The organism is Robertmurraya dakarensis, assembly GCF_900156875.1.
Taxonomy (GTDB): Bacteria; Bacillota; Bacilli; order Bacillales; family Cytobacillaceae; genus Robertmurraya; species Robertmurraya dakarensis.
This window is the reverse complement of sequence record NZ_LT707408.1, coordinates 1,512,824-1,570,494: the sequence shown is the minus strand read 5'-3', so window position 1 is coordinate 1,570,494 and position 57,671 is coordinate 1,512,824. Positions and strand designations below refer to the sequence as shown.

Here is a 57,671-nt window from a genome sequence, read left to right as displayed (position 1 = left end):
GGACTAATCGGATTTGTTTCATGATAAGCCTTTATCATTTCTCTTACCCAAGTAGTATCCCAACGATATAAATCCGCCATTGTACCGGTAATCAACTTCCTTAAATCACGAATTGGAATATCGTATGCAACACCGTCCAGGTCAATAATCCACATCCCGTTAGGACCCATTTGGCCATTTGACCAGCCATAATCTTGATGGACTAATCCCCAATATTCTTTTCCATGCTGAATTAATTCATGAAAGCTAGATTGGTTTAATCTTTCCAATCCTCTCTTTGCTTGCTCTTCAAATAGATCAACTACATTTAATAGATGAGAACTAGCTGGCATTTCGGAATAAGCAAGAGCTATATTTCGAAACCAATCCATTTTCCGAATAACTTTTTCATAATCTTTCGGCCATTTGTGCAGTCTGGAAGAAACCTCAGCTTGCGCAGGCGGCACATACCCTTTGCTTAAGCGGTGAAACTCACCAAGCGCGGCACAAAGAAGCTTCGCCCCTTCTAAATCCTTTGATACTGGATTTAACGGTTCGATCCATTCAGCAACAAACCATAGTTTTCCCCCTGCTTCCACATAGTCTGCTCCATCTTTTGTTACTACAATTGGCGGCACATTTGCCTTTTGAACATGCACTAAATAATTCTGAGCTCCTAGGCTAAACAAGCTTCTAGTAGGTCTTCTGTGAAGCAGCTTCAAACTCTTAGGGCCGGCACTTGTTTCAAGCTTCCAAATAGCCCCGCCTTTATCGTGCTTTGTCGTGACGACTTCCATACTTTTAACGGAAAAATCATAATGTTTTAAAACTTCATCTGCTAGATTATTAATATAGTCTGGGATAAAGAATTCATCCATTTGTTCTTCCATTTCCCATGGCATGATCTGTTCCATAACATCCCTCCTAATAAAAATTCAAACATCCGAGACAACGGGACCAACAATAACCAAAATATGACATCCTTACTTCATATTTACTTTATGCTCCTATCGAATAATGGTTTGGACAAGTACACTACATAATCAGAGTTTTTGACGAAATCCTCCTAAATGATGTGAGATTTTGTTGGAAAAGCCATAGGGAAAAGGGTAAAGCGCTTATACCTTTTTCAAAAGAAATCATATCCATATAGAAAGAAATAGAGGGGGTCGCAAAAAGATCTATAGAAAGAAAGGAGTTTAAAAGTGCAAACTGTGACAAATCCTATTTTAGTGACCGGTTGTGCAGGCTTTATAGGATTTCATTTATGTCAGCGTCTGTTGAACGAAGGACTTGCTGTGGTCGGAATAGATAATTTGAATAACTATTATGATGTGAGTTTAAAACAGGACCGCCTTAGCATTTTAAAGAAGGATAAAAGCTTTACTTTTATCAAATGCTCTGTTGAAAACCTAGAGCTGCTTGAGAGTTTGTTTGACCGGTATTCTTTTAACATTGTCCTTCATTTTGCCGCGCAGGCAGGAGTAAGGTACAGCATCACACATCCGCATGGGTATATACAATCTAACCTCGTTGGCTTTACTAATATGCTAGAATGCTGCAGAAAATTTAACGTTTCTTCTCTTATTTATGCGTCCTCAAGTTCTGTTTATGGACAAAACAAGCAGTTGCCATTTTCTATTACTGACCGTGTTGACACTCCCATCAGCTTATATGCTGCAACCAAGAGAGCAAATGAATTATTAGCTTATACCTACAGCCACTTGTATAACCTTCCCACAACAGGGCTGCGTTTATTTACAGTTTATGGTCCTTGGGGGAGACCGGATATGGCTATTTTTAACTTTACTAATTTGATTCTAAAAAAAGAGCCTATTGAGATTTATAACAATGGATACATGAAACGAGATTTCACTTATATAGACGACTGTATAGAATCGGTTTACCGTTTAGTAAAGAAAGGTCCTCCAAGGGATATACACCCTCCCTATAAAATATACAATATCGGAAGCCACCAGCCTGTCCAACTACTTGACTGTATCGATTTAATTGAAACTCACTTAGGAGATAAGGCGATAAAACGATTTCTTCCGCTTCAACCTGGAGATGTGCCTGAAACCTTTGCTGACATAGATGATTTAACCATGGATATTCATTATAAACCAAGAGTATCAATTGACGAAGGAATTAAGAGGTTTATTAAGTGGTTTAAAGATTACTATCAAATTAAATAGAGCCTGGATAAGCCCAAGCTCTATTTTGAGATCTATTTCTTAAACGATTAAAGAATTTCTTTTCTCACTGGTTTAACTGGCAACTTTACTTCTACCGTTGTACCTTGTCCTTCTTTGCTGGAAAATGTCATGGATCCATTATGCTCGCGGATAATCCTAAAGCACATCATCAGACCCAATCCTGTACCCTTTTCTTTATTACTGTAAAATGGTTCTCCTAGTCTTTTTAAACGATCCTCACTGATTCCAACACCGTTATCGCTAATCTTGATGATGAGCTGATCTTGTTCACTATTTACTTTGATGCAAATTGTTCCTAATCTATCCGCGGCGATTGCGTCAATACTGTTTTTACAAAGGTTAATTAACACTTGTTTAATTTGATTGGGATCACAGCTAATCGGAGGCAAGTCCGGTTCTATTTCAGTTGTAAATACAATATTTTGCAGAATGGCTTCCGATTTCACCAACATCTCTACATCAGTGATTAAGTTGACCATATTCGTATCCTTAGGTTGAATTTGCTGTGGCTTAGCAAGGGATAGAAATTCCTTAATAATATCCTCAATTCGGTTAAATTCAGAAAGTATTACATCAAAGTATTCATCCTTGATTACCCCTTCTTGAAATAATTGAATGAATCCTTTTATGGATGAAATCGGGTTTCTTATCTCATGCGCAACACCAGCAGCCAGTTCACCGACTAACGATAATTTTTCCGAATTCCATAACAGTTCCTCCGCCCTTTTTCGTTCCGTAATATCTCTCGAAACAATTAAGAAATTTTCAGTATCCCCAAATATCCCAATCACAGGACTTACATAACATTCAAATAATAAAAATTCCCCTTTTTGATTAAGCGCGCGGTACTCAATCTTGGTGGATACTCCTGTCTCGACCATTTGATTAAAACGGCTGTTAAGTAACGGGATATCTTCAGGATAAATAAGTTCCGATGCGAATTTGCCTACTAATTTTTCTGAAGGATACCCTAGGACTGTTTGATGGGAAGGAGAGGCATATAGAAGGATCCCCTTTCTATCTACAATGGCGATCAAATCGGACATATTTTCAGCGATTAATCGGTATTTATTTTCACTTTCAACAAGGGCCTTTTCTGCTTTTTTTCGAGCCGTGATGTCGACACTCGAACTAATAACCTCAACCACTTCACCACCGCGCTTGATTGGACTCAAAGCAGATAGATAGCAAATTCCATTGACTTCAGTTTCGTATATTACCTGCTCTTCTCCATTCCATGCTCTATTATAATACTCTTCCTTTTCTCTAGAGATGTCCTCAGGTAAAAAGTCCCTGAGTCTCTTCCCAACTACTTGACTCGGAACAAGTCCCATACGATAGAGAAGATCCCCATCACAGAGAGTATGGATAAAGTCACCCTTTATTCTTTTAAATTTAAATGTCATTCCTTGCTGAAGACGAATCGTCTCATTTAGTTCTTTTCTAGCTAAACGCAAAAGCTCATCAGACCAAATTCTTTCATTGACATCCTGAGAAAGGCCATATTCTGGTACTACTCTTTCAATCTCTATTAAATTTTCTTCTAATTTAGCCGCTGTGACAGGTTTTGTAAAATAATACCCCTGGCCTTCATCACATAGATGCTCTTGCAAGAACACTAATTGCTCCCTTGACTCAATCCCTTCGGCCACTACTTTTAGTTTTAAGTTATGGGCCATTGAAATAATCGTCTTGACGATGGTTTCACCGTTAGGATTATTATAAAGCTCTCTAATAAAGGATTGATCTATTTTTAATGAATCCACAGGGAACTTTTTTAAGTAATTTAGAGAGCTATAGCCCTTTCCAAAATCGTCAATACTTATCCGAACACCTAGCTTCTTTAATTGCTGTAAATGCCTGTTTGCACACTGCAGGTCTGCTGTCATGCTTTCAGTAATTTCCAGTTCTAAGTATTGTGGGTCAATTCCTGTTTCTCGAAGAATACTTTCCACTGTTTCAGTAAAGTGAAGCTGTGTAAACTGTCGTGCAGATAAATTCACTGATAAAATTGGAGTAAAACCTTTTTGATTCCACTTTTTACACTGTATGCATGCTTGATATAAAACCCACTCGCCAATTGGACTAATTAAGCCCGTTTCCTCGGCAATGGGGATAAAATTTCTTGGAGTAATTGTTCCAAGCTCAGGATGGTTCCACCTGATTAACGCTTCTACCCCTACAATTTTACCTGTTTTCAGATTGACTTTTGGGTGATATAAAAGATTTAACTCTTTCCGTTCGATCGCCCTATGGAGATCTAACTCTAATTTCAACGGATTATAATTGCATTGTACGTCAATAGAAGAATAAAATTTATATTGATTACTACCCTCCGATTTTGCTTGGTGCATCGCAAAATCAGCATGCTTGACTAAAGTGTCAGCAATATTTCCATCTTCAGGAAAAATACTAATTCCGATACTAGGTGAAGTGAATATATCATTATTTTCTATCCTTATCGGTACAGAAAGCACATCAACAACCCGCCTCGCAACCATCGAAGCTGTTTTTTGATCTCCTTCTTCCAAGAAAATAATGAATTCGTCACCTCCCTGTCTAAAGATTCGATCCTTCCCGCTAATACACACTCTTAGACGATTTGATACTTCTTTTAATAAAAGATCACCGATATCATGGCCCAAAGTGTCATTAATAATTTTAAAACGGTCAAGATTAATAAATAGAAGAGCAAAGCTTTTTTCTTTTTCCATAGAGATAGTGATTTCTTGAAAAAGGTGTTTGTTTAAGGCATTTCTATTCGGTAAGCCGGTCAGATAATCATAGTGCGCCATATGCTCCATGACATTAGCTGTTTCAACCTTTGTAACTTCCTGAACTATGGACAGAATCGCAGAGCTTCCGTTATAGGGAATCTCAGCTCCATTGAGAACAACATCTACAAATCTCCCGTCTAGTGTTTTAATCTTATACTGATAATTTGGAACCTTTCCTCCAGTTGCTACTTGAGCCAGCCGGTCCTTCAAAACTTGTAATTGCTCTTCAATAATCAAATCTTCTATATGTTTACCTAACAGTTCTTGTACGTCTTTAGCTCCTAACAAGCGGATTGCCTCTTGATTCCCATAAACAATTCTTCCGTCTTGCTGTACAAGAACAGCATTTGGAGAAAACTCAACTATATTTTGATAGAGATCCACACAAGCAGCATTGCCTCTACTTTGCTGTGTATCATTTATAAATTCATTATGTAATCGCTGCGTTTCAATTTCAGTAGATTGTTTATTCATCATATCACCGTAATCCCCTAAATCCTTTTCACTATTATACTATAAAATGGCAATTATATATTAGCTTTATAAGCTATTAATTATGCTATTTTGAAAAAAGAAAAAGATCAGCCCCGCATGATGAAGGAACTGATCCTATTTAACTATTAATTTACCTTTTTAGGTCCTTTCCAATACATTTCTCTTAACCGATATTTCTGTAATTTACCCGTTGCTGTTTTTGGAAGTGCTTCAACAATTTCAACAGACTTAGGAGCTTTGAAGTGGGCCATTTGATCTCGGCAAAATTGAATTATTTCTGCTTCTGTCACCTCTGCACCTGGCTGCGGAACAATGATTGCTTTCGGTACTTCTCCCCATTTTTCATCTGGTATAGCAATAACCGCTGCCTCCAGAACGGCAGGATGTTTATATAAAACTCCCTCTACTTCTGTTGAAGAAATATTTTCTCCCCCTGAGATAATTAAATCCTTTGCCCGGTCACGAATTTCAATAAAACCATCCGGATGCGTTACAGCTAAATCCCCAGTATGGAACCATCCATCTTTAATAGCAGCGGCTGTATTCTCTGGGTCCTTATAGTAGCCAGCCATGACGACATTCCCTCGAGTAATAATTTCTCCCAATTCTTCCCCGTTCCAAGCCACTTCTTGACCGTCTGGATGAACCACCTTTGTTTCACCGTTAAATGCCAGTTCAATTCCTTGTCTAGCCTTTATTGTTGCTTGTTCGTCAGAAGACTTGTAATCAAATTCTTTCTTCCATTCACAGTACAAAATAAATGGAGAGGTTTCTGTTAAACCATACACATGAATCATATTTAATCCTAGAATATCTTGCGCTTTTTGAATCAACGCTGCCGCTGGAGGAGCACCCGCTGTCGCCATGCGGGGACTAGTTTTAATCTTAACTTCCTTCGCTTTTGGGTCATTTACGAGCATATTGACTACAGTCGGAGCTCCACAAAGCAAGCTGATATTTTTGCTTTCGAAAAGGTCAAGAATCAATGGTGGATCGACTTTTCTCAAGCATACATGTGTACCACCTGCTGCCGTTAGCGCCCAAACTCCGCCCCAGCCATTCGCATGAAACATCGGCAAGGTATGAAGATAAACATCGTCATGGTTGACACTAAGATGATACAAAAAATTGGCTGCATTTAAATAATTGCCGCGATGTGTCAACATCACGCCTTTAGGCTTAGAAGTCGTCCCGCTCGTATAATTTAAAGTGAGGAGTTGATTTTCATCAATTTCTACCACAGGTAATACATCCGAATCATCTACACGACTAAGAAAGCTCTCAAACTCGATCGCCTTTAAGGATGTACTCTGCCCTGGTACTGGCACAACGATGATTTGTTCAAGTGAGAGGTTATCAATAATGGTTTCAATTGGAGCAGCGAATTCTTCATCCACTATTAGCATTTTCGAATCACTGTGTTTGATAATATACTCCAAATCATGGTCTGCAAGCCGATAATTTAACGGCACCATAACAGCCCCGAGCTGGCAAATACCATAGAAGCATTCAAGCATATAATGGGTGTTAGGCAGCATGACTGCCACATGGTCACCTTCTTTAATCCCTGCTTTATGTAAAGCAATTGACAGCCTATCTACTCTTTCGCTAAATTCCTTGTATGTAAACTGCTTTTCTCCATCAATAACTGCTATTTTTTGAGGATAATATTTAACAGCTCTCCGCTTCCAATCAAGTGGTGTTAAAGGTGAAATCATCCAAACCAACTCCTCATCATTAATTTGTAATCGTTTTCATAAATAGACCGAATTTACAACACTATATTTCTATTGAAAATTATAACATAAAATTACGACTTTTTATAATACTAATAATATTCATTTTTTTACGTTATTTCAATAGGATTTTTATCCTTTGATCAAAAGAAAAACGATCCCCTTTCAGAAGATCGCCATTCTAAATTTGGTTTTTTATATTCAGATAATCTAATCCCGATTCAATAAAAGGACTCATTTCTCCCATTGAAAAAATACTCAATTCATGCATTGCCCTTGTACATGCAGTATACAGAAGTCTCCGTTCACTTTCCTTCCCATAGGTCTCCTTTGACGCATCATAGATGATAACAGAATCAAACTCAATTCCTTTTGCTAAATAGGCAGGAATGACGAGAACACCCTTTTCAAAAGAAATCGTTCCTTTTTCAATTAGACGAACTGAATGGTGTTCCTTTAGGAATTCATACGCCTTGGCACTTTGTTTAGCGGTCTTACATATAATTGCAATCGTTTCAAAGTCAGAGTGTATTTTTTGTTGTACCTCATTTAAAATACAAGACTTCAGGGATTCTTCATCGTCAACAAAGGTTAAAGAAGGTTTCTTGCCATTACGGTTGAATGGTTCGATATGTTCCCCATTCTTAAGAATTGTTTTCGTAAATTCAACTATCTGCCTTGTTGAACGGTAGCTTCTTGTAAGGATGATTCTTTCCTGTTCCTCTTTCTTGATATCTTTAGGAAGAAAGGATTCTGCTTCCGTTGAATGTGAGTAGATACCCTGATTAATATCTCCCAAAAACGTCATTTTGCTAAAGGGAAAAAGTTCACGTAAATAAGCAAACTGAAAAGCTGAATAATCCTGAGCCTCATCAACAAACACATGCCGTATCGATGAGTAAGAGGCCTTCCCTTCAATACCGTCTTTCAAATACACAAACGGAGTCGCATCCTCAAATGCCAATTCCGCTCTTAATAAAGTATCATTGCTATATTTGCAAATTTCATTCCAATTATCAGGAAATTTGCAAGCTAAGTTTTCGATGATATCCACTTGAAAAAGGCCCCGATATATTTCTTCATAATCAATATAGGCCAGTTTCTTTACCTTCTTCATGATAGGCTTAAAATAACGATTGACAACGATTTCAGATAGAAGCTTCTCCTCTAGTTCAAAGTCATCGAAGCTGTTTTCACGGTAACGTTTCTTTTTTTCGAGCTTATTGAATACTTCCAAAAAATCTTCTTTATCTAAAAATTGTGCTTCGTCCTTCACCCAATCCTTTCTTTTCTCAAGCTTCTTTCGTTTTTTTAACTCCTTTTTAATCCATTCTTGCAGAAGCTCGATTCTGTTAGGGATTGAAATATCCTTATCATAAGCATAAAATTGCTCTTTAATTTGTCTGGCCGAAAGCAGCACCTGATCTTTCATTGAAATATCCTTAAATTGCATGCCTTCTTTTCCTAAAAACTCTAAATAACGATCAATTAGTTTCTTAAAATCTAAACTCGATTTATAAACAATTCCACTTACACGACTCTTGTATAATTCACTTACTTCATTATTAAGCAAATACTCGAGCTGGGTAAATGAATCTTCCAGTTTCAGGGATACTCCAATGCGACTTTGCAAGTATTCCAGAAACGTTGTCTGCTGCATATTTTCTTCTCCAAGCTCAGGTAGTACGGTAGCCACATAGCTATTGAATAAAGGGTTGGGCGAAAAAAGCATAATATTCTGGGAGCTTAAAGAACCTCTGTTTTGGTATAGCAAATAGGCCACCCGCTGCAAAGCAGCAGAAGTCTTCCCACTTCCTGCCACACCTTGAACGATTAAATATTTGCTTTTTTCATTACGGATAATTCTGTTCTGTTCTTTTTGTATGGTAGCGACAATCGTCTTCATATGTGAATCGGCTTGATTTCCTAAAACCTCTTGAAGAAGCTGATCCCCGATAGTTACTCCTGTATCAAACATTCCTTGAATGACGCTGTTACGAATAATAAATTGACGCTTTAGCGTCATTTCTCCTTCTATTATTCCCTCAGGTGTTTTGTAATCAGCTCTTCCGGGCGAGTAATCATAATAAATACTTGAAATCGGTGCACGCCAATCATAAATCAGAAAATTTTCATCATCCTTGTCCATAAAAGAAGTGATTCCTATATAGATTGATTCAGCCTCTTGCTCAGCATCTTCTTTAAAATCAACTCTTCCGAAATATGGGGAATTTTTTAGTCTTTGTAACGAATGGAGCTTTCTATTGAGCTGGAGATGACTTCTTTCTCGTTCAGAAAGGAGCTGCGCTTGCTGCTTTATACTAGAAAAAGTCTCTGCAAGATCATCAGGTTCATCTACGTTAACTGTGACATCATCCCAAAACGTTGTTCTAATTTCAAGAGCATCAGAACCGACTTTGTTTACTTGTTGACCAAGTGTATCTATCTTTTCCTGAATTGCTTCTACAATCAATCCAACTCTTCTTTGCTCATACTCCTTTTCGATTTGTTCTTTACTCATGAAATCACACTCCGTCATATCATTTTAGCTTATTGTTTGACAAACAAATAATTATATGTTAATGTTATTATGGGTTAATTTAACATTAAATTTAAAATTTTATGTAATGAACCGTCATTCATTCTAGCATACTGCTGGAAATGCAAGACGGTTTTTCTTATCAATAAAGAAGATGCTATTGCTTTTGCAACTCTTGAATTTTCAGCCCGACAGCTTCCGTTAATTCCTGTGTCATTTCAGGAACATTCGTTTTCAGAACAGAGTTCACCATTTTCGCTAGCTTTCCTTGGGCCTCGATATTGAGACTCCCTGTCATCAACGTCTGATTCTCGCCAATTTGCTTCGCTTCAAAATATCCGTTTCCTGTAAACTTTTCGTTAATACCCGTTAAATCAAACGCTACATTGTTAGGCTCTTTCCAATTTGTAATATCCACTTTCAATTGAATTTTTTTCTTCATAATGCCTAAATCACTCTTAAATGTCCATGTCGATTCCTTATCATTAATAAGTTCGTGCTCTATGTAGCCCGGCACAAGCGGAGCCCAATGGTCTATATCACTAATAAATCTCCAAACCCCTTCAATCGGCGCATTAACTCTCATGCTGTATACTTTACTCGCCATGTTTATCCACTCCTTTTGCATCATCCTGATGTTCGCTGTAAATAATTCCGTATAAAACACCCATGTTAAAGACTATTCAATGTCTTCTTTCGACATGACTGATTTCTTTTTACAGTTGGAGTGGCCTAAAATACTAAAATTGAGTAGGAGAGGGCGAACGAGAACCCCGAGCACTCACACGACCGAATGTACCGTAATAAAGGCGATTCATTTCTATATGACGTCAGTTTTCGGAACTCCTAAAAAGACGAGCTTTTTATTCCCGTTTGTTCAAAGAAAGGGCATCATTTCTACTATGAAAACCATTCCTAAGACGCTTCGGCAAATAAACGGTCTTCATCTCTGCTACGAAAACCTTTCCTCAAGCCTTCTGGTACACAAACGGTCTTCATCTCTGTTATGAAAACCTTTCCTCAAGCCTTCCGGTACATAAACGGTCTTCATCTCTGCTATGAGAACCTTTCCTCAACCCTCCCGGTACATAAACGGTCTTCATCTCTACTTTGAAAACCATTCCTCAGGCGTTTCAATAGACAAACGGTCTTCATCTTCCATTTACTCTGTACTGTATTTGGCAGTAAGGACATTAATCTGTATAGCAAACTCATCCAATGATACCTAACCCTTGTATCTTATATGGTGTTCGTGTTGCTCAGACCAATAGTTTTCCACCCTTCAAATTTCGCGTCACCACAAATACCCTTTCATTAAGACAATGTCACCGTTTGTATTCGGGGCTTGTCCCTATATACTTCACCCAGCTAGGATACTAAAAGAAGAGCTATAAATGATTAATAGCTCTTCCCGTCAAGGTTAGATTGATTATTCAGGAATTTGTACCTTATGTTCACTGCTGCTTACATTCCCATCATCAATTACAGTTACTTTTACAATAAGCTCCTTACCTTTGACATCATTCAACCAACCTTCACTTACTGTACCTGTATGTTGATTTGTAGATGTCAAAATCTCAGTATCGGCCGGGATTACAGTATTTTCAGTAGTTGGATACTTATCATTACCTATTACAAGATAACCTTCCCAATATTTATTTTTAACTAGATCACCGTCGTTTGTTGTTTTTAAATATACTTTTTTTCCATCATCATCCAAATAATAATACTCTGTGATTACATCATCACCAATCGCTTCAGCAGCATCTTTAATCTCTTCATCTGTACCATTAACCATCTTATCTGCTAAAGTGGTATACAAACTAGTGATTGCAGCTATATCTGTTGTACCTGTTATTGGTTTTAAGTCTAACTCGTTGTCTACTTTAAACGAGACAATAACATTTTCACTAGCAGCTTCGTACTCAACATCTAAATCCTTAGGTACAGCTGGATTTGCCACATCCGTAGTATCGTCATTCTCTACTGGAGCGTCCGCTTCAGTTCCCTTTGTCGCATCAAGAGTCGCATTAATTTCTTCTACTTCGCCTTTGTTATTTGTCAGCTTAATTGTGAATTGGTACTCTCCACCTGGAAGCTCACCGTATTTTGCCTTTAGCTCCGCCATATCTAGATTTACTTCTGATACGTTCTGTTCTTTTGCTAAAATTTCATGAACAACTGTACCATTCGCGAGGGTTGTCGTTACTGTTACGTCAATATCGGCAGCTTCTTCTGTTGTCCTTACAGTAAAGTTGTCGATCGCATTCAGCTCACCTGCAGTGATCTTAATATTTTCAAACATTTCAGGTGTAAAATTAGTTCCATTAACAACCACATCACGTAAATCAGGATTTGTTGCTTCAGCGTCAGGTTCAGCCCCTATTTCTGTAACATCTCCTGTATCTTCATCTATTTCATAACGAGAATCCTCGTTTTTCTCTCCATCAATTTTAATAATGTTTTGTTTAACTTCATCGTAATTTTTAATAACATCGCTTATAGATTTACCCTTTGGAAGACTTACATTGGCTACTACAGCATTCCCCTTTATTGCTACTGCCTGATCGGCATCAAGATCAATATTCGAAACGTTTCCGTTCATTTCAACATTTTTTGTTTTTCCTTGAAGTTTTACCGTACCAATTAAGCTTGTATCATCTGTGACTATTTTAGAATCCGCCTGCACGAGGTACTTGGAAATAGTACTGCCATCCGCCTGTTCAATCGTAACTCCATCTTTCTTAACAAGAACATTACGTAGGTTAGACTCTTTAAATACAGCTGAGATTCCTGCATAATCTGCTGCAGCTGTAAAGTTCCCAGATTCTTGTATAATCGTATTAAGCCCGATGTTCACACTGCTTGCTTGAAAAGAGTTTTCCACATTCGGCGTAATTTCTAGATCATCATCAACAGTAAGTTTTTTTATTTCGAGAAAATCTCCATTAGCAATTAAATTTTTTACAACCGTGTCTCCACCATCTAGGGTTAGCTGGCTCTCCGCGGTACCTTCTGCATTAATAGTCAGCTCAAGAATTTCAGAAATCTCCCCTTCATCATTAAACTTCACTGAAATTTCTGCGTCCTCTAAAGCCGCACTATTCGTTGGATTTAAAATTTTGTTCGTCTCGTCAGTAAGTGGATATGTCGCAGAATTTCCCCCCGGTAATGTGACAGAAATGGAATCATCAGAAACATCCGTTATACTTCCAATATTCCCCTTTGCTAATTCTGATTGATAGACAAACTTAACAAGGTGACCTCGGTATGTCGTGTCTCCTCCCCTAAATGCATCAGGTGATTCCATTGAAGTAATCCCTTTGTCAATCAGGACTTCTATATAATTATTTGCCCAGCCAGCGCCTGTACCTTCTTTTACATCATCAGCCAGCTTGAATGCTTGAACCAGCATTTTTGCCATTTGTGCTCTTGTTACTTTTTCATTTGGTCTAAACTCTCGGTTATCTCCTTCTCCATATCCTTTAATCACACCTTCATTCTCTAAGAAGGAGACATAAGGAATTGCCCAAGCGTTTTTCGTGTCTGTTACATCTTTGAAATTTGGATTTTCTACTTCTTCCGGATTAAATCCAATAACTAAGGCGATCACTTTTGCTGCTTGAGCCCGAGTCATATCTTCATAAACAGCAAAGTGGTCTCCATACCCCTTTACGATCCCTCGGTTTGCAAAATCTTCGACAAACTTATAAAACTCATGCTCATCATTAATATCAGTAAAGTCCCCTGCATCCTTAAAATCAGTATCAGGGAGAGTCACTTCGACCTCTGTATCTGCCGTTGCTTGCATTGTATTTTCTTCTGCACTCGCTTTAATTGGTTCCAACTTCCCTGCAGCTGTAAAAGAAAAGACCCCGACCAGCATGGTACCTACCATCACTCTCACCGTTGCTTTTTTTACATTCGGAAATCGATTCCGAAGATAAGATTCCGCAGTCTTCTGGACACTATCCTGCTTTTTCCTGCTGGAGCCAAATTCCTCAGCAAACTCCTCCATACCTTGTTGTATAAAAAGAGTAATAACGGTATCATTCTGTTGCTTCGCTAATTCATATCGTTGGATTTGTACCAAGCGTAATGCCCCCTTTTAAGTCATATACACTTTAAGTGTGCCCGTGATTAAAAGGTATATGTAACGAGGATTTTTATGGAATCATTGAGGTAATCCATCATTTTAAGGATAAACTGACGCAGGACAATATACCGGTTCAATATTCATGAATACGATAGGGTGATGATTACATTATCGGATGGGGAGAAGTGAAAGAAAGATGAATAGACCTAATACATTAGCTTGGCATGAAACTCTGGAGCTGCATGAGTTAATGGCTTTTCAGTCAATTGGATTAATGAAACTGAAAAAGGCTTACAGACATATTTCAGATGTTGAATTAAGAGGGATTTATGAAAAAGCCATCCAAGGCTTAACTTCAAATATCAACGAATTAATACAATTCTATCCCGCTGCACCAGGATACGATAATAGAAATGAAGTAAGGAATGACCGTGCTTTTTATGCAGGCGATTTGCTTGGATTTTGTAAAGCATCCGTACGGAATTACGCAATTGCCATCACAGAAACAGCCACACCTGCGCTTAGAAAGGTGCTGACAAACCAATTACTTAAAGCAATCCAGCTTCATGAAAGAGTATATAACTATATGTATAAAAATGGATATTATCCTTCTTATGATTTATCACAACTTTTAAATAATGATTTAAAAATAGCACAACAGGCTTTATCAATGAATTACTAAAACAAAAACGGGCAGCCAGAAAATTGGCAGCCCGTTAAATTCTCAAGTTCAAGTATTCTTAAGTACCATATACAAACGATTATTTCTGTTTTGTTTCTCATCCTCTGAAGCGAGATCATATTTCTTCAATAGATGAAACACATCGTTCAGAATTTCTTGTGTGTGTTCTTCTAAGAAAAATTGTTGAAATAAAGGCTTCATATCCTCCGGTAAATGGTCCAATTGTGATTCATATTTGTTCTTAACATCCTCTTTTGAGTGGTCGATTTTACATTCTCCCATTTTATCTCCTCCTTTTTTATTTACTATACCTTCTAGTGAGAGCGTATAGCAAACTTCCCAATTAGAAGCTTTTTAAACCTGTCTATATGGTAATATTTAGTTAATAGACAAAAGCCTATCCTACAATCTAGACAACCGCATACCATGTAGTAAAGGAGGGAATTATATGTATCATATCGCATATCTTTTTTTAGCCTGTGTTTTGGCGGGATTTGCACTCGCTAATTTACCATCTTCATCACTATTAACAGCAGGCGCAGCATCATTCCTTGGAGTGATTGGCGTCATCGCCATTATTGTGTTTTCATTTTTGATTTTATACCTTGGAGTAAAAGCCCTGTTTAAAGGATTATAAAAGATGATTTCATCTCCATTTACAGCTGTTGAGAAACTCAACAGCTTTCTCTATTGCCCTCCGTTATTATGTTTCTGGTAAAAGGATGTATAATAGCGATATACAGTTTGAAAGGAGATACAGACAAAATGGCATATCCTGATATAAGTGAAACACTGCAGCTTTTAAAAGATCTTGTTAACATCCCAAGTCCTTCCGGCAATACAAATGAAGTGATTACATATGTTGAAAAATATTTAAACGAGTTAAAAGTAGAAACATACCGAAATCGTAAGGGAGGCTTAATAGCGACAATTCCTGGCAAAAATACATCCCAGCATCGAATGTTAACAGCGCATGTTGACACCCTTGGGGCAATTGTGAAGGAAATTAAACCTAGCGGCAGACTAAAACTGGACCTTATTGGAGGCTTTAAATTTAACTCTATAGAAGGTGAATACTGTCAAATCGAAACAAGTTCCGGTCAAAAATATACTGGCACGATTCTGATGCATCAGACGTCGGTACATGTGTATAAAAATGCCGACAAAGCCGAGCGAAACCAAGAAAACATGGAGGTACGCATTGATGAAGTGGTGAAAAATGCGGATGATGTACGAAAACTTGGAATTGAAGTTGGGGATTTTGTATCATTTGACCCGCGAGTAGAAATCACTAAAAGTGGATTTATCAAGTCTAGACATCTTGATGATAAAGCAAGCGTAGCTATTCTTTTACAGCTTATTAAACAAATAAATAACGAAAACATGACACTTCCCTATACAACCCATTTCCTAATTTCCAATAATGAAGAAATCGGCTATGGAGGGAACTCCAATATTACGCCTGAAACTGTCGAATATTTAGCAGTTGACATGGGAGCTATGGGGGACGGTCAATCAACAGACGAGTACACGGTTTCAATTTGCGTAAAAGATGCTAGCGGGCCTTATCACTATGGATTACGAAAACACCTTGTTGAACTTGCAAAAGAAAACGGCATTGAATTTCAATTGGATGTATATCCATATTACGGTTCAGATGCTTCTGCGGCAATTCGCGCAGGCCATGACATCGTCCATGGTTTAGTTGGACCTGGGATTGACTCTTCTCATGCTTTTGAACGTACTCATCAATCATCGATTGAGAACACTTCAAAGCTTCTATATCATTATATTCAATCAAGCATGATCCTTTAAGCACATGACCGCTTTATAGAAAAAGGGTGCCTGCAAGCATGGGGCACCCTTATCTTATCTATTTCATTCAACCTTTTTCTTCAGTCCATTTTCGCAAAAGGAAATGAGTGAACGATATGCCCCTTCCGTCCTGTTGTTGTAACAGCTTGCGACAATGAATTCAGGATCGCTTCCTCTGTTGCTTCAGCGGCACCGGCAAAAATCTGATTCATTACGATGTGACTATCTCTCAACTGCGTCCGTGATTCAGTTACCCCTCCTGAAAAGTGAGAAACTTTATTAGCAGTTGAAAAAGCTATCACAATATCTCCACTTCCATGACTAAAATGGCTTCCCGTTCTACCTAAACCAATTCCGCATCGTTTTGCCACCCGAAGAAGCTGGCGCTCACTTAGCGGGGCATCTGTTGCCAGTACCATTATAATCGAACCATCTGTGGTTTCGGACAGTCCTGGTTCTTTCCTGTTTTCAAGAGGTGTACGTATTTCTTCCTTTTTCCCAAAATTGGTCAAAGTGAGAACGCCAACCGTATAGTCGACGTCATTCACTTCATCAGTAATTTTCCTTGATGAGGTTCCAATTCCTCCTTTATAGCCAAAGCAAACCATTCCTTTCCCCGCACCGACTGCACCTTCCTCCGCTGGACCGCATTCCGCATTGTTAATCGCTTCAATTGCATGACAAGGACGAACTGATAACTTTCGTATCGAATTTAAATGACTATCATTACATTCTCCAACAACAATATTAATGGTACCGGTTGTATCGCCAATTTCAGAATTTTGTTCAAACATATACTGTAATGTACCTTCAGTCACTGCTGGCACCGCAAACGTATTAGTGAGCATAATAGGCGATTCAATCACGCCAAGCTCATTCACTTGTATAAGACCCGTTGTTTTTCCAAAACCATTAATAACATAACTTGCTGCGATTACTTTTTCTTTAAAAAGGTTTCGGCCATGCGGCAAAATAGCAGTTACTCCCGTACAGGCATAGTCCTCTCCATCATCATCAAGCTGATAATCTAGTGTAACATGCCCAATCTTAACTCCATCCACATCTGTTATACAATTGTTTTTACCGGTATCTAAATGTCCAATCTTCAGACCTCGGAAACGAATCTTCACGAGATGATTATCTCTCCTTTACAAGAGGCTTCGGCCGGTTATTTAGGAAATTTTGATAAGCAAAACCTTTAACCTCTTCTTCTTTAAAGAATTTCAACAATTCATTGATTAAGTTTTGACTTTGTGATGCATCTTCTAATCCTTGAATCTTAAGATTAATACCATCAAAATCAGATCCCAAACCAATTTGTTTCACGCCGCCCAAGCCACAAAAATGGTCAATATGTTTGATTAGGTCTGCGATCGTTGCAGGACTCTCCGTTTTTACAAAATCAGGGCTATACACGGCATGGATCATTCCGCCTTTTTCAAACATCGCTTTTGCCTGCTCGTCATCTAAATTTCGCGGATGATTACACAAGGTTTTAGAGTTAGAGTGGCTTGCAATTGGATATCGGGCAATCTCCATCACATCCCAAAAAGAACGTTCACATAAATGAGAAACATCCGTTAACACCTCATTCTCATTATTAAGTTGAACAATTTCCTTTCCTAGAGTGGTTAGCCCTGCCCCACGGGGTTCCATTGCACCATCTGCCGCGAGATTAGCGTAGTTCCAAGTTAAGCCTACAGACATTACACCTAATTGATACAGAATACGTAGCCTAGTTAAATCATTCCCTATGGCTTCTACTCCTTCAAGAGTAAGAAAGGCACCGATTTCGCCATCATTTAATTCATCAAAGTCAGACCAGCTCTTAATCTGCTTCATAGCAGAGTTTTTCCCTAATACTTCCTGGTAAAAAAGGTCAATCTGTTCCAGAGCAACTTGAAATTTTTGATCAGAGTTTATAACTGGATCGATCCAAATGGCAAACCCTTGAACCTTAATCTTACCTTTTTTTAATCTTTCCATATTTGTCTCAACTTCAGGTGCATTCAAAAAAGGTGATTTCCCTTCGGATTCCCATAATTTAAGCAATGCATCGCAATGCAGATCAATGATATTCATAAACTCTCCCCTTAAATTTCAGTGTCTCAAAATTATCTAACAATGCTTATAGTGCTTCAACAACTTTCTGAAATTCCCCGTACAAACTGCTCGTTAACTTGCCTGGGGTACCTGAACCGATTGTTGTTTTATCTACTTTGACTACCGGTAGGACTTCAGCAGTGGTACTAGTTATAAAAATTTCATCTGCTTGAAGAAGTTCCTCAGGACTATAATATTTTTCCTCAAAAGGAATATTCAACTGTTCAGCAATATTTTTTACTGCCATCCTAGTAATTCCAGGCAGAATATGTTTATGAAGCGGAGTCGTGATAATACATCCGTTCTTCACGATAAATACGTTTGAGCTTGTACCTTCTGTCACATACCCATCTCTTACTAAAATCGCTTCGTAGCACCCCGCTTCATGTGCAGTTTGCTTTGCTAAAATATTAGGCAATAAGTTTAAGGATTTTATGTAGCAATTTGCCCATCTTTCATCCTCAAGAATGATTGTCGCAACCCCTTTTTCACGTAATTCTGCGGATAAAGGCTTGGCTTCGCGAATCGTCATCGCAATCGATACTGGGACGTTTGGAAACAGATGATTCCTAGAAGCAATCCCTCTTGTTATTTGAAGGTATACGCTGCACTCTTTTAGCTGTGACTTCGCTACACCCTCTAAAATTAAATCATTAAGCTCTTGAAGGCCTTCTGACATCTGAAGCTTAATATCGTTTGCACTTCTAATCAATCTCTCTAAATGCTCCGTCATCATAAAAGGTTTTCCATCGTAAAAACGAATGACCTCATAAACCCCATCCCCAAATTGATGACCACGTTCATCAATCGGTACAACCTTTTCATCTAGTCCAACAAATTTCCCATTATAATATCCAAGTTCCATTTCCTCATATCCTTTCTAACGCTCTGTTATGTTTCTAGTATATAAAATAAGTCTTGATAACAAAATAAGCGAATGAAAAAAGATTTTAAATTTTAACACTAATAGTAAGTATTATACCAGAATAAGAAAATGAGGTGCTTCACATGGAAAAGAAAAATCTCACTAATAGTGAAAGTGACATTAGAGAAGCAAGTAAGAGAGGGGCGGTTGAAGATATTATTCATGTTAGCTCAATTGATGAAGGCTACGATTTGCGTGCAGCGAATCCGTTTGGTGCTAACCTGAAGCAGGAATTGGATTTTAATGGGGAGGAGAAGGAATAGTTCTTTAGTTCTTTGCCACCTTAAAGAGGAGTTGCTTTGGCAATTCCTCTTTTTATGTAGTTGAATAAGCTTGCCAGCAAATATTTAATAAACCATCCATTTTTGAAACAACTAGTCTAACACATATTCCATTCCTTAATTGTAATCATATGATGCTCATAGCTATTCTTATGAAAGGGAGGAGCTTTGTTGGATGAACTTTGGCAAAATGAATATGGCTTTAGAAAAATCACTCTTAGAGATTACGAGATTTATAGCGACTATACAGAAGTAACTTCCTATTTCACAGGATTATGGGCATCAAATTTCACTTATATTTGGAGCCTATCCAGAAAAAAGAATATAAATGTCTTTTATAAGATTATCGATGGTATGCTAGTAACATTTATTAGAACAAAAAGGAATTATATGTTTCTCTGGTGCTTACCTATTGGACAGGGAAACGCTGATCATGTTGTCAAGGTATTAATGAAAAGCTTAGAGCTTTGCAGAGATTGGAACACTCAATATAACGTTACAAAAAAACCAATCGTTTATTTACTAAATGAACTACAGCTGAATTTTCTTAAAACCTCAAGCTATTTTGACAGTTTTTTTATTCTGACTGGCCAAAAAAGCAAGGAAATTATTTGGGATATTTCAAAGGTTGTAGAACGAAAAGGAAAAGAATTTCAGGCTGTTCGATATTGGTTGAACCGCATCGAAAGAGAATACCCCTCACTTCAATTTAGACGTTTTACACCCTCAGATTTAAAGCAAGTCCTTTTCCTAAAGAAACGTTGGAATGAAGCTTCCGGAAAAAGGTATAGCAGAATTACAGACAACCATACCTTTACTCAAATCTTTCGTCATTATCAATCGTTGCATGAGTTGATTTTTGTTGCAACAATTGATGATCGAGTTGTTGGGGTTGTTACAGGGGAAATCTTGCCGAACAAACTCGCATGGGGCTGCATTGCAAAAGGGTTACCAGAAATAAAAGGGATTTATGAATTTTTATATACGGAATTTGCCCGGAACATTCAGGAACTAAATCCAGAGATCAATCTGCTTCTCACTGGAAGTGACAATAACCATGAAGGCCTGCGAACTTTCAAAGAAAAGTTTAATCCGGTTTTAAAACTAAAATTATATTCTTTAAAACTTAGGTGATTGTAATGGAACAAACGTTTTTTAAAATCATTCCCCAGCCTACCAGCGAGATGGCAATAACCATTCATGTCAGCCATTCAGCAAATCTTTGCCAGTTTCTATCCTTTGGAATGCAAAAAGTTCCTATTCAAATGAACTCGTCTGAAGAAGTCATGATTAATGAACTTCATTTATCAGATGCCCTTATCCAATTGCTTAATATTCCTACTTTTTGTGATTTTGAAATCATTTTTGAAGAAGATACGATTATTTTAGGACCTTATTTAGGTATTCTTACACCCATAAAAAAAAATCTTCAAACATATTTAAACGACCTCAATGGTTATATTTTTCATTATCACAAAATCAAAGGGGCAATTGCTGCGTTTTCTATTGAGGACATTGACATGACATCTGCACAAATATTAAAAGCATATATATATAATCCCAAACAACAAGAGTGGATCATGATGCCAAACATCCCCTTCCCTTCAGCCATTTTTAATCGCTGTAAAGTAACAAAAAATCCAAAATGGTCGTATATTTCTACCGTATATCAAAAAAAAATTTTTAATTACCCAACCTTTCATAAATGGGAGATGTACGAATGGCTGCAGAGAGAACCATCTCTTCGAAACACGCTGCCAAAAACTGCACTATGCAATAAACCAAGGGATATTCTCAGGTTCCTTAAAACATATAAAAGAGCTTATTTAAAGCCAATTGGTGGTACTTTTGCTAAAGGAATTATTGAGATTACAGTATCAGAGAATGTGATCCATTTGCGTTATCAAAAAAGAAAAAAAACCATTCATCATTTAATTGATAACAGAAAAGACTTGATAAAGTTTTTGAGAAAGCTTTTACAGAAAAACACCTATATAATGCAAGAAGCCATCGAACTTTTAACTATCGATGGCCAGATTATTGATTTTCGTCAAATTTATTTAAAGAATCAAAAGGGTTTATGGCAAGAAGCCGGGTTATTTGCAAGATACGGAAAAGCTGGAAGTGCCGTTAGCAATATTACATCTGGCGGTAAGGCAAGGTTCGGGGAAATGGCCTTGATGGAGATGTTTCCTGAGGACATGGCAAAAGATCTCCTTGAACAGATCACTAACTTATGCAGACTAGCATCGTCCTGCTTGGAAGAACATCTAATTCAATGTGGAAACTTGGGATTTGATTTTGCAATCGATAAGAACCAGAAGCTTTGGATTATTGAAATCAATAACGAAGATCCCGATCACCGTATTGCTCTGGTATCAAACCGTAAGGATCTCTTATATTATACAAGGCTACAAAATATGCTTTATACTAAATTTTTATCAGGATTTAACTCCTAAAAAAACAACCGCTATGATTAATATTCGAGACGGTTGTTTTCTCTTTACGGTTTATTAAGCTTTCAATGCATTGATAAACTTATTATATGATTGAAACATAGAGGTTTTAACTAAGACCACAGAATCATTACTTATTAATCTGCAAATTTTTTCATAGGCTTCTCTTGGTGATTTGCAAGGAAATATGGTCGATTCATCCATTCCTAATTCTTTTGCCTGTAATGCAATCGGCAAAGCCTCCTCCCCAATCGTGAAAAGGAAATCAAGTTCATGGCTCGCTGCTATCTTCCCAACCAGTTCATGGACTTCCTTAGACCGGTTACCAAGATACTTAATTTCACCCAATACGGCAATTTTTTTCCTCCCTTTTGAAATGTTCTTTAACACTTCGAAAGCTGATTGTATGGATGTTGGGTTTGTACTCCACGTATCATCTATGATCGTAGAACCTTTGATACCTTGGATAATTTCAACATGCCTCGGGAGGCGGGGAAAGTCGCTTAATCGTTTTCCTGCTTCTGCTACCTCTACCCCTAAGGCATATGCTGTTGCAATAGCTGCAGCTGCATTTTGTACATTGTGCTTTCCTAACCCAGGTATTGAAAATTTATAATTCTTGGATTGATGTATGATTGTATATTTCATTTCATTGTCGCCGTATTCTATATCACTAATTTTAAAGTCACATCCATCCTCGGCACCAAAAGTAAGCAAATTCTTATTAAAATTATTCAAGTCCAGTTTATTAATTCTTTCATCATCCATGTTGATAATGACGGTCCCGTCTTCCCTTATTAAAGAAAAGATAGACAGTTTTTCTCTTTGATAGGCTTCAAGAGTAGGAAAACCATTTAAATGGTCAATTCCGATTGAGGTTAAGATTCCAACATGAGGCTTGAAATAACGGTACGATTCTTTTAAATGACCAGGTCTCGCAACAGCAGTTTCCATAACAACAATATCCGTAGACGGCTGTATACCTAATAAATACCCAAAATTTCTGCTTGGGTCATTATGATTGGAAATAGTTTTGTATACATTTTTATCCTTTTCAAAGATCCAGCTCACCATTTCTTTTGTTGTCGTCTTCCCACATGTCCCTGTTACCGCGACAAACGGAATTTGAAAAAGATTTCTATAATAGTCAATGAACCTCCAATACGCTTTTCTAATCTTCTTCACCTGCACAATAGTCACATTCGATCCAACATCTTGAAGATTCTGAGGATTTGAGGAGATGACAACAACTTGTTTTAATGAAGCAAAACCTTTTAACGACAACATTTTACCTTTATGAAAAAACATCGTGTTATGTGTCACTTTTGAGTATTTGAAACTTTTTAGAACATTTGAGATGCGTGGATTAGGATGACCATATATGACGACCCCTTTTATATGTGCGATGAAGTCTTGCAGAAAAATTGTTTTCATCTGTTCCCTCCCATCCCTTCTGACGTATTGTCAAAACTTTTATAAGAAATAGGCTATTAAATACCTTGATAGAGGGCTTTATAAGCAAAAAAATTGCCACCCCCTGAATTCTAAGGATAATTGAGGTTACCACACACCCAACAACCTAGAATGGAAGTGACAATTTGTACCCTCAAATTATAACCTATTTATTAACTTTTATAAACTATCAAGAACAAATGATTCGAACATTACTTACCTTATTAATTGGTAAAAGTATGTTTGATAAGCCAACAGAACAGCCGGTGAATAAACCCTATCGTAAACTTCAGGTAGATGATCTACCGATCATAGAACTACTAGAAAATCTCGATTATCAACTTCTCCTTACTGAATACTTAGAGAAAAACGGGAAACCCCTTAAACCTGTTCAAAGGCGTAAGAATGCAAAAATTTCAGTCCCTAAATCTATGAACTGTCCAAAGTGTGGTGCTCCATCAGATTACCTTTATGCCAATAATGGAGATAAAGGACAGTATCTATGCAAAGTCTGTTCCTGTCTTTTCAATGATAAAAGCCGTTATTCCAAAGAGGCCATTTTGAAGTGCCCTCATTGTTCGAAGACTCTAGAAAAAATCAAGGAACGTAAAGACTTTGATGTGTACAAATGTAAAAACAATGATTGTTCTTACTATCAAAAGAAAATAAACGCAATGTCTTCAAAAGAGAAGAAAAGGTTTAGAAAGGACCCTCAGGCATTTAAACTGAGATACATTTTTCGTCAGTTTCATATTGAATTTCAACCTTTATCCAAAGATTCACCAGAGTTGCCGAGAGTGGATTTATCTAGGATTTATGCATCCCCACATACCTTAGGACTTATATTGACCTATCATGTAAACTATGGCCTTTCGGCCCGTAAAACAGCCGCGATTATGCAGGATGTTCACGGAGTTATGATTTCTCATCAGACGATATTGAACTACGAAAATAGTGTTGCGCTCTTGCTTAAGCCTTACGTCGATCACTATCCGTATGATCTTTCAGATCAATTTTGTGGTGATGAAACTTATATTCGAGTGAATGGACGCTGGCATTATTTGTTTTTCTTTTTTGACGCAGTGAAAAAGATCATCCTATCTTACCCGGTGTCTGCCAATCGAGATACAGCGTCAGCCATTCGTGCGATAGATGAAGTGTTAGTAAAGATGAAAGAGATTCCAAAAGACCTTACTTTTGTAGTGGATGGAAACCCAATCTATCTTTTAGCACAACACTTTTTCGCTCAGCATGATATTTCTTTTGATGTGAAGCAAGTGATTGGGCTTACAAATGAAGACCCAGTCTCAACGGAATACAGACCTTTAAAACAGATTATAGAGAGGCTCAATCGAACATTTAAAGGCAACTATCGCTCGACTCATGGATTTGGTTCGGAAAAAGGATCTGTATCCTTTGTCACTTTGTTTGTGGCCTATTTTAATTTTCTACGGCCTCATGCATCCTTAGAAGGAAAAGTGCCTGTGGTAAACCCTCAATTACAAGGGCTTCCCACCATGCCAGCACGTTGGACAAAGCTTATAGAGTTAGCCCAACAATGGATTATCGAGCAACAGGTAGCCTAACTTTTTGTTTAGCAGAGCCCTTAAGCTATTCAGCAATCGGCGGAGCGAACTCTTGACAAACCGAACTTGCCAATGGTTTAAAATGGAAACAACCAAGGGCTTATTTGGTATGCCTTCTTTTTGTCCTCTTCGCCCTTGATAGCCTTTTGTTAAACCATTGGCGTGTTTGTCAAGAGCGATTGCGTGGCCTTACCACATAAAAACTGGAAGGAATCAAAGGGTTAGTGTTAAGTTTTCATAGAACTTTTTACACTACCTTCCCATTCGTATTGTCAAAACTTTTATAAGAAATAGGCTATTAAATACCTTGATAGAGGGCTTTATAAGCAAAAAAATTGCCACCCCCTGAATTCTAAGGATAATTGAGGTTACCACACACCCAACAACCTAGAATGGAAGTGACAATTTGTACCCTCAAATTATAACCTATTTATTAACTTTTATAAACTATCAAGAACAAATGATTCGAACATTACTTACCTTATTAATTGGTAAAAGTATGTTTGATAAGCCAACAGAACAGCCGGTGAATAAACCCTATCGTAAACTTCAGGTAGATGATCTACCGATCATAGAACTACTAGAAAATCTCGATTATCAACTTCTCCTTACTGAATACTTAGAGAAAAACGGGAAACCCCTTAAACCTGTTCAAAGGCGTAAGAATGCAAAAATTTCAGTCCCTAAATCTATGAACTGTCCAAAGTGTGGTGCTCCATCAGATTACCTTTATGCCAATAATGGAGATAAAGGACAGTATCTATGCAAAGTCTGTTCCTGTCTTTTCAATGATAAAAGCCGTTATTCCAAAGAGGCCATTTTGAAGTGCCCTCATTGTTCGAAGACTCTAGAAAAAATCAAGGAACGTAAAGACTTTGATGTGTACAAATGTAAAAACAATGATTGTTCTTACTATCAAAAGAAAATAAACGCAATGTCTTCAAAAGAGAAGAAAAGGTTTAGAAAGGACCCTCAGGCATTTAAACTGAGATACATTTTTCGTCAGTTTCATATTGAATTTCAACCTTTATCCAAAGATTCACCAGAGTTGCCGAGAGTGGATTTATCTAGGATTTATGCATCCCCACATACCTTAGGACTTATATTGACCTATCATGTAAACTATGGCCTTTCGGCCCGTAAAACAGCCGCGATTATGCAGGATGTTCACGGAGTTATGATTTCTCATCAGACGATATTGAACTACGAAAATAGTGTTGCGCTCTTGCTTAAGCCTTACGTCGATCACTATCCGTATGATCTTTCAGATCAATTTTGTGGTGATGAAACTTATATTCGAGTGAATGGACGCTGGCATTATTTGTTTTTCTTTTTTGACGCAGTGAAAAAGATCATCCTATCTTACCCGGTGTCTGCCAATCGAGATACAGCGTCAGCCATTCGTGCGATAGATGAAGTGTTAGTAAAGATGAAAGAGATTCCAAAAGACCTTACTTTTGTAGTGGATGGAAACCCAATCTATCTTTTAGCACAACACTTTTTCGCTCAGCATGATATTTCTTTTGATGTGAAGCAAGTGATTGGGCTTACAAATGAAGACCCAGTCTCAACGGAATACAGACCTTTAAAACAGATTATAGAGAGGCTCAATCGAACATTTAAAGGCAACTATCGCTCGACTCATGGATTTGGTTCGGAAAAAGGATCTGTATCCTTTGTCACTTTGTTTGTGGCCTATTTTAATTTTCTACGGCCTCATGCATCCTTAGAAGGAAAAGTGCCTGTGGTAAACCCTCAATTACAAGGGCTTCCCACCATGCCAGCACGTTGGACAAAGCTTATAGAGTTAGCCCAACAATGGATTATCGAGCAACAGGTAGCCTAACTTTTTGTTTAGCAGAGCCCTTAAGCTATTCAGCAATCGGCGGAGCGAACTCTTGACAAACCGAACTTGCCAATGGTTTAAAATGGAAACAACCAAGGGCTTATTTGGTATGCCTTCTTTTTGTCCTCTTCGCCCTTGATAGCCTTTTGTTAAACCATTGGCGTGTTTGTCAAGAGCGATTGCGTGGCCTTACCACATAAAAACTGGAAGGAATCAAAGGGTTAGTGTTAAGTTTTCATAGAACTTTTTACACTACCTTCCCATTCGTATTGTCAAAACTTTTATAAGAAATAGGCTATTAAATACCTTGATAGAGGGCTTTATAAGCAAAAAAATTGCCACCCCCTGAATTCTAAGGATAATTGAGGTTACCACACACCCAACAACCTAGAATGGAAGTGACAATTTGTACCCTCAAATTATAACCTATTTATTAACTTTTATAAACTATCAAGAACAAATGATTCGAACATTACTTACCTTATTAATTGGTAAAAGTATGTTTGATAAGCCAACAGAACAGCCGGTGAATAAACCCTATCGTAAACTTCAGGTAGATGATCTACCGATCATAGAACTACTAGAAAATCTCGATTATCAACTTCTCCTTACTGAATACTTAGAGAAAAACGGGAAACCCCTTAAACCTGTTCAAAGGCGTAAGAATGCAAAAATTTCAGTCCCTAAATCTATGAACTGTCCAAAGTGTGGTGCTCCATCAGATTACCTTTATGCCAATAATGGAGATAAAGGACAGTATCTATGCAAAGTCTGTTCCTGTCTTTTCAATGATAAAAGCCGTTATTCCAAAGAGGCCATTTTGAAGTGCCCTCATTGTTCGAAGACTCTAGAAAAAATCAAGGAACGTAAAGACTTTGATGTGTACAAATGTAAAAACAATGATTGTTCTTACTATCAAAAGAAAATAAACGCAATGTCTTCAAAAGAGAAGAAAAGGTTTAGAAAGGACCCTCAGGCATTTAAACTGAGATACATTTTTCGTCAGTTTCATATTGAATTTCAACCTTTATCCAAAGATTCACCAGAGTTGCCGAGAGTGGATTTATCTAGGATTTATGCATCCCCACATACCTTAGGACTTATATTGACCTATCATGTAAACTATGGCCTTTCGGCCCGTAAAACAGCCGCGATTATGCAGGATGTTCACGGAGTTATGATTTCTCATCAGACGATATTGAACTACGAAAATAGTGTTGCGCTCTTGCTTAAGCCTTACGTCGATCACTATCCGTATGATCTTTCAGATCAATTTTGTGGTGATGAAACTTATATTCGAGTGAATGGACGCTGGCATTATTTGTTTTTCTTTTTTGACGCAGTGAAAAAGATCATCCTATCTTACCCGGTGTCTGCCAATCGAGATACAGCGTCAGCCATTCGTGCGATAGATGAAGTGTTAGTAAAGATGAAAGAGATTCCAAAAGACCTTACTTTTGTAGTGGATGGAAACCCAATCTATCTTTTAGCACAACACTTTTTCGCTCAGCATGATATTTCTTTTGATGTGAAGCAAGTGATTGGGCTTACAAATGAAGACCCAGTCTCAACGGAATACAGACCTTTAAAACAGATTATAGAGAGGCTCAATCGAACATTTAAAGGCAACTATCGCTCGACTCATGGATTTGGTTCGGAAAAAGGATCTGTATCCTTTGTCACTTTGTTTGTGGCCTATTTTAATTTTCTACGGCCTCATGCATCCTTAGAAGGAAAAGTGCCTGTGGTAAACCCTCAATTACAAGGGCTTCCCACCATGCCAGCACGTTGGACAAAGCTTATAGAGTTAGCCCAACAATGGATTATCGAGCAACAGGTAGCCTAACTTTTTGTTTAGCAGAGCCCTTAAGCTATTCAGCAATCGGCGGAGCGAACTCTTGACAAACCGAACTTGCCAATGGTTTAAAATGGAAACAACCAAGGGCTTATTTGGTATGCCTTCTTTTTGTCCTCTTCGCCCTTGATAGCCTTTTGTTAAACCATTGGCGTGTTTGTCAAGAGCGATTGCGTGGCCTTACCACATAAAAACTGGAAGGAATCAAAGGGTTAGTGTTAAGTTTTCATAGAACTTTTTACACTACCTTCCCATTCGTATTGTCAAAACTTTTATAAGAAATAGGCTATTAAATACCTTGATAGAGGGCTTTATAAGCAAAAAAATTGCCACCCCCTGAATTCTAAGGATAATTGAGGTTACCACACACCCAACAACCTAGAATGGAAGTGACAATTTGTACCCTCAAATTATAACCTATTTATTAACTTTTATAAACTATCAAGAACAAATGATTCGAACATTACTTACCTTATTAATTGGTAAAAGTATGTTTGATAAGCCAACAGAACAGCCGGTGAATAAACCCTATCGTAAACTTCAGGTAGATGATCTACCGATCATAGAACTACTAGAAAATCTCGATTATCAACTTCTCCTTACTGAATACTTAGAGAAAAACGGGAAACCCCTTAAACCTGTTCAAAGGCGTAAGAATGCAAAAATTTCAGTCCCTAAATCTATGAACTGTCCAAAGTGTGGTGCTCCATCAGATTACCTTTATGCCAATAATGGAGATAAAGGACAGTATCTATGCAAAGTCTGTTCCTGTCTTTTCAATGATAAGAGCCGTTATTCCAAAGAGGCCATTTTGAAGTGCCCTCATTGTTCAAAAACTCTAGAAAAAATCAAGGAACGCAAAGATTTTGATGTGTACAAGTGTAAAAACAATGATTGTTCTTACTATCAAAAGAAAATAAACGCTATGTCTTCAAAAGAGAAGAAAAGGTTTAAAAAGGACCCTCAAGCATTTAAATTGAGATACGTTTTTCGTCAGTTTCGTATAGATTTTCAACCTTTATCTCAAAATTCACCTGAGTTGCCAAGAGTGGATTTGTCTAGGATTTATGCATCCTCACATACCTTAGGACTTATATTGACCTATCATGTAAACTATGGCCTTTCGGCCCGCAAAACAGCTGCGATTATGCAGGATGTTCACGGGGTTATGATTTCTCATCAGACGATATTGAACTACGAAAATAGTGTGGCGCTCTTGCTTAAGCCTTACGTGGATCACTATCCGTATGAGCTTTCAGATCAATTTTGTGGTGATGAAACTTATATTCGAGTGAATGGACGCTGGCATTATTTGTTTTTCTTTTTTGACGCAGTGAAAAAGATCATCCTATCCTATCCTATCCGGTGTCTGCCAATCGAGATACAGCGTCAGCCATTCGTGCGATAGATGAAGTGTTAGTAAAGATGAAAGAGATTCCAAAGGACCTTACTTTTGTAGTGGACGGAAACCCAATCTATCTTTTAGCACAACACTTTTTCGCTCAGCATGATATTTCTTTTGATGTGAAGCAAGTGATTGGGCTTACAAATGAAGACCCAGTCTCAACGGAATATAGACCTTTAAAACAGGTTATCGAGAGACTCAATCGAACATTTAAAAGCAACTATCGCTCGACCNGTGTACAAATGTAAAAACAATGATTGTTCTTACTATCAAAAGAAAATAAACGCAATGTCTTCAAAAGAGAAGAAAAGGTTTAGAAAGGACCCTCAGGCATTTAAACTGAGATACATTTTTCGTCAGTTTCATATTGAATTTCAACCTTTATCCAAAGATTCACCAGAGTTGCCGAGAGTGGATTTATCTAGGATTTATGCATCCCCACATACCTTAGGACTTATATTGACCTATCATGTAAACTATGGCCTTTCGGCCCGTAAAACAGCCGCGATTATGCAGGATGTTCACGGAGTTATGATTTCTCATCAGACGATATTGAACTACGAAAATAGTGTTGCGCTCTTGCTTAAGCCTTACGTCGATCACTATCCGTATGATCTTTCAGATCAATTTTGTGGTGATGAAACTTATATTCGAGTGAATGGACGCTGGCATTATTTGTTTTTCTTTTTTGACGCAGTGAAAAAGATCATCCTATCTTACCCGGTGTCTGCCAATCGAGATACAGCGTCAGCCATTCGTGCGATAGATGAAGTGTTAGTAAAGATGAAAGAGATTCCAAAAGACCTTACTTTTGTAGTGGATGGAAACCCAATCTATCTTTTAGCACAACACTTTTTCGCTCAGCATGATATTTCTTTTGATGTGAAGCAAGTGATTGGGCTTACAAATGAAGACCCAGTCTCAACGGAATACAGACCTTTAAAACAGATTATAGAGAGGCTCAATCGAACATTTAAAGGCAACTATCGCTCGACTCATGGATTTGGTTCGGAAAAAGGATCTGTATCCTTTGTCACTTTGTTTGTGGCCTATTTTAATTTTCTACGGCCTCATGCATCCTTAGAAGGAAAAGTGCCTGTGGTAAACCCTCAATTACAAGGGCTTCCCACCATGCCAGCACGTTGGACAAAGCTTATAGAGTTAGCCCAACAATGGATTATCGAGCAACAGGTAGCCTAACTTTTTGTTTAGCAGAGCCCTTAAGCTATTCAGCAATCGGCGGAGCGAACTCTTGACAAACCGAACTTGCCAATGGTTTAAAATGGAAACAACCAAGGGCTTATTTGGTATGCCTTCTTTTTGTCCTCTTCGCCCTTGATAGCCTTTTGTTAAACCATTGGCGTGTTTGTCAAGAGCGATTGCGTGGCCTTACCACATAAAAACTGGAAGGAATCAAAGGGTTAGTGTTAAGTTTTCATAGAACTTTTTACACTACCTTCCCATTCGTATTGTCAAAACTTTTATAAGAAATAGGCTATTAAATACCTTGATAGAGGGCTTTATAAGCAAAAAAATTGCCACCCCCTGAATTCTAAGGATAATTGAGGTTACCACACACCCAACAACCTAGAATGGAAGTGACAATTTGTACCCTCAAATTATAACCTATTTATTAACTTTTATAAACTATCAAGAACAAATGATTCGAACATTACTTACCTTATTAATTGGTAAAAGTATGTTTGATAAGCCAACAGAACAGCCGGTGAATAAACCCTATCGTAAACTTCAGGTAGATGATCTACCGATCATAGAACTACTAGAAAATCTCGATTATCAACTTCTCCTTACTGAATACTTAGAGAAAAACGGGAAACCCCTTAAACCTGTTCAAAGGCGTAAGAATGCAAAAATTTCAGTCCCTAAATCTATGAACTGTCCAAAGTGTGGTGCTCCATCAGATTACCTTTATGCCAATAATGGAGATAAAGGACAGTATCTATGCAAAGTCTGTTCCTGTCTTTTCAATGATAAAAGCCGTTATTCCAAAGAGGCCATTTTGAAGTGCCCTCATTGTTCGAAGACTCTAGAAAAAATCAAGGAACGTAAAGACTTTGATGTGTACAAATGTAAAAACAATGATTGTTCTTACTATCAAAAGAAAATAAACGCAATGTCTTCAAAAGAGAAGAAAAGGTTTAGAAAGGACCCTCAGGCATTTAAACTGAGATACATTTTTCGTCAGTTTCATATTGAATTTCAACCTTTATCCAAAGATTCACCAGAGTTGCCGAGAGTGGATTTATCTAGGATTTATGCATCCCCACATACCTTAGGACTTATATTGACCTATCATGTAAACTATGGCCTTTCGGCCCGTAAAACAGCCGCGATTATGCAGGATGTTCACGGAGTTATGATTTCTCATCAGACGATATTGAACTACGAAAATAGTGTTGCGCTCTTGCTTAAGCCTTACGTCGATCACTATCCGTATGATCTTTCAGATCAATTTTGTGGTGATGAAACTTATATTCGAGTGAATGGACGCTGGCATTATTTGTTTTTCTTTTTTGACGCAGTGAAAAAGATCATCCTATCTTACCCGGTGTCTGCCAATCGAGATACAGCGTCAGCCATTCGTGCGATAGATGAAGTGTTAGTAAAGATGAAAGAGATTCCAAAAGACCTTACTTTTGTAGTGGATGGAAACCCAATCTATCTTTTAGCACAACACTTTTTCGCTCAGCATGATATTTCTTTTGATGTGAAGCAAGTGATTGGGCTTACAAATGAAGACCCAGTCTCAACGGAATACAGACCTTTAAAACAGATTATAGAGAGGCTCAATCGAACATTTAAAGGCAACTATCGCTCGACTCATGGATTTGGTTCGGAAAAAGGATCTGTATCCTTTGTCACTTTGTTTGTGGCCTATTTTAATTTTCTACGGCCTCATGCATCCTTAGAAGGAAAAGTGCCTGTGGTAAACCCTCAATTACAAGGGCTTCCCACCATGCCAGCACGTTGGACAAAGCTTATAGAGTTAGCCCAACAATGGATTATCGAGCAACAGGTAGCCTAACTTTTTGTTTAGCAGAGCCCTTAAGCTATTCAGCAATCGGCGGAGCGAACTCTTGACAAACCGAACTTGCCAATGGTTTAAAATGGAAACAACCAAGGGCTTATTTGGTATGCCTTCTTTTTGTCCTCTTCGCCCTTGATAGCCTTTTGTTAAACCATTGGCGTGTTTGTCAAGAGCGATTGCGTGGCCTTACCACATAAAAACTGGAAGGAATCAAAGGGTTAGTGTTAAGTTTTCATAGAACTTTTTACACTACCTTCCCATTCGTATTGTCAAAACTTTTATAAGAAATAGGCTATTAAATACCTTGATAGAGGGCTTTATAAGCAAAAAAATTGCCACCCCCTGAATTCTAAGGATAATTGAGGTTACCACACACCCAACAACCTAGAATGGAAGTGACAATTTGTACCCTCAAATTATAACCTATTTATTAACTTTTATAAACTATCAAGAACAAATGATTCGAACATTACTTACCTTATTAATTGGTAAAAGTATGTTTGATAAGCCAACAGAACAGCCGGTGAATAAACCCTATCGTAAACTTCAGGTAGATGATCTACCGATCATAGAACTACTAGAAAATCTCGATTATCAACTTCTCCTTACTGAATACTTAGAGAAAAACGGGAAACCCCTTAAACCTGTTCAAAGGCGTAAGAATGCAAAAATTTCAGTCCCTAAATCTATGAACTGTCCAAAGTGTGGTGCTCCATCAGATTACCTTTATGCCAATAATGGAGATAAAGGACAGTATCTATGCAAAGTCTGTTCCTGTCTTTTCAATGATAAAAGCCGTTATTCCAAAGAGGCCATTTTGAAGTGCCCTCATTGTTCGAAGACTCTAGAAAAAATCAAGGAACGTAAAGACTTTGATGTGTACAAATGTAAAAACAATGATTGTTCTTACTATCAAAAGAAAATAAACGCAATGTCTTCAAAAGAGAAGAAAAGGTTTAGAAAGGACCCTCAGGCATTTAAACTGAGATACATTTTTCGTCAGTTTCATATTGAATTTCAACCTTTATCCAAAGATTCACCAGAGTTGCCGAGAGTGGATTTATCTAGGATTTATGCATCCCCACATACCTTAGGACTTATATTGACCTATCATGTAAACTATGGCCTTTCGGCCCGTAAAACAGCCGCGATTATGCAGGATGTTCACGGAGTTATGATTTCTCATCAGACGATATTGAACTACGAAAATAGTGTTGCGCTCTTGCTTAAGCCTTACGTCGATCACTATCCGTATGATCTTTCAGATCAATTTTGTGGTGATGAAACTTATATTCGAGTGAATGGACGCTGGCATTATTTGTTTTTCTTTTTTGACGCAGTGAAAAAGATCATCCTATCTTACCCGGTGTCTGCCAATCGAGATACAGCGTCAGCCATTCGTGCGATAGATGAAGTGTTAGTAAAGATGAAAGAGATTCCAAAAGACCTTACTTTTGTAGTGGATGGAAACCCAATCTATCTTTTAGCACAACACTTTTTCGCTCAGCATGATATTTCTTTTGATGTGAAGCAAGTGATTGGGCTTACAAATGAAGACCCAGTCTCAACGGAATACAGACCTTTAAAACAGATTATAGAGAGGCTCAATCGAACATTTAAAGGCAACTATCGCTCGACTCATGGATTTGGTTCGGAAAAAGGATCTGTATCCTTTGTCACTTTGTTTGTGGCCTATTTTAATTTTCTACGGCCTCATGCATCCTTAGAAGGAAAAGTGCCTGTGGTAAACCCTCAATTACAAGGGCTTCCCACCATGCCAGCCCGTTGGACAAAGCTTATAGAGTTAGCCCAACAATGGATTATCGAGCAACGGATAGCCTAACTTTTTGTTTAGCAGAGCCCTTAAGCTATTCAGCAATCGGCGGAGCGAACTCTTGACAAACCGAACTTGCCAATGGTTTAAAATGGAAATAACCAAGGGCCTATTTGGTATGCCTTCTTTTTGTCCCCTTCGCCCTTGATAGCCTGTTGTTAAACCATTGGCGTGTTTGTCAAGAGCGATTGCGTGGCCTTACCACATAAAAACTGGAGGAATCCAGGGTTAGTGTTAAGTTTTCATAGAACTTTTTACACTACCCCTTCTGAAAACCGAAGCAATGCTTTTGCATATCGTAAAGGTGTTTGCCATACCTTTTTTGAAACCTCAGGGGGTAATCGATATAACCTTTCATCAATAGCATAATTGACCTGTACCTCTAATACCCATATGTGTAATTGTGAATCAATCACGATATCAAGAGCAACATCAGCAATGTTTTGCCCTCGTTCTTCTAGGGACTTGCAGATCCTTTTGCTGATAGTGTACATAAGATTTTCTATATTTGTCACTTCGTCATAATTAAGTCCATAATACTTTCTTAGTCCTATCTCAAACGGTACAATTTCCTGACAATGTTTAAGATTTGTCACAACGCTTCTGGGACGAGATACCCGGCAATAGATCCCCGAGCAATTCCAATCTAATGTTTCATCTTTTTGCAAATATAGTCGAAAATCAACTAAACTATACCCATATCGATATGGAACAGCCTGCTGAATGAGGTAACGGCGTTTACTTGTAATTTTTTCCACAAACGCAGAAAGGTCGTTAAAATTCTTTGCAGTTATTGCTTTTCTTCTACCCCGTTTAAGAATGATTCCATCAGTATGCTGCTTTGCTTGATAAATTCCTCGTCCTTTTGAAAGATTACTTGGTTTTATATAAACAGTCTTATACTTGCTCAGCATCTCTATCAGGTTATCAGCTGTGTTCAATCTTCTTGTAAAAGGTAAATACTGGGTTGTAACTGGATCTTTAGATAATAACCTCCAAAATTTCTCCTTGGACAACGAACAGTTATTAAAAATGATTATTTTTTCTACTTCCGAGAGCCTTTTATAGAAAGTTTTCTTCATAAAGGGACGATTAATTAAAACCTTTGGAAATGGGAAAACCCCTTCTTCCCAATCTCCATTTTTCGTATAGTAATAGCCTTTTATTAGTTTATTTTGAATATCAATCTGATCATGACTGCTCGCAAACACTACTCCTTTTAGGGTTTCATAATCTCCAACTCGTTCTTTCAATATCTCAAGTTTTTTCTTGGTCAAATCGAGCTGAGACTTAGATATCATGATTCCTATAAGTGGACCAAATAAGAGTTGATGGCCCTGCATTTCAACCTCGTATATTACATCTCTTGGGAGAGTCACTGATTCAGTAAATTTATTTTCTACTGCTACGCAATCGTCCGGAAGGCTGTTATCTATTTTTAAAGTTTTGGAAATTCTCAATTTCCCGTAATGTAATTCAATTTTATGATCACTTTGCTTTTTCCAATGGTTATAAATCTTTTCATTCACATAAATGTACTTCTCCTCATTCTCTAACCATTTAACATACATCTAACTGTTATCTGCCTTTCTTATTGTTATCGAAAAAAAAAGCCCTTTTAAGATTATGGGCTTGCAGTTCTACCTACCACTTTGGTTCAATAATAATTTTTCGTTTCAACAGATCCACATCAAAACACTGGATTGCACAAATAGATTTTAAATCCACTGTTACACAATTGGATGTTCTCTTTAATGTCATTACATCACAAATTGAATCTGTAAAATTCCCCTTAATGTCTAGAGGGAGAAGTAATGAAACAGTCGCACAGCAATTTTCCTTATCAAATTCTTCAATTCGAAAAAAAGGTGTGGAAAAACATTCCTCTTCTTTTGTATCTTTATTTTTAATAAGACCCCTTAATTTTAATGGTTCTTCCTTCGTTATTAAAAAAAAGGGAATGGTATCAACGCCAGCGATTTTCGCCATTAACTTGCCAAAATATTTGGTTCTGGAATGTATGATAAAATCTTGTAATTTTTTCAGTTCTCCTAGTGCTTCACATAAACAATCTTCATTCATTTCTTGCTGCAATTCACCCACAATTCCATCCCCCCAATCTGTCCTCTTTAATACTATATAGTATAAGTGGACAATGCAGTTGGTGCAGTTAGGGTTTAAAAATAGACTCCTGCACATTACCTTGATGCTAAATAGCGACAATAAGGTATTAGCCTTCTTGCAACCTCGATTTCCCGGTGCTTCGATCCAGGTCTCCAGTTCACCTCAAATATCCATATTTTAAGATTTTGATCTAAGCCTACATCGATTCCCAGCTCATCGAAGGGGTTAGGGTATAAAGTATCAAAATGTGTTGCAAAGGATACCGCAAAACCTTCCAGTAACTGTCTTACATGATTACTTCTATCACCAAACTCTTCCTTTAAGAAAGGCCCAAACTCACCCCTATAGCCGCCACTGCTAATATTGCTGATTAACTTTGCATTTCCACTAACTCGTGGGTAAATCAACGTAACTTCCCATTTTCCAGTACCATTTTTTAAGATATGCAGACGAAAGTCATAGGTTAATCCAGCCTTTGTCTTGCATTCAATAAAAGGCTGCAGTATATATGATTGTTTTTTTAATAATCGTTCAATATATGTGAGCAATCCGCTTTTTTCAAAAAGTGTTTTTTTGACCCCTTCTATGACTTGAAAATTTGTATTAATTTTCTTAATGAATATTATTTTTTTCCCATGGTTTCCTGACGTTGGTTTGATCACTGCAACTGTGTGTTTTTCAAAAAAATCTAGTACTTCCTCACCTTTTCTAACCGCAATTGATGGTATTAAATAATCGGCAAATTCTTCTCCTTTGAGAATCTTTTCATAAACCTTCATTTTATTTCCAACAGAATGACTTGTAAAAATCGCTATTTTTTTTAAACGCTTACTAATTCTCTTTTGCTCAATTGTTTTAGGATTACTGGCATTGATGATAACCTTTGGAAAATCCATTCGTTTTTGTACCCATTTCCCATTATGATAAACCCATCCGTCTATCTTTTTCGCGTTAAAGTCCACTTTGCTATAGGAAAAATAATAAAAATCGATTCCTTCCATTTTAGCCACTGCCGCAAATGAATAAGCTTTTTTTACATGTGAAGGATGTTTTCGATAATGCAGCATTGCAATAACTCCCATATGACCACATCCTTACAAAGGATCCAAGTAAAACTTTATTTCTTTTGCTGCTGTTATGGCATACTTCTTTGCTTGTTCCGCAGTATCGGCGGCAGCAATTACATATGCATATCGATCTCCAAGAGAATAAGGACCTGTTAGAATCGTGCCTTTCTTTGGCTTTACATATACTTCCTTTATTCCTTCCATTTTCGAGGCACGATTCTTTCCCGTTACTTTTATTAACCGCCCTCGTGAATTTATAGTGATGAATCGTGCATAAACAAATTCTGTCTTCGAACGGTTTAAATATGGCTCTTCCCCTAAACATAGTTTTATAACTCTCTCAGCAAGGTTAATCCCTGTGCCTTCAAGGATAATCTTGTTCATTGCCCCGCCTGACATTCTTGGGTTAATTTCTATCAATTTCCACTCACCATCAACATTTCTTAATTCTAGATGGCAATTCCCGTTTGTTAAACCAAGCTCGTGAATAATATCTGTAACGACTTTTTCCAACTCCACGTAACTTTCACTTGTCAGGTTTGCTGGAAATAAATATCCTGTAATGATAAAGCGCTCACTGTTTAGAATTTCTTGTTCAATAACTGCAACGATATTTATAAAATTGTTGTACACTAATACTTCTATTAAATATTGCGGCCCCTGTAAATACTCCTCAATAAGGACTGGCGTTGAAGGATATTTTTTCCCTAAATACCTAAGGGACTTTGTAAATTCATCATGGGTCTGCGCAAGTAAAACATCCTTTGAGCCGTTTGAAACAGGGGATTTTAATATAAGCGGCAGCTGCTGTTCAAATTTTTTTGCGTATGATCGTATTGGCTCATCCCAAATAAAAGTCGTATAAAAGGGAGAATATGTTTTTTCTTTAAGAATTTCACGAACACGAGTTTTTTCTTCAATCTTATTTAAAGCTTCATAGGACAATTCCATCAACCCTAATTCTTTTGAAAGTTGTACTGTGTATGAAACATATGGATCTATGAAACTTAAACAAGCTCGAACGTCACATCCATTTTTCATAAGTCTCTTTATCTTTTTTAAAATTTTATTCTTTTCGAGTAGGTCATCAAAGTAAAATAATTGATCTACTTCAGGAAATTCTTTTCTTTGTTTTAGGAATTGTTCCCTATCCGTAAACAAGACGGTGTGGAAGCCCATTTTAGAAGAAGTGATCAAGGCATCTCGGCTTGTTCCCGATTTGTTGCTTCCAATAAAAACAATGGTTTGCATTTTATTTTTCATCCTCTGTTCATTTAAATCACGTACTTCTGCTAACATAAAATATGATTAGTTTGCTTACATGACACTTTCTTATGGAGTTTCTTTTTTTATTTAGAATCCACATAAATATTTCGCATAGAGCATGTTGTGAGTTTTTATTTCTTGAAAAAGCCGATAATTATTCACATAAAGCGGAAGCCCATCATTCGGACTCCGGTGATTCATTTCAATGATCCATATATGATGATTTGTATCAATAGCCATATCAATGGCAAAGTAACCAAAATTCTTATCTGATTGCTCCATTTGGATGGAAGCTTGATATGCGAGAGAAAATACTTTTTCCTTTAATTTAGCTAAATCTTTCTTCTTCCTTCCGAGTATCCTTTCTAATAATTCATCTCCGCCCCTTATTTTTCCACCGCTTGAACGATTGCTTACCACACTCCCTTGAATGCCTTCTCTTCCAACCCAACCCAGACATTTCCAACCGCCAAATTGGTCTTTGAGTACAAAAAGGCGAAAATCTACCGCCTTCTTTTCTGTAAAGATTATATTGATCTTTTGCTGAATTAAGTTTTGCTTCGGTTTAAGATGCATTTCCAAATATGGTTCAATTTTTTCCTTTGGGATATATTCAATATAATTCGTCCCATCTTTCCGAAAACGAACAAGATAATCATCGTTTCTCTCTTCAAATTCTTTAATGTTTCTACCTTTTAATCCATGTACAGGTTTTAAGAATGCACGTTTATGTTTCTTTAAAAATTGGATTAAATCTGAAGGTCTTCGATATAGTTTTGTTATAGGCAAATGAGGGACTAACTTAGGGTTCTTTTTTAAGATTTGATACATGGTCCATTTTGAAAAATAAGTTGAATTGAAGAGATTGTTCCCAATTTGCTCTTGAAAATGCTTTTTAAACCTTTTAGGGATACTAATTCTCCTAAATACAGAACCAGGATAAGGATAAACACCTTCAACCCATCGATGTATTTTAGGATTGTACATAAGACCATAAATTACTTGATTTACTGGATCTACACCCTCAAGTGAAAAGGCAAGAATTGCCCCGGAAAACAAAGGATATTCTTCCACATATTTATTCAAGCGCCGTTTCTTCCGTTTTAGAGATCGATTTGATTTGGCTATTAATATACCAATATAAGGACCTATCAATAATTCATTATTATTCATTGTAATCTGATATTGCGGAAAATCAGGGATGCTTAACTCCTTCATACAAAGACTAGAAATGACAAGATTATTTCTTGGAATTTTTTGATTCTCTTGTAATGTAACTAAAAGGTCTTTAGTCCCAAACTTGACGGTACAGTCCTTCTTTCCTTTTATATTAAGACTTTCTGCTACCATTGGCGGCAATTCGAGAGTACACTGTGATCTCTCTTCTTTCTTTATAATAAAAGTATCTTCCATTTGAACTCCTCATTTCTAACGGGCATCTATGTTAAGGGGTAAAGGAGAAAATTAATTATGACTGTTTTTGTACTTGTTCATTAAAAAACTCCCATACATAATCGGAGTTTCGTAGGTTGCTTTCCATTCGTTAAACAGCTTTGCCTCTCTAAATGAATATCTTAAATCTCTGGCATTGCATTCAATAAGCATTGGATAACCATCATTTCGGATTCCAACATCAAGTCCGATATCTGCTAAATTCAATAGACTGTCTCCAAGCCGACTTGCCACTTTTAAGGATAATTCTGAAATACTCCGATATACCTCTTCATAGGTCAGATGGTGGTTACCAGACAGCACCTCTTGCAAAGTGTAGCACGTACCACCTTTAGCCACATTTGTAACAAAACTGCCTTTTGGGGCCATTTTTGCAACCATCCCTGTAACCTGCCATTCTCCTTGACCATTTCGCTGAACAGAAACCCTAATGTCAAAAGGATTTCCATGAAACGTTGCAAGTGGAATCCGTTCTTGAATAATATATTTTGACCTATTTACGACTTTGTTTAGTTTTTCTGGCCAGTGATCAACTGAAAATATATCTGCTCTCCACTCATTATTTTTTAAATATTTTAATTCCCATTTATTCTCCTTAACCAATGATAATTTCATGGTGCTATTTCCTAGCGTTCCACTGTTTGGTTTAATAATTAACTCTCGATGTTTTTTCATTATCTCCATTACATTTTGTTTAGTTGCCATGGCGGTTTTAGGTAAGTATGGAATACAATTGGTATCTTCAATTAAGATATTGTAAATCCTAAGTTTGCTATACCGGTTCCATTCATTAAAAAAGATAATCCCTTCGCTTCGCAGCTTCCGTATTTTTCTTTTTGCAGCTTTTGTATAATGATAAGCTCTATTGTGAACAATAGAGGGTTTAGGTACTTTAACCCAATCATAAGTTCCTTCATTCCCCATGACAAAAGCACTGAGTTGGTTCTCACCAGATTGAATATCTTCTAATCTAAAGAAGCAGGGTTTCAAATTAAATTTTTTTGCAGCATCTTCATATAAAGAAAGAATCTCCATTTTTTTTCCCCTTTTGATCCTTTTAAATAAAAGGGAACTTGTTAAAATTCCGATATATTTCTTTTCCAATCTTTTCCCCCCTAGACAGGAATAATGATAACAATGAACGATTCTCATGATTCCCTATATAAAATGAAATTGTATTATGAGTTGAGACGGCTAGGGCCTATATTTTTGATTTCTAATCAGGCAGTTTTCCTAATTTCGGAAACAACTAAAATATCTAGAATAAAATATAGTAATTTATTTTATTAAGGTGGTAGTAATTATGAATAACAAACCAAAAGTAGCTATCGTTACCCCAGGATCTTTTCCAATACCTTCCCCCTCCTCAAGTTCAGTTGAGACAGTTGTTTATACGATAGCCAATAACCTTAAAAATAATATAGACTTCACCATACTAGGAAAAAAATCCAAAGAGCTGCCCTACCAAGAGCAATCGAATGATATTTCCTTTATTCGATTCAGGTTTAAAAATTGGAAAACATATATAAATAAAGTGATTAATCACCTGATAACATTGAACCCTCATATTATACAAATTGAAAATCGTCCTAAATACATTCCGTATTTAAAAGAACATTTCCAAGATACCCCTCTTATCCTTTCCCTTCATTCAACAAACTTTATAAGCCGATCGAGGATAAGCAATGAACAGCTAAGACACTGCATTAATTTATGCACGAAAATTATTGTTAACAGTCAATTTTTAAAAAATCATTTAATAGATAAAACTGGCTGTGCAGAGGATAAAGTTTTCGTCAATCATCTTGGAGTGGATGTAAATCAGTTTAAATCAAAGTGGAATATTAAGGATAAAGCAATGGAAGAAGATACAATCAGACAGAGTTTAGGCATTAAGGATCAGCATGTTCTTCTATACGTCGGGAGACTTAGGAAAATGAAAGGTGTGCACAAACTTTTAGAGGCTTTTCCTTATATTATTGAGAGTAATCCTAATACAATATTAATCATTGCAGGAAGTGCATTTTATGGGACAAACCGAATTACAGGATATGTACAGAAACTAACTGAAAAGGCAAAGCAATTCCCGGATCAAATAAAGTTTATTCCATTTATCCCCCACGACGAAATTCATCGATGGTTTAAAATTGCTGATATTGTTCTTGTTCCGTCTATTACAAAAGAGGCCTTTGGATTAGTAAATGTAGAAGCGATGGCAACGGGTGTACCTGTAATTGCGACAAGAATAGGGGGTATGCCGGAGATCATACAGCATGGTGAAACAGGATTTCTTGCGGACAAATTTAATATGGAAATTGAGCTAGCTGCATACGTCAATCAGCTTTTATCTGATCCAATAAAAATTAACAAAATGGGAGAAAACAGCATTAAACGTGTTCATGAACACTTTACCTGGGAAAAATGCGCAAGCAGACTCAATCATTTATATAAAGAGATCAACTGTACATTTGAAATAAAATAAGAAAATGACGGCCAATTCTCAAAATGGGCCGCCATTTTTTTTAACTAAATATCTCTTAATAATGTACAATTTGTTTATTTGATGATTCTATTTCAGTATTTTCATTGAAAACCTCAAAATTTTGTAAACGAACAGCATAATAAAAAGGTTGATAACGTATCTTTAAATATTGTTCATAATCCATCTTCTTAAACCCTTTAAAACTAGGGAAAATGTTGGCCTCTAAAATCCATGGATATCCTTCCTGGTCCAATGCAATATCCAATCCAAATTCACCAAAATGTTGATCCTTCTTTTCAACTTTTTTGCAAAACTTGTGACAAATTTTTAAAATATGTTTTCGTATCTCATAATAAGGTAGATTCAAATGTGACCTGCTTATTGCCTCTTCTAATGTTATTGCTTCTCCGCCTCTGGCAATATTCGTAATAACCTCGTTTTCTCCTGCCACCCTGCATTCAATCCCTGAACAATTCCATGTTGTCCTATTTGCCTTTTGCATAACAACCCGTATATCAAAGGGTCTTCCATTAATTCTTAATAGAGGAATATATGTCTGAAAAATATAATCCATCTCAAAAACATTTAGACTTTCCAATAATTTATAAATTTGTTCTGGTTCATAGAGATAATGAACAACGTGATCCTTCTGCTGGTAATCATAAAGAATATATTCATGGTTTTTGGTTTCTTCTAGAATTAAAATTCCTCTTCCCCGCGACAAGCTGGCTGGTTTTAGTATTACTTTGCCCTCTTCTTTTAAGAAGCGAATTAAATCCTCTATATTACTTTTTAAAAAGTAAGTTTTAGGAATATGCTTGTGAATCCTAGGAACTTCCTGCAGTTCAAAAAGGTCCGATTTCTTAAAATGATAAGAATTAAATAGTTGATTTCCTGTTAATTTGATTAATTGCCGGATGTGACTTTCATTCTGATGGAAATTTCTTCGGTACAATACTGCTGGGATAGGAGCAGAACCATATTTCCATTTTTTTTGTTGAGGATCATATACCATTCCGTATGCAATTTTCTCTTCCCAGTCCACTGAACGTGGTGAGAAAGCTATGACTAATCCTCCAAATTTTTCATAGTCACCGAACCGATCAGTGAATTTTTCCATATATTTAAGGTGATATTGAAAATTCTTCTCCCCTAGCAATAATCCTATGGATGGTCCAACTATGCAAGTTTCATTTGTAAATCTAAGCTGATAAACACATTCTAACGGGATCTGCATTTTTTTTAATAAAGAAGTTGATACAAAAATCGGAATGGGTGATTGAATAAAATCCTTCTTATAGGGGATCTGATCATCATAGGTAATAAATTTACAGTCTACTTCTTTTATACCGAATTTAACGCTGTCTGGTTGAAATGAAAGGATTTTTTTTACTCTTTCCGGTACCTTAATGACGTCCTCAACATCAAAATACTCTATAAACTTTACCCATGTCTGTAATTCAAGATTTTTAAGGCTCATCTTTTGGTTGGTGCTCTCTGCTCCTAAATCATTCTGTTCCATTAAAAATCCATCAACATCTTCTTTTGAATCTGTATTCCTACTTGACCATTCTTCTTTTATTTGCTGAGATAACATGGATGTTCCTAATTCAAAAGGCCATTTGATGATTTTTTTTAAAAGATCCCTATCTGATTTCTGAAGCTCAATCAAAAGATCTAATATAGGACAAGTAGCTTCTAGTTGTACTTTTCCTTCTTCACATACAACAAATTTCAAGCCTAATTCGTGAATGCCGGGAAAATAATAATGGACTAGTCTAAGAAACTTTAAGCTGATTTCATTAATTTTAGAGTATATATTGTCTGAACTGTGATTTTCTAAAAGATCCTCATTTGGATGTACGTTATGATCCGAATCTTGTCTAGAAACTAAATGGGTTATCCAATCATTTGATGTTCCCTTTTGTGCGACAACATGAATAAAAGAAGAGTTCAGAGGCATCTCTTCCGTAGCGGTATAATTTTCTAAGTCAGGATAAGATTGCATTAATTCCCTAATAATTTTTTTGGAAAGCGTATTCTGCTCATTGATTACTATAATTTCTTCCTGCTGTGCCAACAAATATAATTTATTTAGATTTTTTTGTTGATGAAAATTTGTAGGATTATAGATAATCGGCGGGATACTTACATTTTCATTTTTACTAAACTCTCCTTCTTCTAGGGAGATAGCGTCCCCCTTTAGTTCCTCCATATAAATATTATTTATATTAAAAAATAACACCTTTAACCCAAAATCCTCACCCATTTTTGCAAAGTGACAAACAAGTTGGTTGAGAATTCCAGCACTTTTTTTTTGAATTAATCTTTTCCATTCCCGCCAAGGTAAAATGATTCCAATTGTTTCCGTATGCATTCCTTTACCTCCTAAACTGTCATACAGACCTATTAAACATTTGTATTCCTCATAGCATTTAGAAGTATAGGCGTACGACTGCATTAAACTGAATTTATCTCTTATAAGCTCTCCCATACATAATCACTGCCTGTAAATATTTTTTATTAAGTACTATCGGTAAAAGGATTAGTGTATGGCTTAAAATTAGAGGTAATCGCCACAGTTTTTGAGGTCCTGTATAAGTAACGCTTATTTGCTTTCCAAGTATGAAGATCTTGTTCTCTTCTTATATAGGTATAATTAAAACGACTTGTGGAATAAATGCTTAATCCATTCAATAGGCAATTACGAAGGAAATATTTGTCTTCTCCCAAGGACCGATCAGGGAATGGTACCTTTTCCAATGCTCTTTTTTTTGCAATAATTGTACCTCCATGTACTCTTTTCACCCAGCGGTTTTCATTCTTCGGAAACCGTATCATCAACAGCGTGTTTATCTCTAAATAGATAAAGTAAGATCTCTTGCCAATAACATCAGCATCAGTCTTAGCAAAAGCATCCATTGCTTCATCAATATAGGAAGGACCATAGTAGTCATCATCATCAAATTTTGCTATAAAGTTATATTTCGATTTTTCCACACCATAGTTTAGGCAACTTCCAAGAGATACTTCTTCAGGAAGCTGAAAAATGGATACATCAATATACTCCTTCGTACGCTCCCTCCACTCCTCAAGATTAAGAGTGTCCTTATTTAATATAATAATAAGTTCTTTATTCTCCCATTTTTGCTGAACAAAATTAGTAATCAAATTTTCCATAAACTGAAGCTTATTAGTACATGTAATAATTGTTACGCCCTGTTCGTCTAGTTTTTCTTTTGACATGAGTCCTCTCCTCTTTAGATATATAACCTCTAAATATTGGTATGCTAAAAAAGACCTACGGAAACGGCGATTGACCCATCATTTGTGTTCATTCGTTTTTGGTTATGTCTTCTTAGTTAAGCAAAGGGTTGGAGTGCTTTAATTAGTTCATCTGCAGTCTGATAACGTTCTCGTTTGTTTCGACGTACTGCCTTTTTTAGTACCATTCGAAGCTTTTCATTTCTTACAAGCTGATAAGATTCCTTTTTTCGAAAAGGGGCTTTCCCGGTCAACAAATACAAACATATACAAGCACAGCTATATAAATCGGAACTATTGTCTATATGAGCTGAGAATCCATCTGGCCCTTTTTTTAGCTCAGGAGGACGATACCACTTGGTCGCACCCTTGTGGGTACCTTTATACTCACCAGACTCATTTTTTTGAACTGAAGAACCAAAATCTATAATTTTTATAGATTCCGGATTATCATGGAGAATTAGAACATTATGAGGAGTAAGATCACAATGTAGAAAACCACATTCATGTATACTCCTTATACCCTCGAGAATTTTTATTGTTATCTGTACAGCCTTCTTAGGTTCGTAAATTTTCCCCTTTTTAAAGTAGCCAAGTCTGCTGCCCTTATTATATTCCATCACTAGATATGCATATGGTTCTTCTATAAAAATGTCTAATAATCTTGTTACATGTTTACTGCCACCAATGTTTCTCATTATGTCAGCTTCGATCAACGCTTCGTTTATATTGCTCATCCTCTTAATCGCAACTTGAATATCATTCTTAATGTCAAGCGCAAGAAAAACCCTGCTTGTATTCCCTCTGCCAATTACAGATTTCTTTAGTTGATATCGATAGTGCAAACCATCCACCCCATTACCATTGACTTTTCAAAGCAGATAAATTATTTTTACCATTTTATATAAACAAAAAAGCATAGTAGATTCGGTGAAGAAAAGAAGGAACTGTTTGTATATGAAGGTTGCTATTATGTACGTAAGTTCTATAAATAAGCTTATTTTCGATTTAAAACAATGGTGACGGATGAAAAACCCTTTGTATCGATAGGACAAAGGGCTCTCCATTGCTACATTGGCTTAGATTTTTGATAACTGCACAAAAAAATATCTAATTTCTAACTTAATTCCAGGCTTTCTGTCAAAAATCCGTCTCTACATCTACAAAGGGTCTGTAATCGTCTGTATGGGTGATGACTTCACATTCCTTTAATAATTCTTCATCTTCAGCTTTCCAGGAATGTACTTCTTTATTTTCACGTCGAATGTAAACATGATGATATCTATCCGTTGAGTAGATCTTATAGCCTAAGTTCCGGCAACGTTGCTGGAATATATTATCCTCATTAAGACTCTTACTTGGAAATTTAACATTTGGAAAGATAGACTTCCTAAATACTAATGTGCATCCCCCCACATGAGTTGTGTATTTGTTTTCGTTGTACGACCTAAACAATGCAAGCAGATTTTTCCCTTCAAAATATATCGTTTGTGCATCCTTTCCAACCAATGCTGCCTTTGTCGTATTGAGGGCATGCACCGCTTGGGTTAGATACATCGGTCCATAGTAGTCATCATCATCCAATTTTGCGACAATCGGATGTTTAGCTATTGTAATACCAAAGTTAAGGCATTCACCCAAAGTGATATCTGGCTGCTCATAGACTGATACATTTTGATAATTTTCAATTCTTTCCCGCCATTCTTCGATATTCATATTAGATCTGTTTAATATAATAATAAGTTCCTTGTTTTCATATTTCTGTCTGTTATAATTATCCAATATATTATTCATTTGGTCTTGTCTTATCGTACATGTTATAACCGATACTCCATTCAACTTATCGTCTTCTCTGTTAAAAGTGTCCTCAACAAGCTCTCCTTTATAAGGATTATAATCGTCACCACCAATATAAGGTTCATAATTGTCTGTGTAGTCTACAATCTCACAATCTTTCAGGACACTCCTGTCACTAGATCTCCACGTGTGTTTTCTTTTGTTTTTATGCCTAATAGATACATAATAATTTTTATCCGTGGAATAAATCTTAAAGCCTTGTTCTTCGCACCTCTCTTGGAAAATGACATCCTCTCCTAGGTTTCGGTCAGGAAACGTGACTAACGGATAAATCGACTTTTTCCATACGAGTGTTCCTCCGCCTAGATGAGAATACTCAAAACCAATACCGTTGATATAACAATTTTCGTTCCCTGGCTTGCGGATAGCGAGCAAATTTGTTGCTTTGAAGTAGGTACTAACCGACATTTTTCCAACAATTGAAGCATCAGTGGTAGCAAGTGCGTGAAGAGCTTGAGAGAGATAATTTGGGGCATAATAATCATCATCATCAAATTTGGCGATAACTGGATATTTCGCTACCTCTATGCCAAAATTCAGACTAGCCCCTAAACTCAACTCTGGAAGTCTGTAAACAGAAACATTTTTATATCTTCTTGCGTATCTTTTCCATCTTGGGGTATTCATACCTGCTCGATTTAATATGATAATTAGCTCTTTATTCTCACATAGCTGTCTATTAAAATTATCAATAATTCTAAAAAAACTTTTTTTCCTTTTAGTAACTGTGATTATTGAAACTCCTTCCATTTTTATTCCTTCCTTCTAACTGGGAGTCCGTTCACATCGAAATAAACTTCTTCCCAATATCTTGTCATACGAAGTCCCCACTGAATCTTTAACTCTTCTTGACTTATGGCAAGGTTCTTTGCCAACTTAAATGCTAAATAAGGTAAATTAACCCCTGCTGCGGTGCAATGGACTATGGTTCCCTGAATACGCGGGTTAACTTCAATAATTTTAGGTTTATGATGACGATCCCTTCGAACCTGGACACCGATATTACCATGAAGACCAAGTTCGTTCACAACCTGAGTTGAGTATTGAATTACATCATCTTCTTTGATAATCGTACTTTTTACAGAAATTCCGTTTAAGATTTCATCTCTTAATCTTGGAATTGCTACTATCACTTCTCCATGTTTCGCTAATATATCAACACTATATTCTTCAAAGGGAAGATACTCCATAACCATCGTTTCGGGGATGGCAGATGTGCTTTTTAAAGTGTCAAACAATTCACTAAAACTTATATAGACAGAGGATGGCTTAGCGTAAAATAATAGTTCCATACGGTTTTTTTGCTCGTCGAGTATACGAAACCCACGGCTACCGTCAGATATAGTCGGCTTTATACAAACGGGAGTTTCAGGATAACCCAATGCAAAAATCGCTTTGCGTAATTCTTCTGGTGTGTTAACGATTGTAAATTGGGGTGTAGAGATTCTTTTGGTATCCAGTGCCTTAAATAGTTCTCCCTTATTAATTGCTTTTTCTAATGAGCTATAATTTGAAACCGAAACCTCAGTGCCTATTTCTCTAAATTTCTCGATATTTTTTGAGAAAGGCAGTAATTCTTGAGATACCATAGGCAGGATAACATCGATACTTTCCTTTGAGCATAGCTTCATTATATGTTTTATAAATTCAGGATTTGAGGCCTTAGGGACTGTAAAGAACTTATCAACCATCGACTTTGCAGCTACATTTTCGTTAATATCGACTCCAATAACTGTAAACTTCATGTCATTGACATCCCGCAGGGACTTTATTACTCCCGGTGCACCTGGAGATCCAATTCCTGTTATTAATACTGTCCTGGTTTGAGACATTGCTAAACTCCTTGCTTTGTAAAATGGATAGAACTCACTTAGCTCGTCTTAACTTTGGATAGTGAGTTCCTCCTTTTTAGAGTATTCAAGTAAACCTGCAGGGTTCTTATTTGTTTTGCCTTTTTTATCTGATTACGCCTATTTTTGTTGACAATCTATAATTAGCCCTCTCACTTAAATAATTTTATAAATAGAATATATTAAATAGTAAGGGGTGAAAAAAATGCAAAGTATACAATATGAAAATCAAAGAGTTTTAATACTTGCTCCTCATGCAGATGATGAGGTGATTGGATGCGGTGGTGTTATTCAAAAATACCTCGAACATCAGAGTACTGTGAGAGTTGCCATCGCCACTTTTGTTTATGGTGATTATCAAAAATATTACAAAGAAAAAAGCTCGTATGTGAACTATAGTGGAAGTGTCCGTATAAAAGAATTGGAGACAGCCTATAAAACTTTGGGGATAAATGATTATGTTATCTTTTATGATGATAAAGAAGGGACAAACTACCATAGTAAACTGGATACTATTCCAAGAGTTAACTTGGTATCAAAAATTGAAAAGGAAATCGATGTATTTAAACCAACTGTAATTTATATTCCCTCAATAACAAAACACCAAGATCATACTGCTATGCATCAGGCTGCCTTAACAGCTATTAGACCATATTTTTGGAATGGATCGGTGTTCGTTTATGAAACAGATGGTGAACTTACTTTTAGCCCCAATATGTTTGTTACATTAAATAAAGAACAAGCTGAAAAAAAGGCAAAGGCTTTAGCAGCTTTTAGAACTCAAATTGGTGGCAGTAATCATCCAACAAATCCTGAATTTCTATTGACAAAGGCTATATTCAGAGGTCAGATGGTTTACAGTAGTTATGCAGAAGCATTTCAAATAATTAGACTTCATGCATAATGCGATAAAAAAGGGACGAGGTAACAGATTATGCATATTCATCCCTCGATTAGTCACGTTTAAAATATCTCCTTTGAAATAATTTTTTTAAGTAACCCTTTACAACCTGTAGAGATTAATTCATAGGCTTTTTCAAAATCCCCGGTATAGTAGGGATCAGGGATATCCGTGTATTCTGCCCCGGTAATAAAGTTGGTAAGGTATTGGATATTAATATCATTATCTCCAGCTAGTTCCTTAATCGCCTTATGATTTCTACTATCCATGACAATAATTAGATCAAAATTCTTTAAATCTTCTTTTGTTACTTGCCTAGCGACAATATTCTCGTATGGAATTTTCCTCGATGATAAAACTTTACATGTACCCTGATGTGGAGGGTTTCCTTCATGCCAATTGCCGATGCCAGCTGAATCAATTTGTACTTTTTTACTTAAATTATGTTGATGTAAGAGGTCACGGAAGATTGCTTCAGCCATCGGAGAACGGCAAATATTCCCATGACATACAAATAAGATAGAGCCCATTTTAATCATCTCCTCTTCAAATTAAGGATTGGGAAAAAATTTGAAGTTCCCCATCTCTTTTTACATTATTAGAACGAATCTGAAAAGGTGAATATATCCCTTTGAAATATTCATTCTTCACCTGAATATACCTTTGCCAGATCAATGCTAAAAAGCTGTATATTAAAATGAAAAAACAGGAGATCAACTGAGATCTCCTGTCCTTTTATCTGGTTACTATTACGGTTGGATTTGTACTATTTCTCTCTTGAAATTCAACCAGCTTGTCAACCAATTTATCCGCTGTAATCGGTGGACTAAAATAATATCCCTGCACCTGATGACACTTCTGCATCTGCAAATATTGAAGCTGTTCAATATTCTCAACACCCTCAGCGATTACTTCAATATTAAGATGTATCGCAATTGAGACAATCAAGGAAATGATGGCTGCTTCTCGATTATTAACACCGATATCCATCACGAAGGAACGGTCGATTTTAAGCCGATCAATTGGAAGTTCCTTTAGATAATTCAGAGAAGAATATCCCGTCCCAAAATCATCTACAGCAATTCTTACGCCAAGTTCCTTCAAATCTCTTAGAATAGCCGTTGCATTCTTAACATCCATTGTCATACTTTCGGTAATTTCTAATTCCAAGTATTGCGGGGATAATTCAGTTTCATGCAGAATATTTTCAATTGTATCGACCAAATTTTGCTGAAAAAATTGTTTTGTTGAAAGGTTCACTGAAACGCCAATAGAAGGAATTCCACTATCATGCCATTCTTTCAGCTGTCGGCAAGCTTCCCGTAATACCCATTCTCCGATCGGAATTATCAGACCAGTCTCTTCTGCAATCGGAATGAATTGACCTGGAGAAATGAGTCCCTTCTTAGGATGATTCCACCGTATCAAGGCCTCTAAAGCTAGCATTTCCCCCGTACGCAGGTCAACCTGCGGCTGATATACGACAAAAAGTTCTTGATTAGCCAGTGCTTGATGTAAATCTTGTTCAAGGACAAGCCGTTCTAAAAACTGTTGATCCATACTAGAATGATAGAACTTATACCGCATGACTTCTCTTTGCGCTTCTGCCATTGCAATATGCGTATGCTTAAGCAATTCCACACTATTATTGCCATCTTCCGGATAAATGGCAATCCCAATATTCAGTGTAACTTTGAGCAGGAGATGCTGAATCTGAAAAGGTTCCTCCATGACCTCTTGTATTTGCCTGCACAGAGCTGTCACTTCATCTTCATTTTTAATTGATTTAAACAGTATGGTAAACTCATCCCCTCCCATTCTTCCTAAGAAAATTGCCGAAGGGAGAGTATGACGAAGTCGTTCAGCTACGGACTGAAGAACCAAATCACCAAACGCATGACCTAATGATTCATTGATGTTTTTAAAGCGGTCAATATCTAATAATAACAGGGCATGCCTTTTCTCATGGTCATACATCACAGCATTCTCGAGCTTTTCAGTGAAATAACGGCCGTTAGGGAGCTTAGTCAGCTCATCATGATAGGCCATATAAGCAAGTTGTTCTTGTGCCTCTTTTTGCTTCTGAAAAGGTTCTTCAACTGAAGTGTGATAAAATGCTCTCATTAAGAAATAAAATCCAGCTAATTGGAATAAATGCCCTAAGAAGTTCGTAATATCATAGACACTTCGATAAGAAGTAAACATGGAATCCCCAATAATAAGATAGACAGATGCTACAAGCAGCATGATATGGAGAGTTTGATTTGCTTTAACCTTTAACTTTCTAACTAAAAAGAAAATACAGACAAGCTGAATGAAAATAGCTGTATACTGTAGACTATTTTTCAATAAAGTTGTTCCCACCCCATCTATTACCAATTCAGGCAGTAAATGATTAGGGTAGAAAATGATTACACTCCAAATCAGTGCATATAATGATGCAGCACCATAGGCAAACCATCTCCATTTCGGTCCTACTCGTCTTTCTTCTGACAAGATAATAATTAAGAGCCCTGCTCCCTGCGTTAAACGGGTAATCATATAAAACCACGTTGCCTTATAGGGTGAACTTTCCGATAGAAAAAAAGGCATTCCTTTGTATGAGAGCATGTGAAATACTTCTAAAATCCCTATTGAAAAGAATAAAGCTCCGAGCCATAATCGATAGTTAGATAGAACATGAGGAAACATCAACCAAGCCTGCGTCGCAATTGTAAAAGCAGACGTGATGATGATTGATTCCATAATAATATGGATGGATACATAATTATGCTCTTCAAAAATACCATATAAAGATTCTTGAAAAATCATCGCAAACATAATCACAAAACATGATGCGACGATAATCCATCCGTTCGTTTTCCAAAAGTGATTATTTGTCCAATCTGTTCGCATAAGTTCACCTTTAATTGTGGGATATTTTTATAACAAAAAACCGACCTCAACATACAAAAGGCCGGTTGCACTACTAACTCCCAGCCATTCTGAAGTGCCCATTATAAATGACCGATCATCGTTTCCAGATCATATTTAATATGTAAAAATAATCATCTCCAAACTATTCTTGGAGGTCTGTCAAATCTAATCTCATTATAGTTATTTAGTCCCGAAAAAACAATGACAGTTCTGTTAACATTTACACCACTAAATTTTCATTAAAGAAACCTCAGCCATTTAACATGGCTCAGGCTATTTATTTTTTATCTTTATTAAGAATATTTGCTGCAAGCATTTTTCCTGTTGGGGTAGCAGCCAGACCTCCTAATCCGGTTTCCCGGTGTGCTGCAGGCATGCTTTGCCCGATGATAAACATGGCCTGAATGACTTCATCGCATGGAATACGGCTTGTAATCCCCGCTAAAGCCATATCAGCAGCGGTGATTGCGTTGGCTGCACCCATTGCATTTCTTTTAACACATGGAACCTCTACCAATCCGGCGACAGGATCACAAACTAGTCCAAGCATATTTTTTAATGAGATCGCCATGGCTTCTGCACACTGACGCGGACTTCCTCCCGCCATTTCAACGATGGCTGCTGCTGCCATTCCGCTGGCAGACCCTACTTCCGCTTGACATCCGCCTGCAGCGCCGGATATAGAAGCATTGTTTGCTACCACAAATCCAAAGGCAGCTGCTGTAAATAAAAATTCAATCATTTCCGTTCTTGTTGGATTCAGCTTTTCCTTTAAAGCAAATAAGGTACCTGGTACCACACCAGCGGAACCTGCAGTCGGTGTCGCGCAGATCGTCCCCATTGCAGCATTCACTTCATTAGTCGCAACCGCTTTGCTGACTGCATCGAGCAGGAAGTTTCCAGCCAGCGATTTTCCTGTTTTAATATATTTCTGCAGCAGGACGGCATCTCCTCCTGTTAAGCCTGTTACAGATTTAACTCCGTTCAATCCTCTCTCAACCGCTTGTTCCATCACAGTTAAATTACCATCCATCTTCTTCATGATTTCTTCTTGAGATAGTCCAGCAACTTTTATTTCTTGTCTAATCATCACCTGGGCAATTTTTATTTTCTCCTTTTCGGCGATTTCCACCAATTCCGATACACTCCGAAACATACAAAATCCTCCTGATCTAGTTAATTTTTACTCCACCATTACGATTACTTCTGTTATGTTCGGTAGTGCTTCTAATTTCTTTAATACGAACTCATCTATTTTTTCATCTACTTCAATGACCATCATTGCCATTTGCCCTTTTTTCTTTCGAGAAACTTCCATATGACTAATATTAATCTGCTGTTTCGCCAACTCAGTGGAAACAGCAGAAATTACACCAAATTGATCATTATGAACCACTAAAATGGCTGGACTTTCCCCAGATAGTCTAAATTTAAATGAATTTAATTCTGTAATTTCAACCATTCCGCCGCCAATCGAAACCCCTACCAGTTCAAGCTCCTTTTTTTCATCATGCAAGTGTATTTTAACTGTGTTTGGGTGATCTGTTACGCTTTCTTCAATTTTAAATTGAACTTCCATCCCCAAATCCTTTGCCAATGTAAAGGATTGTGGAATACGTTCATCAAAAGTATCAAAATCAAGTAAGCCGCCAACAATAGCGACATCTGTTGCGTGTCCCTTATACGTTTTTGCAAATGAACCATAAAGAGAAATTTCTGCTTTTTTAGGCTGCCTTCCAAATAATTTTCTTGCTATCCTTCCAATCCTTGCGGCGCCAGCAGTATGGGAACTCGATGGTCCGATCATAATAGGACCAATAATGTCAAAAGCAGATCTATATTTCATGGCGATGCTCCTTCTATCACAGGTTGTATTCTAACTTGCTATAAATATATATTCCCTTTTTATATTTATATGGGTCTATTACTAAAAGGTTTTTCACCACAGATCTTTTTCTCTTCAAATTTCCGTTTTGCGCCCATTCTTTTTATATATTTTTTGAAAAAAACTTCTCGAAAAATTGTCCAAAAGACCTTTTATCCTGTAGAAACAATGATTACAATGAACAAGTTAACTTTTTATTTCTGCGATTGATACTGTATAATAAAAAATAACGTATATAAAATTGGAAAGGCTGATACAGATTGGAACAAAATTCTTCAAATTTTATTAGAAGTATTATAAAGGAAGATTTAGAAACGGGAAAACACAATAATATCATCACTCGTTTTCCTCCTGAACCAAACGGCTACTTACATATTGGACATGCAAAATCGATCGTGATTAACTTTGGTCTAGCAGATGATTTTAATGGAAAAACAAATCTGCGTTTTGATGATACAAATCCATTAAAAGAAGACCAGGAATATGTTGATTCCATAAAAGAAGATGTGAAATGGCTCGGATACGATTGGGATGACTTAAGATATGCGTCAGATTATTTTGAGGAAATGTACAATCGCGCTGTCCTTTTAATTAAAAAAGGAAAAGCATATGTTGATGATTTAACAGCCGATGAAATTCGTGAGTATCGCGGAACATTAACAGAGCCTGGTAAGGAAAGTCCTTTCCGCAACCGCACTATTGAAGAAAACCTTGATTTATTTGATCGTATGAGAAATGGTGAATTCGGCAACGGCGAGAAGGTGCTGAGAGCAAAAATTGATATGTCTTCACCAAATATCAACTTGCGTGATCCGGTCATTTATCGGATAGCTCATGCCACACATCATAATACTGGGGACAAATGGTGCATCTATCCAATGTATAGCTTTGCCCATCCGCTTGAGGATGCTATTGAAGGGGTTACCCACTCGCTATGTACAACAGAGTTTGAAGACCAACGTCCTCTTTATGATTGGGTAGTGAGAGAATGCGAAATGGAAAGTGTACCACAGCAAATTGAATTTGGCCGCCTGAACATCCAACACACAGTGATGTCTAAAAGAAAGCTAAAACAGCTTGTCGATGAGAAATTTGTAGACGGCTGGGATGATCCGCGCATGCCAACGATTTCTGGTTTAAGAAGAAGAGGTTTCACACCTGAAGCCATCCGCGAGTTCGTAAAAGAAACTGGTGTATCAAAAGGATCAGGTTCCGTCGACCCGGCTATGCTCGATCATTTTGTACGTGAAGATTTAAAATTAAAAGCGCCGCGTACAATGGGAATATTAAGACCGCTTAAAGTAGTCATTACAAACTATCCCGAAGATAAAGTCGAAATGCTTGATGCTGAAATTAACCCAGAAAATCCAGAAATGGGTACACGTCAAATTCCGTTCTCTAGAGAAATTTATATTGAACAGGAAGATTTTATGGAGAATCCTCCTAAGAAATACTTCCGTCTTTTCCCAGGGAATGAAGT

General features: G+C 37.0%; 41 protein-coding genes, 2 pseudogenes and 1 riboswitch (2 of these 44 running past the window's edge). Of the genes and pseudogenes, 17 read left to right on the top strand and 26 right to left on the bottom strand.

Annotated features, from left to right (window positions below; genetic code table 11):
- On the bottom strand, window positions 1-893 hold the 5' portion of the coding sequence (locus tag CZ487_RS08735; RefSeq protein ID WP_077211727.1) for a CotS family spore coat protein. Its footprint begins 187 nt before the window's first position; only the first 893 of its 1,080 coding nucleotides appear in the window; the start codon lies at window positions 891-893; its stop codon lies off the left edge, out of view.
- A 291-nt stretch (window positions 894-1,184) separates the two neighbouring features.
- On the opposite strand from CZ487_RS08735, the gene CZ487_RS08730 reads away from it, so the two are divergent.
- Window positions 1,185-2,174 (top strand): NAD-dependent epimerase/dehydratase family protein, encoded by a 990-nt coding sequence (locus CZ487_RS08730; RefSeq protein ID WP_077211726.1) that lies wholly within the window; start codon window positions 1,185-1,187, stop codon window positions 2,172-2,174.
- A 47-nt stretch (window positions 2,175-2,221) separates the two neighbouring features.
- Here CZ487_RS08730 and CZ487_RS08725 read toward each other — a convergent pair whose 3' ends face one another.
- From CZ487_RS08725 to CZ487_RS08700, 5 genes are all read right to left on the bottom strand, one after another.
- Window positions 2,222-5,449, bottom strand: coding sequence for an EAL domain-containing protein (locus CZ487_RS08725; RefSeq protein WP_084783157.1), 3,228 nt, complete (start codon window positions 5,447-5,449; stop codon window positions 2,222-2,224).
- A gap of 143 nt (window positions 5,450-5,592) precedes the next feature.
- Entirely contained in the window at window positions 5,593-7,185 is a 1,593-nt protein-coding gene (locus tag CZ487_RS08715; protein ID WP_077211725.1) for a long-chain-fatty-acid--CoA ligase, read from the bottom strand.
- A gap of 199 nt (window positions 7,186-7,384) precedes the next feature.
- On the bottom strand, window positions 7,385-9,724 hold the full coding sequence (gene helD / locus CZ487_RS08710) for an RNA polymerase recycling motor HelD (protein ID WP_077211724.1): 2,340 nt from the start codon (window positions 9,722-9,724) through the stop codon (window positions 7,385-7,387).
- Between the two features lie 175 nt (window positions 9,725-9,899).
- Window positions 9,900-10,349, bottom strand: coding sequence for an SRPBCC family protein (locus tag CZ487_RS08705; protein WP_077211723.1), 450 nt, complete (start codon window positions 10,347-10,349; stop codon window positions 9,900-9,902).
- Window positions 10,350-11,171: 822 nt separating this feature from the next.
- Window positions 11,172-13,835 (bottom strand): S-layer homology domain-containing protein, encoded by a 2,664-nt coding sequence (locus tag CZ487_RS08700; RefSeq protein ID WP_077211722.1) that lies wholly within the window; start codon window positions 13,833-13,835, stop codon window positions 11,172-11,174.
- Window positions 13,836-14,034: 199 nt separating this feature from the next.
- Between CZ487_RS08700 and CZ487_RS08695 the strand changes: the two genes are divergently transcribed.
- The gene (locus CZ487_RS08695) at window positions 14,035-14,520 is read left to right on the top strand and encodes a spore coat protein (RefSeq protein ID WP_077211721.1); all 486 of its coding nucleotides are present in this window, start codon (window positions 14,035-14,037) and stop codon (window positions 14,518-14,520) included.
- 48 nt (window positions 14,521-14,568) lie between these two features.
- Here the strand turns inward: CZ487_RS08695 and CZ487_RS08690 are convergent, their stop codons facing one another.
- On the bottom strand, window positions 14,569-14,802 hold the full coding sequence (locus CZ487_RS08690; protein WP_077211720.1) for a group-specific protein: 234 nt from the start codon (window positions 14,800-14,802) through the stop codon (window positions 14,569-14,571).
- A 166-nt stretch (window positions 14,803-14,968) separates the two neighbouring features.
- Between CZ487_RS08690 and CZ487_RS08685 the strand changes: the two genes are divergently transcribed.
- The gene (locus CZ487_RS08685) at window positions 14,969-15,157 is read left to right on the top strand and encodes a hypothetical protein (RefSeq protein ID WP_077211719.1); all 189 of its coding nucleotides are present in this window, start codon (window positions 14,969-14,971) and stop codon (window positions 15,155-15,157) included.
- Between the two features lie 128 nt (window positions 15,158-15,285).
- Window positions 15,286-16,335 (top strand): M42 family metallopeptidase, encoded by a 1,050-nt coding sequence (locus CZ487_RS08680; RefSeq protein ID WP_077211718.1) that lies wholly within the window; start codon window positions 15,286-15,288, stop codon window positions 16,333-16,335.
- 80 nt (window positions 16,336-16,415) lie between these two features.
- Here CZ487_RS08680 and CZ487_RS08675 read toward each other — a convergent pair whose 3' ends face one another.
- The 3 genes from CZ487_RS08675 to dat are packed head-to-tail and all read right to left on the bottom strand — an operon-like array spanning window position 16,416 to window position 19,303.
- The gene (locus CZ487_RS08675) at window positions 16,416-17,465 is read right to left on the bottom strand and encodes a DmpA family aminopeptidase (RefSeq protein WP_077211717.1); all 1,050 of its coding nucleotides are present in this window, start codon (window positions 17,463-17,465) and stop codon (window positions 16,416-16,418) included.
- Between the two features lie 7 nt (window positions 17,466-17,472).
- Window positions 17,473-18,417 (bottom strand): dipeptidase, encoded by a 945-nt coding sequence (locus CZ487_RS08670; RefSeq protein ID WP_077211716.1) that lies wholly within the window; start codon window positions 18,415-18,417, stop codon window positions 17,473-17,475.
- 46 nt (window positions 18,418-18,463) lie between these two features.
- Complete coding sequence (dat, locus tag CZ487_RS08665; protein ID WP_077211715.1) at window positions 18,464-19,303, bottom strand: D-amino-acid transaminase; 840 nt, start codon at window positions 19,301-19,303, stop codon at window positions 18,464-18,466.
- 143 nt (window positions 19,304-19,446) lie between these two features.
- On the opposite strand from dat, the gene CZ487_RS08660 reads away from it, so the two are divergent.
- The 3 genes from CZ487_RS08660 to CZ487_RS08650 all read left to right on the top strand — a co-directional run bounded on the left by CZ487_RS08660 (window position 19,447) and on the right by CZ487_RS08650 (window position 22,103).
- A complete protein-coding gene (locus tag CZ487_RS08660; protein WP_077211714.1) occupies window positions 19,447-19,626 on the top strand; it encodes a hypothetical protein in 180 nt (59 codons plus the stop codon).
- A gap of 189 nt (window positions 19,627-19,815) precedes the next feature.
- Window positions 19,816-20,778 carry a phosphatidylglycerol lysyltransferase domain-containing protein gene (locus CZ487_RS08655; protein ID WP_077211713.1) on the top strand — a complete coding sequence of 321 codons (963 nt, stop codon included), beginning with the start codon at window positions 19,816-19,818 and terminating at the stop codon, window positions 20,776-20,778.
- Window positions 20,779-20,783: 5 nt separating this feature from the next.
- Entirely contained in the window at window positions 20,784-22,103 is a 1,320-nt protein-coding gene (locus tag CZ487_RS08650; protein WP_077211712.1) for a YheC/YheD family endospore coat-associated protein, read from the top strand.
- A 54-nt stretch (window positions 22,104-22,157) separates the two neighbouring features.
- Here CZ487_RS08650 and CZ487_RS08645 read toward each other — a convergent pair whose 3' ends face one another.
- The gene (locus tag CZ487_RS08645; protein WP_077211711.1) at window positions 22,158-23,534 is read right to left on the bottom strand and encodes a Mur ligase family protein; all 1,377 of its coding nucleotides are present in this window, start codon (window positions 23,532-23,534) and stop codon (window positions 22,158-22,160) included.
- A 164-nt stretch (window positions 23,535-23,698) separates the two neighbouring features.
- Between CZ487_RS08645 and CZ487_RS08640 the strand changes: the two genes are divergently transcribed.
- From CZ487_RS08640 to CZ487_RS08610, 7 genes and pseudogenes are all read left to right on the top strand, one after another.
- Complete coding sequence (locus CZ487_RS08640) at window positions 23,699-25,138, top strand: DDE-type integrase/transposase/recombinase (protein ID WP_077211710.1); 1,440 nt, start codon at window positions 23,699-23,701, stop codon at window positions 25,136-25,138.
- A 406-nt stretch (window positions 25,139-25,544) separates the two neighbouring features.
- On the top strand, window positions 25,545-26,984 hold the full coding sequence (locus CZ487_RS08635; RefSeq protein WP_077211710.1) for a DDE-type integrase/transposase/recombinase: 1,440 nt from the start codon (window positions 25,545-25,547) through the stop codon (window positions 26,982-26,984).
- A 406-nt stretch (window positions 26,985-27,390) separates the two neighbouring features.
- Window positions 27,391-28,830 carry a DDE-type integrase/transposase/recombinase gene (locus CZ487_RS08630; RefSeq protein WP_077211710.1) on the top strand — a complete coding sequence of 480 codons (1,440 nt, stop codon included), beginning with the start codon at window positions 27,391-27,393 and terminating at the stop codon, window positions 28,828-28,830.
- Between the two features lie 406 nt (window positions 28,831-29,236).
- Window positions 29,237-30,477, top strand: a pseudogene (locus tag CZ487_RS08625) (IS6 family transposase); the annotation flags it as partial.
- Between the two features lies 1 nt (window position 30,478).
- A pseudogene (locus CZ487_RS08620) lies at window positions 30,479-31,444 on the top strand (IS6 family transposase); the annotation flags it as partial.
- Between the two features lie 406 nt (window positions 31,445-31,850).
- Window positions 31,851-33,290: a DDE-type integrase/transposase/recombinase gene (locus CZ487_RS08615; RefSeq protein WP_077211710.1), complete on the top strand. Its 1,440-nt coding sequence runs from the start codon at window positions 31,851-31,853 to the stop codon at window positions 33,288-33,290.
- A gap of 406 nt (window positions 33,291-33,696) precedes the next feature.
- Window positions 33,697-35,136, top strand: a complete 1,440-nt coding sequence (locus tag CZ487_RS08610; RefSeq protein WP_077211709.1) for a DDE-type integrase/transposase/recombinase — start codon at window positions 33,697-33,699, stop codon at window positions 35,134-35,136.
- A 245-nt stretch (window positions 35,137-35,381) separates the two neighbouring features.
- On the opposite strand, the gene CZ487_RS08605 is transcribed toward CZ487_RS08610, so the two are convergent.
- The 6 genes from CZ487_RS08605 to CZ487_RS08580 all read right to left on the bottom strand — a co-directional run bounded on the left by CZ487_RS08605 (window position 35,382) and on the right by CZ487_RS08580 (window position 42,140).
- Complete coding sequence (locus CZ487_RS08605; RefSeq protein ID WP_077211708.1) at window positions 35,382-36,656, bottom strand: YheC/YheD family endospore coat-associated protein; 1,275 nt, start codon at window positions 36,654-36,656, stop codon at window positions 35,382-35,384.
- A gap of 115 nt (window positions 36,657-36,771) precedes the next feature.
- Window positions 36,772-37,230, bottom strand: coding sequence for a CotY/CotZ family spore coat protein (locus CZ487_RS08600; protein WP_237562820.1), 459 nt, complete (start codon window positions 37,228-37,230; stop codon window positions 36,772-36,774).
- A 95-nt stretch (window positions 37,231-37,325) separates the two neighbouring features.
- A complete protein-coding gene (locus CZ487_RS08595; RefSeq protein ID WP_077211707.1) occupies window positions 37,326-38,333 on the bottom strand; it encodes a YheC/YheD family protein in 1,008 nt (335 codons plus the stop codon).
- Between the two features lie 12 nt (window positions 38,334-38,345).
- Entirely contained in the window at window positions 38,346-39,569 is a 1,224-nt protein-coding gene (locus CZ487_RS08590; RefSeq protein WP_077211706.1) for an ATP-grasp domain-containing protein, read from the bottom strand.
- 102 nt (window positions 39,570-39,671) lie between these two features.
- Window positions 39,672-40,997, bottom strand: a complete 1,326-nt coding sequence (locus CZ487_RS08585; protein WP_077211705.1) for a YheC/YheD family endospore coat-associated protein — start codon at window positions 40,995-40,997, stop codon at window positions 39,672-39,674.
- 51 nt (window positions 40,998-41,048) lie between these two features.
- Window positions 41,049-42,140: a YheC/YheD family endospore coat-associated protein gene (locus tag CZ487_RS08580; RefSeq protein ID WP_077211704.1), complete on the bottom strand. Its 1,092-nt coding sequence runs from the start codon at window positions 42,138-42,140 to the stop codon at window positions 41,049-41,051.
- Window positions 42,141-42,339: 199 nt separating this feature from the next.
- Here CZ487_RS08580 and CZ487_RS08575 point away from each other — a divergent pair, with 199 nt between their 5' ends.
- Window positions 42,340-43,518, top strand: coding sequence for a glycosyltransferase family 4 protein (locus CZ487_RS08575; RefSeq protein WP_077211703.1), 1,179 nt, complete (start codon window positions 42,340-42,342; stop codon window positions 43,516-43,518).
- Between the two features lie 55 nt (window positions 43,519-43,573).
- Here the strand turns inward: CZ487_RS08575 and CZ487_RS08570 are convergent, their stop codons facing one another.
- The 5 genes from CZ487_RS08570 to CZ487_RS08545 all read right to left on the bottom strand — a co-directional run bounded on the left by CZ487_RS08570 (window position 43,574) and on the right by CZ487_RS08545 (window position 50,471).
- Window positions 43,574-45,895 carry a YheC/YheD family endospore coat-associated protein gene (locus CZ487_RS08570; RefSeq protein WP_077211702.1) on the bottom strand — a complete coding sequence of 774 codons (2,322 nt, stop codon included), beginning with the start codon at window positions 45,893-45,895 and terminating at the stop codon, window positions 43,574-43,576.
- A gap of 146 nt (window positions 45,896-46,041) precedes the next feature.
- Window positions 46,042-46,764, bottom strand: a complete 723-nt coding sequence (locus CZ487_RS08565) for a glycosyltransferase family 2 protein (protein ID WP_077211701.1) — start codon at window positions 46,762-46,764, stop codon at window positions 46,042-46,044.
- Window positions 46,765-46,880: 116 nt separating this feature from the next.
- Complete coding sequence (locus CZ487_RS08560) at window positions 46,881-47,627, bottom strand: serine/threonine-protein kinase (RefSeq protein WP_077211700.1); 747 nt, start codon at window positions 47,625-47,627, stop codon at window positions 46,881-46,883.
- Between the two features lie 295 nt (window positions 47,628-47,922).
- Window positions 47,923-49,389 (bottom strand): glycosyltransferase, encoded by a 1,467-nt coding sequence (locus CZ487_RS26150; RefSeq protein WP_084783151.1) that lies wholly within the window; start codon window positions 49,387-49,389, stop codon window positions 47,923-47,925.
- Between the two features lie 2 nt (window positions 49,390-49,391).
- On the bottom strand, window positions 49,392-50,471 hold the full coding sequence (locus tag CZ487_RS08545) for an ATP-grasp domain-containing protein (RefSeq protein WP_077211699.1): 1,080 nt from the start codon (window positions 50,469-50,471) through the stop codon (window positions 49,392-49,394).
- A gap of 223 nt (window positions 50,472-50,694) precedes the next feature.
- Here CZ487_RS08545 and CZ487_RS08540 point away from each other — a divergent pair, with 223 nt between their 5' ends.
- The gene (locus CZ487_RS08540) at window positions 50,695-51,393 is read left to right on the top strand and encodes a PIG-L deacetylase family protein (protein WP_077211698.1); all 699 of its coding nucleotides are present in this window, start codon (window positions 50,695-50,697) and stop codon (window positions 51,391-51,393) included.
- A 59-nt stretch (window positions 51,394-51,452) separates the two neighbouring features.
- Here the strand turns inward: CZ487_RS08540 and CZ487_RS08535 are convergent, their stop codons facing one another.
- From CZ487_RS08535 to sdaAB, 4 genes are all read right to left on the bottom strand, one after another.
- A complete protein-coding gene (locus tag CZ487_RS08535; protein ID WP_077211697.1) occupies window positions 51,453-51,920 on the bottom strand; it encodes a low molecular weight protein-tyrosine-phosphatase in 468 nt (155 codons plus the stop codon).
- Between the two features lie 205 nt (window positions 51,921-52,125).
- Window positions 52,126-54,285, bottom strand: coding sequence for a putative bifunctional diguanylate cyclase/phosphodiesterase (locus tag CZ487_RS08530; RefSeq protein WP_077211696.1), 2,160 nt, complete (start codon window positions 54,283-54,285; stop codon window positions 52,126-52,128).
- 51 nt (window positions 54,286-54,336) lie between these two features.
- Window positions 54,337-54,420: riboswitch (cyclic di-GMP riboswitch) on the bottom strand.
- A 163-nt stretch (window positions 54,421-54,583) separates the two neighbouring features.
- Entirely contained in the window at window positions 54,584-55,462 is an 879-nt protein-coding gene (gene sdaAA / locus CZ487_RS08525; protein WP_077211695.1) for an L-serine ammonia-lyase, iron-sulfur-dependent, subunit alpha, read from the bottom strand.
- 27 nt (window positions 55,463-55,489) lie between these two features.
- The gene (sdaAB, locus tag CZ487_RS08520) at window positions 55,490-56,152 is read right to left on the bottom strand and encodes an L-serine ammonia-lyase, iron-sulfur-dependent subunit beta (protein ID WP_077211694.1); all 663 of its coding nucleotides are present in this window, start codon (window positions 56,150-56,152) and stop codon (window positions 55,490-55,492) included.
- A 299-nt stretch (window positions 56,153-56,451) separates the two neighbouring features.
- On the opposite strand from sdaAB, the gene CZ487_RS08515 reads away from it, so the two are divergent.
- Window positions 56,452-57,671 carry the 5' portion of a glutamine--tRNA ligase/YqeY domain fusion protein gene (locus CZ487_RS08515; protein WP_077211693.1) on the top strand. 448 nt of this gene lie beyond the right edge of the window, so 1,220 of the gene's 1,668 nt are visible here — the first part of the coding sequence; its start codon is at window positions 56,452-56,454; its stop codon lies off the right edge, out of view.

Excerpts from the sequence above, each read along its gene's own strand:
- CZ487_RS08685 (WP_077211719.1), top strand. The coding sequence starts at position 14,969 with ATGTATCATATCGCATATCTTTTTTTAGCCTGTGTTTTGGCGGGATTT.
- CZ487_RS08540 (WP_077211698.1), top strand. The coding sequence starts at position 50,695 with ATGCAAAGTATACAATATGAAAATCAAAGAGTTTTAATACTTGCTCCT.
- CZ487_RS08590 (WP_077211706.1), bottom strand. The coding sequence starts at position 39,569 with ATGCAAACCATTGTTTTTATTGGAAGCAACAAATCGGGAACAAGCCGA.
- CZ487_RS08690 (WP_077211720.1), bottom strand. The coding sequence starts at position 14,802 with ATGGGAGAATGTAAAATCGACCACTCAAAAGAGGATGTTAAGAACAAA.
- CZ487_RS08705 (WP_077211723.1), bottom strand. The coding sequence starts at position 10,349 with ATGGCGAGTAAAGTATACAGCATGAGAGTTAATGCGCCGATTGAAGGG.
- CZ487_RS08595 (WP_077211707.1), bottom strand. The coding sequence starts at position 38,333 with ATGGGAGTTATTGCAATGCTGCATTATCGAAAACATCCTTCACATGTA.
- CZ487_RS08715 (WP_077211725.1), bottom strand. The coding sequence starts at position 7,185 with ATGATTTCACCTTTAACACCACTTGATTGGAAGCGGAGAGCTGTTAAA.
- CZ487_RS08570 (WP_077211702.1), bottom strand. The coding sequence starts at position 45,895 with ATGCATACGGAAACAATTGGAATCATTTTACCTTGGCGGGAATGGAAA.
- CZ487_RS26150 (WP_084783151.1), bottom strand. The coding sequence starts at position 49,389 with ATGGAAGGAGTTTCAATAATCACAGTTACTAAAAGGAAAAAAAGTTTT.
- CZ487_RS08670 (WP_077211716.1), bottom strand. The coding sequence starts at position 18,417 with ATGAATATCATTGATCTGCATTGCGATGCATTGCTTAAATTATGGGAA.
- dat (WP_077211715.1), bottom strand. The coding sequence starts at position 19,303 with ATGGAACTTGGATATTATAATGGGAAATTTGTTGGACTAGATGAAAAG.
- CZ487_RS08650 (WP_077211712.1), top strand. The coding sequence starts at position 20,784 with ATGGAACAAACGTTTTTTAAAATCATTCCCCAGCCTACCAGCGAGATG.
- CZ487_RS08660 (WP_077211714.1), top strand. The coding sequence starts at position 19,447 with ATGGAAAAGAAAAATCTCACTAATAGTGAAAGTGACATTAGAGAAGCA.
- CZ487_RS08585 (WP_077211705.1), bottom strand. The coding sequence starts at position 40,997 with ATGGAAGATACTTTTATTATAAAGAAAGAAGAGAGATCACAGTGTACT.
- sdaAB (WP_077211694.1), bottom strand. The coding sequence starts at position 56,152 with ATGAAATATAGATCTGCTTTTGACATTATTGGTCCTATTATGATCGGA.
- CZ487_RS08530 (WP_077211696.1), bottom strand. The coding sequence starts at position 54,285 with ATGCGAACAGATTGGACAAATAATCACTTTTGGAAAACGAACGGATGG.
- CZ487_RS08535 (WP_077211697.1), bottom strand. The coding sequence starts at position 51,920 with ATGGGCTCTATCTTATTTGTATGTCATGGGAATATTTGCCGTTCTCCG.
- helD (WP_077211724.1), bottom strand. The coding sequence starts at position 9,724 with ATGAGTAAAGAACAAATCGAAAAGGAGTATGAGCAAAGAAGAGTTGGA.
- sdaAA (WP_077211695.1), bottom strand. The coding sequence starts at position 55,462 with ATGTTTCGGAGTGTATCGGAATTGGTGGAAATCGCCGAAAAGGAGAAA.
- CZ487_RS08565 (WP_077211701.1), bottom strand. The coding sequence starts at position 46,764 with ATGTCAAAAGAAAAACTAGACGAACAGGGCGTAACAATTATTACATGT.
- CZ487_RS08645 (WP_077211711.1), bottom strand. The coding sequence starts at position 23,534 with ATGAAAACAATTTTTCTGCAAGACTTCATCGCACATATAAAAGGGGTC.
- CZ487_RS08680 (WP_077211718.1), top strand. The coding sequence starts at position 15,286 with ATGGCATATCCTGATATAAGTGAAACACTGCAGCTTTTAAAAGATCTT.
- CZ487_RS08725 (WP_084783157.1), bottom strand. The coding sequence starts at position 5,449 with ATGATGAATAAACAATCTACTGAAATTGAAACGCAGCGATTACATAAT.
- CZ487_RS08695 (WP_077211721.1), top strand. The coding sequence starts at position 14,035 with ATGAATAGACCTAATACATTAGCTTGGCATGAAACTCTGGAGCTGCAT.
- CZ487_RS08545 (WP_077211699.1), bottom strand. The coding sequence starts at position 50,471 with ATGTCTCAAACCAGGACAGTATTAATAACAGGAATTGGATCTCCAGGT.
- CZ487_RS08575 (WP_077211703.1), top strand. The coding sequence starts at position 42,340 with ATGAATAACAAACCAAAAGTAGCTATCGTTACCCCAGGATCTTTTCCA.